Source organism: Pseudomonas imperatae, from assembly GCF_057128625.1.
The window spans coordinates 344,203-399,448 of sequence record NZ_JBSKHP010000001.1 but is presented as its reverse complement, the minus strand read 5'-3'; the positions used below and the strand labels follow the sequence as shown (position 1 = coordinate 399,448).

At 65.4% G+C, this 55,246-nt stretch carries 51 protein-coding genes and 1 pseudogene (1 of these 52 cut by a window edge); 28 read left to right on the top strand and 24 right to left on the bottom strand.

Going from position 1 to position 55,246, the window contains the following annotated elements; translation table 11 throughout:
- Both gpgD and gpgF read left to right on the top strand, forming a co-directional pair.
- Positions 1 to 417, top strand: the 3' portion of a protein-coding gene (gene gpgD / locus ACWKWX_RS01900; RefSeq protein ID WP_416426719.1) for an N-acetylglucosaminyl phosphatidylglycerol deacetylase. The gene continues 339 nt to the left of window position 1, outside the view; 417 of the gene's 756 nt are visible here — the last part of the coding sequence; its start codon lies off the left edge, out of view; the stop codon is at positions 415 to 417.
- Positions 414 to 1,409, top strand: a complete 996-nt coding sequence (gene gpgF / locus ACWKWX_RS01895) for a glucosaminyl phosphatidylglycerol flippase (protein WP_483826882.1) — start codon at positions 414 to 416, stop codon at positions 1,407 to 1,409. The genes gpgD and gpgF overlap by 4 nt, the downstream gene beginning before the upstream one ends.
- Before the next feature lie 461 nt (positions 1,410 to 1,870).
- Here gpgF and ACWKWX_RS01890 read toward each other — a convergent pair whose 3' ends face one another.
- Together ACWKWX_RS01890 and purU are read right to left on the bottom strand one after the other, a co-directional pair.
- The gene (locus tag ACWKWX_RS01890) at positions 1,871 to 2,029 is read right to left on the bottom strand and encodes a hypothetical protein (RefSeq protein ID WP_416426722.1); all 159 of its coding nucleotides are present in this window, start codon (positions 2,027 to 2,029) and stop codon (positions 1,871 to 1,873) included.
- Between the two features lie 27 nt (positions 2,030 to 2,056).
- Positions 2,057 to 2,908 carry a formyltetrahydrofolate deformylase gene (purU, locus tag ACWKWX_RS01885; protein ID WP_416426723.1) on the bottom strand — a complete coding sequence of 284 codons (852 nt, stop codon included), beginning with the start codon at positions 2,906 to 2,908 and terminating at the stop codon, positions 2,057 to 2,059.
- Between the two features lie 313 nt (positions 2,909 to 3,221).
- Here purU and mvaT point away from each other — a divergent pair, with 313 nt between their 5' ends.
- Positions 3,222 to 3,602, top strand: coding sequence for a histone-like nucleoid-structuring protein MvaT (gene mvaT, locus ACWKWX_RS01880; protein WP_416426725.1), 381 nt, complete (start codon positions 3,222 to 3,224; stop codon positions 3,600 to 3,602).
- Between the two features lie 78 nt (positions 3,603 to 3,680).
- On the opposite strand, the gene sbcB is transcribed toward mvaT, so the two are convergent.
- Positions 3,681 to 5,111: an exodeoxyribonuclease I gene (gene sbcB / locus ACWKWX_RS01875; protein WP_483826881.1), complete on the bottom strand. Its 1,431-nt coding sequence runs from the start codon at positions 5,109 to 5,111 to the stop codon at positions 3,681 to 3,683.
- 148 nt (positions 5,112 to 5,259) lie between these two features.
- On the opposite strand from sbcB, the gene ACWKWX_RS01870 reads away from it, so the two are divergent.
- The 6 genes and pseudogenes from ACWKWX_RS01870 to ACWKWX_RS01845 all read left to right on the top strand — a co-directional run bounded on the left by ACWKWX_RS01870 (position 5,260) and on the right by ACWKWX_RS01845 (position 11,997).
- Entirely contained in the window at positions 5,260 to 5,985 is a 726-nt protein-coding gene (locus ACWKWX_RS01870; protein ID WP_416426729.1) for an RDD family protein, read from the top strand.
- Positions 5,982 to 6,959 carry a stage II sporulation protein M gene (locus tag ACWKWX_RS01865; protein ID WP_483826880.1) on the top strand — a complete coding sequence of 326 codons (978 nt, stop codon included), beginning with the start codon at positions 5,982 to 5,984 and terminating at the stop codon, positions 6,957 to 6,959. Before ACWKWX_RS01870 ends, ACWKWX_RS01865 begins: the two co-directional genes overlap by 4 nt.
- Positions 6,946 to 8,469, top strand: coding sequence for a DUF4129 domain-containing protein (locus tag ACWKWX_RS01860; RefSeq protein WP_483826879.1), 1,524 nt, complete (start codon positions 6,946 to 6,948; stop codon positions 8,467 to 8,469). Before ACWKWX_RS01865 ends, ACWKWX_RS01860 begins: the two co-directional genes overlap by 14 nt.
- Positions 8,466 to 9,626, top strand: coding sequence for a DUF4350 domain-containing protein (locus tag ACWKWX_RS01855; RefSeq protein WP_416426735.1), 1,161 nt, complete (start codon positions 8,466 to 8,468; stop codon positions 9,624 to 9,626). The genes ACWKWX_RS01860 and ACWKWX_RS01855 overlap by 4 nt, the downstream gene beginning before the upstream one ends.
- A gap of 60 nt (positions 9,627 to 9,686) precedes the next feature.
- Positions 9,687 to 10,666, top strand: a pseudogene (locus ACWKWX_RS01850) (AAA family ATPase); the annotation flags it as partial.
- Positions 10,666 to 11,997, top strand: a complete 1,332-nt coding sequence (locus ACWKWX_RS01845) for a DUF58 domain-containing protein (RefSeq protein ID WP_483826955.1) — start codon at positions 10,666 to 10,668, stop codon at positions 11,995 to 11,997. The pseudogene ACWKWX_RS01850 and the gene ACWKWX_RS01845, both read left to right, overlap by 1 nt.
- Before the next feature lie 84 nt (positions 11,998 to 12,081).
- Here the strand turns inward: ACWKWX_RS01845 and ACWKWX_RS01840 are convergent, their stop codons facing one another.
- The gene (locus ACWKWX_RS01840) at positions 12,082 to 12,423 is read right to left on the bottom strand and encodes a PilZ domain-containing protein (RefSeq protein WP_416426737.1); all 342 of its coding nucleotides are present in this window, start codon (positions 12,421 to 12,423) and stop codon (positions 12,082 to 12,084) included.
- Between the two features lie 169 nt (positions 12,424 to 12,592).
- Entirely contained in the window at positions 12,593 to 12,967 is a 375-nt protein-coding gene (locus tag ACWKWX_RS01835) for a tetratricopeptide repeat protein (protein WP_416426739.1), read from the bottom strand.
- A 179-nt stretch (positions 12,968 to 13,146) separates the two neighbouring features.
- On the opposite strand from ACWKWX_RS01835, the gene pyk reads away from it, so the two are divergent.
- Both pyk and ACWKWX_RS01825 read left to right on the top strand, forming a co-directional pair.
- Positions 13,147 to 14,598 (top strand): pyruvate kinase, encoded by a 1,452-nt coding sequence (gene pyk / locus ACWKWX_RS01830; RefSeq protein ID WP_473004401.1) that lies wholly within the window; start codon positions 13,147 to 13,149, stop codon positions 14,596 to 14,598.
- Positions 14,599 to 14,775: 177 nt separating this feature from the next.
- Positions 14,776 to 15,675: a hypothetical protein gene (locus ACWKWX_RS01825; RefSeq protein ID WP_483826878.1), complete on the top strand. Its 900-nt coding sequence runs from the start codon at positions 14,776 to 14,778 to the stop codon at positions 15,673 to 15,675.
- Here ACWKWX_RS01825 and ACWKWX_RS01820 read toward each other — a convergent pair.
- The gene (locus ACWKWX_RS01820) at positions 15,654 to 16,895 is read right to left on the bottom strand and encodes an NHL repeat-containing protein (protein WP_483826877.1); all 1,242 of its coding nucleotides are present in this window, start codon (positions 16,893 to 16,895) and stop codon (positions 15,654 to 15,656) included. The genes ACWKWX_RS01825 and ACWKWX_RS01820 overlap by 22 nt on opposite strands.
- A gap of 141 nt (positions 16,896 to 17,036) precedes the next feature.
- Here ACWKWX_RS01820 and ACWKWX_RS01815 point away from each other — a divergent pair, with 141 nt between their 5' ends.
- Together ACWKWX_RS01815 and ACWKWX_RS01810 are read left to right on the top strand one after the other, a co-directional pair.
- Positions 17,037 to 18,341: an NHL repeat-containing protein gene (locus ACWKWX_RS01815; protein ID WP_483826876.1), complete on the top strand. Its 1,305-nt coding sequence runs from the start codon at positions 17,037 to 17,039 to the stop codon at positions 18,339 to 18,341.
- Positions 18,342 to 18,443: 102 nt separating this feature from the next.
- Positions 18,444 to 19,811, top strand: coding sequence for an NHL repeat-containing protein (locus tag ACWKWX_RS01810; protein WP_483826875.1), 1,368 nt, complete (start codon positions 18,444 to 18,446; stop codon positions 19,809 to 19,811).
- A gap of 19 nt (positions 19,812 to 19,830) precedes the next feature.
- On the opposite strand, the gene ACWKWX_RS01805 is transcribed toward ACWKWX_RS01810, so the two are convergent.
- Both ACWKWX_RS01805 and ACWKWX_RS01800 read right to left on the bottom strand, forming a co-directional pair.
- Positions 19,831 to 20,772, bottom strand: a complete 942-nt coding sequence (locus ACWKWX_RS01805; RefSeq protein ID WP_483826874.1) for an iron-sulfur-binding ferredoxin reductase — start codon at positions 20,770 to 20,772, stop codon at positions 19,831 to 19,833.
- Entirely contained in the window at positions 20,765 to 21,871 is a 1,107-nt protein-coding gene (locus ACWKWX_RS01800; RefSeq protein ID WP_483826873.1) for a GGDEF domain-containing protein, read from the bottom strand. Before ACWKWX_RS01800 ends, ACWKWX_RS01805 begins: the two co-directional genes overlap by 8 nt.
- 336 nt (positions 21,872 to 22,207) lie before the next feature.
- Here ACWKWX_RS01800 and ACWKWX_RS01795 point away from each other — a divergent pair, with 336 nt between their 5' ends.
- A complete protein-coding gene (locus ACWKWX_RS01795) occupies positions 22,208 to 23,731 on the top strand; it encodes a fumarate hydratase (RefSeq protein ID WP_416426750.1) in 1,524 nt (507 codons plus the stop codon).
- Between the two features lie 160 nt (positions 23,732 to 23,891).
- Here ACWKWX_RS01795 and ACWKWX_RS01790 read toward each other — a convergent pair whose 3' ends face one another.
- The 3 genes from ACWKWX_RS01790 to ACWKWX_RS01780 form a co-directional block, all read right to left on the bottom strand.
- Positions 23,892 to 24,209 (bottom strand): ribbon-helix-helix domain-containing protein, encoded by a 318-nt coding sequence (locus tag ACWKWX_RS01790; protein WP_416426752.1) that lies wholly within the window; start codon positions 24,207 to 24,209, stop codon positions 23,892 to 23,894.
- A gap of 10 nt (positions 24,210 to 24,219) precedes the next feature.
- Positions 24,220 to 24,801 carry a DJ-1/PfpI family protein gene (locus tag ACWKWX_RS01785; RefSeq protein ID WP_416426753.1) on the bottom strand — a complete coding sequence of 194 codons (582 nt, stop codon included), beginning with the start codon at positions 24,799 to 24,801 and terminating at the stop codon, positions 24,220 to 24,222.
- Positions 24,802 to 24,904: 103 nt separating this feature from the next.
- Positions 24,905 to 26,062, bottom strand: a complete 1,158-nt coding sequence (locus tag ACWKWX_RS01780; RefSeq protein WP_483826872.1) for a phospholipase D-like domain-containing protein — start codon at positions 26,060 to 26,062, stop codon at positions 24,905 to 24,907.
- A 289-nt stretch (positions 26,063 to 26,351) separates the two neighbouring features.
- Between ACWKWX_RS01780 and ACWKWX_RS01775 the strand changes: the two genes are divergently transcribed.
- The gene (locus ACWKWX_RS01775) at positions 26,352 to 27,299 is read left to right on the top strand and encodes an antitoxin Xre/MbcA/ParS toxin-binding domain-containing protein (protein ID WP_416426758.1); all 948 of its coding nucleotides are present in this window, start codon (positions 26,352 to 26,354) and stop codon (positions 27,297 to 27,299) included.
- 13 nt (positions 27,300 to 27,312) lie between these two features.
- Here the strand turns inward: ACWKWX_RS01775 and ACWKWX_RS01770 are convergent, their stop codons facing one another.
- From ACWKWX_RS01770 to ACWKWX_RS01760, 3 genes are all read right to left on the bottom strand, one after another.
- Positions 27,313 to 27,612 carry an amidase gene (locus ACWKWX_RS01770; RefSeq protein ID WP_483826871.1) on the bottom strand — a complete coding sequence of 100 codons (300 nt, stop codon included), beginning with the start codon at positions 27,610 to 27,612 and terminating at the stop codon, positions 27,313 to 27,315.
- The gene (locus ACWKWX_RS01765) at positions 27,609 to 28,700 is read right to left on the bottom strand and encodes a serine hydrolase domain-containing protein (RefSeq protein WP_483826870.1); all 1,092 of its coding nucleotides are present in this window, start codon (positions 28,698 to 28,700) and stop codon (positions 27,609 to 27,611) included. Before ACWKWX_RS01765 ends, ACWKWX_RS01770 begins: the two co-directional genes overlap by 4 nt.
- A 63-nt stretch (positions 28,701 to 28,763) precedes the next feature.
- Entirely contained in the window at positions 28,764 to 29,648 is an 885-nt protein-coding gene (locus ACWKWX_RS01760) for an acyl-CoA dehydrogenase family protein (RefSeq protein ID WP_483826869.1), read from the bottom strand.
- A gap of 132 nt (positions 29,649 to 29,780) precedes the next feature.
- Here ACWKWX_RS01760 and olsB point away from each other — a divergent pair, with 132 nt between their 5' ends.
- Positions 29,781 to 30,536 carry an L-ornithine N(alpha)-acyltransferase gene (gene olsB / locus ACWKWX_RS01755; protein WP_416426765.1) on the top strand — a complete coding sequence of 252 codons (756 nt, stop codon included), beginning with the start codon at positions 29,781 to 29,783 and terminating at the stop codon, positions 30,534 to 30,536.
- A complete protein-coding gene (locus tag ACWKWX_RS01750) occupies positions 30,536 to 31,306 on the top strand; it encodes a lysophospholipid acyltransferase family protein (RefSeq protein WP_416426767.1) in 771 nt (256 codons plus the stop codon). Before olsB ends, ACWKWX_RS01750 begins: the two co-directional genes overlap by 1 nt.
- A 75-nt stretch (positions 31,307 to 31,381) precedes the next feature.
- Here ACWKWX_RS01750 and ACWKWX_RS01745 read toward each other — a convergent pair whose 3' ends face one another.
- Positions 31,382 to 31,948, bottom strand: coding sequence for an acyl carrier protein phosphodiesterase (locus ACWKWX_RS01745; protein WP_483826868.1), 567 nt, complete (start codon positions 31,946 to 31,948; stop codon positions 31,382 to 31,384).
- Between the two features lie 152 nt (positions 31,949 to 32,100).
- Between ACWKWX_RS01745 and ACWKWX_RS01740 the strand changes: the two genes are divergently transcribed.
- The gene (locus ACWKWX_RS01740; protein WP_416426769.1) at positions 32,101 to 32,406 is read left to right on the top strand and encodes an ArsR/SmtB family transcription factor; all 306 of its coding nucleotides are present in this window, start codon (positions 32,101 to 32,103) and stop codon (positions 32,404 to 32,406) included.
- Positions 32,407 to 32,454: 48 nt separating this feature from the next.
- Positions 32,455 to 33,504, top strand: coding sequence for an alkene reductase (locus tag ACWKWX_RS01735; protein WP_416426770.1), 1,050 nt, complete (start codon positions 32,455 to 32,457; stop codon positions 33,502 to 33,504).
- Positions 33,505 to 33,566: 62 nt separating this feature from the next.
- On the opposite strand, the gene ACWKWX_RS01730 is transcribed toward ACWKWX_RS01735, so the two are convergent.
- The 3 genes from ACWKWX_RS01730 to ACWKWX_RS01720 form a co-directional block, all read right to left on the bottom strand.
- Positions 33,567 to 34,409: an ATPase gene (locus ACWKWX_RS01730; protein WP_416426771.1), complete on the bottom strand. Its 843-nt coding sequence runs from the start codon at positions 34,407 to 34,409 to the stop codon at positions 33,567 to 33,569.
- A 96-nt stretch (positions 34,410 to 34,505) separates the two neighbouring features.
- Positions 34,506 to 35,507, bottom strand: a complete 1,002-nt coding sequence (locus ACWKWX_RS01725) for an NAD-dependent epimerase/dehydratase family protein (protein WP_416426773.1) — start codon at positions 35,505 to 35,507, stop codon at positions 34,506 to 34,508.
- A gap of 25 nt (positions 35,508 to 35,532) precedes the next feature.
- Positions 35,533 to 36,432, bottom strand: coding sequence for a LysR family transcriptional regulator ArgP (locus ACWKWX_RS01720; protein WP_483826954.1), 900 nt, complete (start codon positions 36,430 to 36,432; stop codon positions 35,533 to 35,535).
- Positions 36,433 to 36,517: 85 nt separating this feature from the next.
- Between ACWKWX_RS01720 and ACWKWX_RS01715 the strand changes: the two genes are divergently transcribed.
- The 9 genes from ACWKWX_RS01715 to ACWKWX_RS01675 all read left to right on the top strand — a co-directional run bounded on the left by ACWKWX_RS01715 (position 36,518) and on the right by ACWKWX_RS01675 (position 49,680).
- Complete coding sequence (locus ACWKWX_RS01715; RefSeq protein WP_416426777.1) at positions 36,518 to 37,117, top strand: LysE/ArgO family amino acid transporter; 600 nt, start codon at positions 36,518 to 36,520, stop codon at positions 37,115 to 37,117.
- A gap of 165 nt (positions 37,118 to 37,282) precedes the next feature.
- On the top strand, positions 37,283 to 37,879 hold the full coding sequence (locus ACWKWX_RS01710) for a superoxide dismutase (RefSeq protein ID WP_416426779.1): 597 nt from the start codon (positions 37,283 to 37,285) through the stop codon (positions 37,877 to 37,879).
- Positions 37,880 to 38,144: 265 nt separating this feature from the next.
- Positions 38,145 to 40,196, top strand: a complete 2,052-nt coding sequence (locus ACWKWX_RS01705; protein WP_416426781.1) for a putative bifunctional diguanylate cyclase/phosphodiesterase — start codon at positions 38,145 to 38,147, stop codon at positions 40,194 to 40,196.
- Between the two features lie 116 nt (positions 40,197 to 40,312).
- A complete protein-coding gene (locus ACWKWX_RS01700) occupies positions 40,313 to 41,641 on the top strand; it encodes an imelysin family protein (RefSeq protein ID WP_483826867.1) in 1,329 nt (442 codons plus the stop codon).
- 113 nt (positions 41,642 to 41,754) lie between these two features.
- On the top strand, positions 41,755 to 43,170 hold the full coding sequence (locus ACWKWX_RS01695) for a di-heme oxidoreductase family protein (RefSeq protein ID WP_483826866.1): 1,416 nt from the start codon (positions 41,755 to 41,757) through the stop codon (positions 43,168 to 43,170).
- 20 nt (positions 43,171 to 43,190) lie between these two features.
- Positions 43,191 to 44,255 carry an imelysin family protein gene (locus tag ACWKWX_RS01690; protein ID WP_483826865.1) on the top strand — a complete coding sequence of 355 codons (1,065 nt, stop codon included), beginning with the start codon at positions 43,191 to 43,193 and terminating at the stop codon, positions 44,253 to 44,255.
- Positions 44,256 to 44,257: 2 nt separating this feature from the next.
- On the top strand, positions 44,258 to 45,313 hold the full coding sequence (locus tag ACWKWX_RS01685; RefSeq protein ID WP_483826864.1) for a DUF1513 domain-containing protein: 1,056 nt from the start codon (positions 44,258 to 44,260) through the stop codon (positions 45,311 to 45,313).
- A gap of 202 nt (positions 45,314 to 45,515) precedes the next feature.
- Complete coding sequence (locus tag ACWKWX_RS01680; RefSeq protein ID WP_483826863.1) at positions 45,516 to 46,643, top strand: efflux RND transporter periplasmic adaptor subunit; 1,128 nt, start codon at positions 45,516 to 45,518, stop codon at positions 46,641 to 46,643.
- A gap of 13 nt (positions 46,644 to 46,656) precedes the next feature.
- Positions 46,657 to 49,680 carry a multidrug efflux RND transporter permease subunit gene (locus tag ACWKWX_RS01675; RefSeq protein ID WP_473004425.1) on the top strand — a complete coding sequence of 1,008 codons (3,024 nt, stop codon included), beginning with the start codon at positions 46,657 to 46,659 and terminating at the stop codon, positions 49,678 to 49,680.
- 90 nt (positions 49,681 to 49,770) lie between these two features.
- Here ACWKWX_RS01675 and ACWKWX_RS01670 read toward each other — a convergent pair whose 3' ends face one another.
- The 6 genes from ACWKWX_RS01670 to ACWKWX_RS01645 form a co-directional block, all read right to left on the bottom strand.
- Positions 49,771 to 49,992, bottom strand: coding sequence for a hypothetical protein (locus tag ACWKWX_RS01670; RefSeq protein ID WP_416426794.1), 222 nt, complete (start codon positions 49,990 to 49,992; stop codon positions 49,771 to 49,773).
- The gene (locus ACWKWX_RS01665; protein WP_416426795.1) at positions 49,989 to 50,708 is read right to left on the bottom strand and encodes a lipopolysaccharide kinase InaA family protein; all 720 of its coding nucleotides are present in this window, start codon (positions 50,706 to 50,708) and stop codon (positions 49,989 to 49,991) included. The genes ACWKWX_RS01670 and ACWKWX_RS01665 overlap by 4 nt, the downstream gene beginning before the upstream one ends.
- 161 nt (positions 50,709 to 50,869) lie before the next feature.
- The gene (locus tag ACWKWX_RS01660) at positions 50,870 to 52,147 is read right to left on the bottom strand and encodes a sensor histidine kinase (protein ID WP_416426796.1); all 1,278 of its coding nucleotides are present in this window, start codon (positions 52,145 to 52,147) and stop codon (positions 50,870 to 50,872) included.
- The gene (colR, locus tag ACWKWX_RS01655; protein ID WP_416426798.1) at positions 52,137 to 52,820 is read right to left on the bottom strand and encodes a two-component system response regulator ColR; all 684 of its coding nucleotides are present in this window, start codon (positions 52,818 to 52,820) and stop codon (positions 52,137 to 52,139) included. Before colR ends, ACWKWX_RS01660 begins: the two co-directional genes overlap by 11 nt.
- A 141-nt stretch (positions 52,821 to 52,961) precedes the next feature.
- Positions 52,962 to 54,605 carry a chaperonin GroEL gene (gene groL, locus ACWKWX_RS01650; protein ID WP_158155614.1) on the bottom strand — a complete coding sequence of 548 codons (1,644 nt, stop codon included), beginning with the start codon at positions 54,603 to 54,605 and terminating at the stop codon, positions 52,962 to 52,964.
- A 48-nt stretch (positions 54,606 to 54,653) separates the two neighbouring features.
- Positions 54,654 to 54,947: a co-chaperone GroES gene (locus tag ACWKWX_RS01645; protein WP_027976889.1), complete on the bottom strand. Its 294-nt coding sequence runs from the start codon at positions 54,945 to 54,947 to the stop codon at positions 54,654 to 54,656.
- Positions 54,948 to 55,246: the final 299 nt, after the last annotated feature.

Sequence of the window (55,246 nt, the reverse complement as noted above, 5' to 3'; positions counted from 1 at the left end):
GCGGGCCTGGAAGTGTTCGCCCGCAACGACTGGCCGGTCGAAGGTTTCGTTGCCCCGGCGTGGCTGATGAGCGAAGGCACCCGCCGCGCATTGCAACGGTTACCCCTGAGCTATACCAGTGGTCCGCAACACCTGTATCGGCTGCCCGATTTCACCGAGATCCAGGCTCCGGGCCTGGTGTGGAGCGCCGGCAGCGCCTGGCGCCGCGGCCTGTCCAAGGTGCTCAGCGACTGGCGCGAGCAGCAGTGGCAGCAGGCTTCGTGCATACGCCTGGGCCTGCACCCGGTGGACATGCGTCATGATTATTCGCGACAGTACTGGCTGGACACCCTGCAACGCCTGCTGCAACAGGGGCGCCAGCCGTTGACCAAGCTGGCCTGGGTGCAACGCCAGGCCGTCGCCCGCCGCGCCGCATGAAACGCTGGCTGTGGCTGGCGGCAGCCATCGCGGTCGCGGTGCTGATCCCGCTGTGGCTGGGCGGTGCCGAGATGCTCGGGCGACTGCAACGCTTCCCGCCGCTGTTGTGGCCCGCCATGTTCGCCATGATCGGCCTGTGCTGGTGCATCAACGCCCTGCGCCTGCGCCTGTTGCTGGGCGCCCTGGCGGACCGACTGACCCTGCGGCGCTGCCTGGGCACGGTGATGGCCACCGAGTTCGCCATCTGCGCCAGCCCCGGTGGCAGCGGCGGGCCGCTGACGCTGCTGGCGTTGCTCGGCCGCTTCGGCGTGCGGCCGGCGCGGGCCAGCGCGGTGTTCGCCATGGACCAGCTCAGCGACCTGGCCTTCTTCCTGTGCGCGCTGGCCGGGATATTTTTCTACGCGCTGTTTCACCACCTCAACCATGGCCTGCAATGGCTGCTCACCCTCAGTGCCTTGCTGATGCTGGGAGCAACGGCCCTGGGCCTGGCGCTGGTACGCTGGCATCGCCAGGTCATTCGCTGCAACGGCCAGGTGCTGCGCCGCCTCGGCGTGGGAGTGGCCAAGCGCCGACGCTGGGCGCGCAAGCTGCTGCGCTTCCTCGAGGCCTTCGCCGACACTTGCAAACTGCCACGGCCGGTGCTGACCAAGGTCTTCCTGTTGACCTGCCTGCACTGGGGCGTGCGCTACAGCGTGCTGTACCTGGCGTTGCGCGGGCTGGGGGCGGACGTAGAGTGGGCGTGGACGTTCCTGATCCAGATGCTGTCGTTGAGTGCTGGCCAATTCAGCCTGCTGCCCGGGGGGGCCGGCGCGGCCGAGCTGACCTCGGCGGCGCTGCTGGCGCCCATGGTGGGCAAGGCCAGCGCGGCGGCGGCGATCCTGATCTGGCGGGTGGTGACCTATTACTTTTACCTGATTGCCGGCGGCCCGGTGTTCGCCACCATGGTCGGCGGCCCGCTGCTGCGCCGCCTCAAACACCGCCCAACCCCGTAGCAGCTGCCGCAGGCGGCGTCCGGCAGCGCCGCGGTGTGCCTGGGCGTGCGCGGTGCCTGCAGACGCGGCCTATGGCCGCTGCTACGAGGGTATTGCACGTCGGGGTCTGGCACCGCTGCGGTATACCTGGGCGTGCGCGTTGCCTGCGGACGCGGCCTGATGTATTCCACGTAGCAGCGGCCGCAGGCCGCGTCTGGCACCGCCCCGATGTGCCTGGGCATGCGCGGTGCTTGCAGACGCGGCCTATGGCCGCTGCTACGAGGGTATTGCACGTCGGGGTCTGGCACCGCTGCGGTATACCTGGGCGTGCGCGTTGCCTGCGGACGCGGCCTGATGTATTCCACGTAGCAGCTGCCGCAGGCGGCGTCCGGCACCGCCCCGATGTGCCTGGGCATGCGCGGTGCTTGCAGACGCGGCCTATGGCCGCTGCTACGTGGCGTCCGGCGCGGATGCGGTGGTTTTCAAGGGGGTTCGGGGTGGGTTTGCTCCCACAAGGCCTCGGCACCGGGGAACTCGGTGCCGTCCTCGTCGCTCAGGGCGTCGGGGTCGTAACGGGCCAGGCAGCCCTCGCCCAGGGTGGGCGGGGGCGTGGCAGCCGCCTTGTCGCGGGGGTCGCTCATGGGGCTGCCTCGCTGCTCAAGCCAGGGTCAGTTGAATACCACGGTCTTGTTGCCGTGCACCAGCACGCGGTCTTCCAGGTGGTAGCGCAGGCCACGGGCCAGCACCATCTTCTCGACGTCACGGCCGAACCGCACCATGTCCTCGATGCTGTCGCTGTGGCTGACGCGCACCACGTCCTGTTCGATGATAGGCCCGGCGTCCAGTTCCTCGGTCACATAGTGACAAGTGGCGCCGATCAGCTTCACGCCACGCAGGGAGGCCTGGTGGTACGGCTTGGCGCCCACGAACGACGGCAGGAAGCTGTGGTGAATGTTGATGACCTTCTGCGCGTATTCCTGGCACAGCTGCGGCGGCAGGATTTGCATGTAGCGGGCCAGCACCACCACGTCGGCCTGGTGATGGTTGACCAGGCGCGACACTTCGGCGAACGCCGGCTGCTTGTCCTGCGGGTTCACCGGCACGTGGTAATAAGGAATGCCGTGCCACTCGACCATGCTGCGCAGGTCATCGTGGTTGGAGATCACGCAGGCAATCTCGCAGTCCAGCTCGTCGCTGTGCCAGCGGTGCAGCAGGTCGGCCAGGCAGTGGGACTCGCGGCTGGCCATCAGCACCACGCGCTTCTTCTGTTCGGTGTCGGTGATACGCCACACCATGGAGAACTCTTCGGCGATGGGCGCGAACGCCTCGCGGAAGGCTTCTATGCCAAATGGCAGGGTGTCGGCACGGATCTCGTGACGCATGAAGAACCAGCCACTCTGGTCGTCCGAGTGGTGGCTTGCTTCATTGATCCAGCCGTTATGGGAAGCCAGGAAATTACTGACTTTGGCAACAATGCCAACGCGGTCCGGGCAAGCGATAACCAGCCGAAAAGTGCGCATGAGGGAAAACTCCAAGACTTCGCAAAGGCGGCTATTCTAGCGGACACTCGAGGAAACTGCAGTATTCGTTGCATCGGCAGGCCACCGGCGCCTGCATATCCCTGCATCGATAAGGGTTATCCCCTGGCCACCGACGCGATGGCCAGCGACATTGGCGTATAACTGACCGTTCAAACTTAAATAGCTACCACTGGTCACGATTAAAATAACGTCATTTGTGAAGGCATCGGCGCTTTAATGTTTACTTGATCAAAAGCTATGACTATTATTGAGCCAAGTATCCCTGACACACAGCATTCACAAGGTCCTGCTCATGTCCCTGATCAACGAATACCGCGCCACAGAAGAAGCCATCAAAGAACTGCAAGCTCGTTTGAAGAACCTGTCGCAAGACGACAAACTGCAAACCGAGCTGGAATTCGAAGGCAAACTGCGTACCCTGATGGGCGAATATCAGAAATCCCTGCGTGACATCATCGCGCTGCTGGATCCTGAAGCCAAGCTGAACAAGGCTCCACGTGGCGCCGCCGTTAAAGTCACCGGCACCAAGCGCGCTCGTAAAGTTAAGCAATACAAAAACCCGCACAACGGTGAAGTCATCGAAACCAAAGGTGGCAACCACAAGACCCTGAAAGAGTGGAAAGCCAAGTGGGGCGGCGACGTCGTCGAAGGCTGGGCAACTCTGCTGGGCTAATTGATTCCGCCCGGGCCGTTCGATTCGCATAAAAAACGCCAGCTGATAGCTGGCGTTTTTTATGCCCGGAACAAAGTGTTATAGGCCCAGCCGTGCTTGCAACCCGGCCACGTGGGTTTGCCACTGGGCCAGCACCTGCGCCTGCGCCGGCGTGGCCTGGGGGTGCCATTGCGCCAGGGCCTGGGCGAAGCCTTCGAGGGTATTGGGCGCGCCCCATGACTGATCGGTCAAACGCCGGCGGCAGAAGTCTGCCCACGCCTGGCGCTCTTCTTCGTTCAACGTATCAGGGAAGTTACGTGCTCGATAGCGGAACAATAATTCGGGCAGCCGCTCATCATCGAACATCCAGTTTTCCAGCGCCAGTTGATGCGGATCCAGTGTCCGCACCCGCTCACATAAGCGCCGGTCACGATCACCGATAAAGCCATCGTATAACTGTTGCTCCGGATCGCTCACCGTGCTGAAGGCTTCCTCGCCGTACAGGCTCGCGAGTTTGTCCCGCCATTGTGCCTGCCCCTGAGTCAACTGCTCGGCGCGTTGCAGATAAAGGGCCATATCCAATTGCAGGCGTTGCCGATCTTCCTCGCGCACTACCGCCAACGGCGCCAACACCGGGCAGCGATTGACATGCACCAGCTTCAGCGGCACCGGCAATTGCCCTTCGGGCATTTCATCTCGGCGGGTGTACAAGCGCTGAAGCAAAACTTCCGCAGGTTCGTCCAACAATGGCCGTGGATCAAAATGCAGGTCGCAGACAATCAGCGCATTTTTATTACGGGGGTGCCAGGCCAACGGCAGCACCACGCCCAAATAATTGCGCTCGGCGGAAAAACGTCCGGAAATATGTACCAACGGCTGTAACAAGCGAACCTGGTCCAGCACTTTGGTTTTACTGCGCAGCTGATACAACCAGTTATACAATTTAGGTTGTCGATCGCGAATCAGGCGTGCAAGCGCAATAGTGGCCCGTACGTCGGACAATGCATCGTGGGCCTGGCCGTGATCAATGCCGTTGGCTGCGGTCAGCAACTCCAGCTTCATGCTGACCCGCCCGTCCACCTGCGGCCAGACGATGCCCTCGGGGCGCAGGGCATAGGCCGTGCGCACCACATCGATCAGGTCCCAGCGGGTGTTGCCACCCTGCCACTCCCGAGCGTAGGGGTCGAAGAAATTGCGGTAGAGGCTGTAGCGGGTGACTTCATCATCGAAGCGCAAGGTGTTATAGCCGGCGCTGCAGGTGCCGGCGCGAGCCATCTGGTCGTTGACCCGGGTCATGAACTCGGCCTCGCACAGGCCACGTTCGGCCAGGCGCTGGGGGGTGATACCGGTGATCACGCAGGCAGCCGGGTGCGGCAGGATATCGTCGCTGGGCTGGCAATAGAGGTTGATCGGTTCGTCGATCTCGTTGAGGTCGGCATCGGTGCGAATACCGGCGACCTGCAGGGCGCGGTCACTGCGCGGGTTGATGCCGGTGGTTTCGTAGTCGTACCAGAAAATGCTGGAGTTCACGGGGTGTTCCTGTGCACAAAGTCGGCAAAGTCTAGGCGTTAGCGGCCAGCGGGACCAGCCATGCATGAATGTCAGGTTGCTTCGGCCCCCCAGGGTAGCTAGGATCGGAAGGCACGCAGTCAACATCGGCCCCGCACCCAAGGCATCCATGCCCCACACCACAGCGACGCGACGGAATGCAATGCTGGTCCCGCCAGTGGACACCCGCTACCAGATCGAAACCCCCGAAGGCATTGACCTGAGCCTGCGCCCGGCCGGGTTGGTGGTGCGCAGCCTGGCGTTCGCCATCGACCTGCTGCTGCGCGGCCTGCTGCTGGGCGTGCTGTTTACTGTGCTGGTGTGGCTGGGCAGCCTGGGCGTGGGGCTGGGCGCCATGCTGCTGTTCCTGGTGAACTGGTGGTACATGGTGCTGTTCGAGGTGTTCAACCAGGGCCGTTCGCCCGGCAAACAGGCCATGGGCCTGCGGGTGGTGGAGGACGACGGCACGCCCATCGGCTGGTCGGCCTCGCTGCTGCGCAACCTGCTGCGGGTGGTGGACATGCTGCCGTTCGGCTATTTCCTGGGCGCTATCAGCTGCCTGCAACACCCCGCGTTCAAACGCCTGGGCGACCTGGCGGCGGGCACCCTGGTGGTGTACCGCGACCAACCGAACCTGCGCCCGCGCCTGCCGGCCGCCGAGGCCATTGCCGCGCCCTTCGCCCTGACCCTCACCGAGCAGCGTGCGCTGCTGAGCCTGGCCGAGCGCCAGGACGAGCTGTCCGCCGAGCGCCTCGCCGAACTGGCCGCCATCGCCGCGCCCAGCCTCGACGTCAGCCCGGCCATGGCCATGGCACGCATCAACGGCATCGCCCGTGGCCTGCTGGGGCCAACATGAAGCAGAGCCAATTCGAACAGCTGCACCAAGCCCAGTGGCTGGCCTTCGAACACCTGCTGACGCTGCTGGAGCATGGCAAGTCGCGCCCCGAGGCCAGCGAGACCTTCGCCCAGGACTACCGGCGGCTGTGCCAGCACCTGGCTTTGGCGCAGGCGCGCGGCTACAGCAGCCACCTGGTGGACAGCCTGCAGCAGCTGGCCCTGCGCGGTCACCAGCAGCTGTATCGGCGCCGCCATGCGCTGGGGGCCAGCATCCTCGCCTTCGTGCTGGCCGGTTTTCCGCGGCTGGTGCGCCAGCAATGGCGCTTCGTGCTGCTGGCCTGCCTGGTGTTCTTTGGCAGTGTGCTGCTGACCGGGTTGCTGGTGTACGCCTTCCCCGACCTGGTCTACAACCTGATGGAGCCGGCCCGGGTGGCCCAGACCGAAGCCATGTACGACCCCGACCAGACCCGCCTGGGCCCCGCCGCGCAGCGCCTGGCCGGGCAGGACTGGATGATGTTCGGCTACTACATCATGAACAACATCGGCATTGCCTTCCAGACCTTCGCCAGTGGCCTGCTGCTGGGCCTCGGCAGCCTGTTTTTCCTGCTGTTCAACGGCCTGATGATCGGCGCCGTGGCCGGCCACCTCACCGAGATCGGCTACGTGCAGACCTTCTGGCCATTCGTCATCGGCCATGGCGCCTTCGAGCTCACGGCGATCGCCCTCTCCGGCGCCGCCGGGCTGAAGCTGGGCTGGGCGCTGGTGGCGCCGGGCCGGCTGAGCCGCAGCCAGGCGCTGCGTCAGGCCGCGGGCGTGGCTATCCAGCTGGTGTACGGGGTGATCGCCATGTTGCTGATCGCGGCGTTCATCGAAGCGTACTGGTCGTCGCGCACCGACTTCAGCGCGGTCACCAAATACACGGTGGGCACCCTGCTGTGGCTGCTGGTGGGCATTTACCTGACCCTGGGTGGACGTCACCATGCGCCTGACTGACGCCAGCGTCGCGATTCGCCCGCGCAACACCTGGGAGGCCCTGGACCTGGGCGTGCTGCTGGCGCGCCGGCACCGGCGCCTGCTGATGCTCAGCTGGGCCATCGTCACACTGCCGGTGTTCGCCCTGCTGACCCTGCTGCTGTGGGACTCGCCGTCGCTGGCGATGTTTCTGTTCTGGTGGCTGAAGCCGCTGTTCGAGCGCCTGCCGCTGCACATTCTTTCCCAGGCGCTGTTCAGCGACCCGCCCACCCTGGGCGAGGCCTTGCGCCAATGGCCACGGCTGCTCAAGGTGCAGCCGTGGCCCAGCCTGTTGTGGCGGCGCCTGAGCCTGAGCCGCAGCTTCCACCTGCCGGTGCAGCAACTGGAGGGCCTGGACGGCATCGAGCGCCAGCGCCGCCTGGCAGTGCTCGACCCCCACGCCGGGCGCACCGCACGCTGGTTGACCCTGGTGGGCATGCACCTGGAAGGCGCGCTCTGGATTGGCCTGATCAGCCTGTTCTACCTGATGGTGCCGCAGCAGATGGAAGTGGAATGGAGCTGGCGGCGCCTGATCGAGGCGGCCAACGGCCAATGGCTGTGGGTGGAGCACCTGACCAACGCCTTCTACGCCCTGGTGCTGGTGTTGTGGGAGCCGATCTACGTGGCCTGCGGTTTCACCCTGTACCTGAACCGCCGCACGCAGCTGGAGGCCTGGGACATCGAACTGGTGTTGCGCGGCCTGCGCCAGCGCCTGGCCGGGGTGGCGCCGCTGTTGCTGGTGGCGGCCATGGGCGTGCTGGGCCTGGCCCCGCGCAGCGAAGCGGCACCGGCGCCGGCAGCCAACCCGTTCGACCAGCCACGCCTGGTGCACCAGGCCGTCACCAGCCAGGCCGCACGCCAGGACATCAAGACCCTCCTTGAGCAACCGCCCTTCAGCAACAAGCAGACCCTGCACCGCTGGCGGCTGGGCCAGCCGGATGAAGCCAAGCCTGCGCCCGTGGACCTCAAGCGCCTGCTGGAGCAACCCTGGCTGAAGCGGCTGGCGCAGTTCATGGAAGCGGCGCTGTGGAGCGCAGTGATCGCCGGCATCGCCCTGGTGGCCTGGCGCTACCGCAGTTGGCTGCGCACCTTCGTTAGCCGGCGCGCACCTGCGGCGCCTGCCCCAGCGCAGCTGCCCACGCAGCTATGGGGCCTGGCGGTGGGCGGCCACGACCTGCCCGACGACATCGCCGGCCACGCCCGCCAGCTGTGGGCCAGCAACCCGCGCGAAGCCCTGGGGCTGCTGTACCGTGGACTGCTCAACCGCCTGCTGCATGATTATCGCCTGCCCCTGCACGAGGCGGACACCGAGGGCCAGGTGCTGGCCAAGGTCGCCGGGCTGCACGACCCGGCCCTGGAGGCCTTCAGCCAGGTGCTGACCCGCCACTGGCAAGCCCTGGCCTACGGCCACCGCCTGCCCAGCGAGGCGCTGGCCATGCAGCTGTGCGACGACTGGAGCCAGTTGTTCAGCGCGCGCGGGGCACGGCCATGAACCGCCGCCGCGCCTGGCTGGTCGCCGTGCTGGTGCTGGTCGCCCTGGCGGCTGTCGGCTTCTACCTGGCCCGCCACCTGCACCCCTATGACGAAACAGTCGACCATGGCCCCTCGCCCGAGGCCCGCGCCAACCCCTGGCTGGCGGCCGAGACCTTCCTGCGCCAGCGGGGCTTGAAAGCCGACATGGCCAACGGCCTGGAAGTGCTGCAACACCTGCCCGGCCAAGGCCAGAGCCTGTTGCTGCTGGGCGACCGCGCAACCATGAGCGCGCGCCAGGCTGAGGACGTGCTGGCCTGGGTGCGCGGCGGTGGCCGCCTGCTGTTCGTGGCCGAGGCGCTCTGGGACGACGACAAGGCCATGAGCGGCGACCTGCTGCTCGATCGCCTGCAACTGCGGCAGTTCCTGGCGGCCGACCTGCCCGCCCTGCCCCAGCTCAAGCCCGATCCTTATCCACAGCTGACCAAGCTGTACCTGGAAAACGAGCAGGCACCGGCCTACTTCAGCTTCGACCCCGATTTCCACCTGGAAGACCCGGCCAACAAGGCCCAGTCCTGGGCCAACAGCAGCAACGCCACGCACCTGATGCAATTGCGCTACGGCGAGGGGCTGATCACCGTGGTCACCGACGCCGACCTGTGGACCAACGCCGCCATCCGCCGCTACGACAACGCCTGGCTGCTGTGGTACCTGAACCAGGGCACCGACGTGACCCTGGTGTTCCGCAGCGCCCGTGACAGCCTGGCCACCCTGCTGTGGCGCCACTACCCCCAGGCGCTGGCCAGCCTGGCGCTGCTGCTGGTGCTGGGCGCCTGGCACTTCGCCCTGCGCCATGGCCCCCTCACGCCGCCGCCGGCGCTGGCCCGCCGGCAGCTGCGCGAACACCTACGGGCCACGGCCGCGTTCCTGCTGCGCAACGCCGGCCAGGACCGTCTGCTGCGCGCCCTGCAGCAGGACATACTGCGCCGCGCCCGGCGCCGCCATCCCGGTTTTGAACGCCTGGCCGTGGCCGAGCAGTGGCAGGTGCTGTCGCGCCTGACCCGCCAGCCCACCGCCGCCATCGGCCAGGCCCTGCGCCCGCCCTTGAAACAGCGCCTCGGCGCGGCCGAATTCAGCCGCCAGGTGGCCCACCTGCAAACCCTCAGGAATGCCCTATGAGCGACCCGACCCACGACGTCCACGACGAACGCGACCAGCCCGTGCCCGCACCGGCCAGCCAGTCCCCCGAACACCTGGCCCAACAGCGCCATCGCGCCAGCCTGCTGGCCCAGGCCCTGCGCACCGAGCTGGGCAAGGCGGTGATCGGCCAGCCGGCGGTGATCGAAGACGTGCTGACCGCGCTGATCGCCGGCGGCCACGTGCTGCTCGAAGGCGTCCCGGGGCTGGGCAAGACCCTGCTGGTACGGGCCCTGGCGCGCTGCTTTGGCGGCGAGTTCACGCGCATCCAGTTCACCCCCGACCTGATGCCCAGCGACATCACCGGCCACGCCGTGTACGACATGCAGACCGAGCAGTTCAAGCTGCGCAAGGGCCCGCTGTTCACCCACCTGCTGCTGGCCGACGAGATCAACCGCGCCCCGGCCAAGACCCAGGCGGCGCTGCTGGAAGCCATGCAGGAACGCCAGGTGACCCTGGAAGGCCGGGCGCTGCCCATCGCCCAGCCGTTCATGGTGCTGGCCACGCAGAACCCGCTGGAACAGGAAGGCACGTACCCGCTGCCCGAGGCCGAGCTCGACCGCTTCATGCTCAAGCTGCGGCTGGACTACCCGGACGCCGAGCAGGAGCTGGAAATGGTCCGCCAGGTGAGCCGTTCGGTGCGTGCCGACATGCTCGACGTGCAGCCGCTGCGCACCCTGTTGCAGACCAAGGACGTGGTGGCCCTGCAACGTATCGCCAGCGAGCTGCCGCTGGACGACCAGGTGCTGGACTACGCCGTGCGCCTGGCGCGCGCCACCCGCAGCTGGCCTGGCCTGTCCATCGGCGCCGGGCCGCGGGCGTCGATCGCGCTGGTGCGCGGTGGCCGCGCGCGCGCACTGCTACGCGGCGGCGATTTCGTCATACCCGATGACATCAAGGGCTGCGCCCTGGCGGTGCTGCGCCACCGGGTGCGGCTGTCGCCCGAGCTGGATATCGACGGCCTGTCGGTGGACCAGGTGCTGCGCCAGGTGCTCGACCAGGTGGCAGCGCCGCGCCTGTGATCAAACCATCGCGGCTCCTGCTGGCCTGGCTCGGCGCGTTGCTGGTGGCCAACCTGATCCTGGGCAGCCTGGATGCCTGGGGCCTGGTGCTGCCCGAGGGGCTGCACAGCGTGGCCTGGGGCATGCTGCTGGCGTTGCTGCTGTTGGGCGCGCTGGACGCCTGGCGGGTGCACCGCCAGCCCTCGCCGCGCCTGCACCGGCAAGTGCCGGGCAGCCTGCCGCTGGGCCGCTGGAGCGAGGTGCGGCTGGACATCAGCCATGATTTCGACCGGCCGCTGACCCTGCAGGTGTTCGACCACGTGCCCGACGGCCTGGGCTTCGACGCCCTGCCCCAGGCCATCGACCTGCAGCCGGGCCAGGACAGCCAGTTGGGCTACCGCCTGCGGCCGCTGCGCCGCGGGCATTTCCACTGGGAGCGCATCGAGGTGCTGCTGCCCAGCCCGCTGGGGCTGTGGTTGCAGCGCCGGTTCATCGCGGTGAGCGACAACACCCGGGTGTACCCCGACTTCGCCCGCCTCTACGGTGCGCGGCTGCTGGCGGTGGACAACCTGCTCAGCCAGTTGGGCGTGCGCCAGCGCCAGCGCCGTGGCCAGGGCCTGGAATTCAACCAGCTGCGCGAGTTTCGCGAGGGCGACGCCCTGCGCCAGATCGACTGGAAAGCCACCGCCCGCCAGCGCATGCCCATCACCCGCGAATACCAGGATGAACGTGACCAGCAGATTATTTTCCTGCTCGACTGCGGCCGGCGCATGCGCAGCCAGGACGGCGAACTGGCGCACTTCGACCATGCCCTGAACGCCTGCCTGCTGCTCAGCTACGTGGCGCTGCGCCAGGGCGATGCCGTGGGGCTGTCGACCTTTGCCAGCGAACAACAGCGGCACCTGGCACCGGTGAAAGGCGCGGCGCAGCTCAACGTGTTGCTCAACGCGGTCTACGACCTGGACAGCAGCCAGGCCCCGGCCGACTACGCGGCGGCGGCCGAACGGTTGCTGGCGCGGCAGAAGCGCCGGGCGCTGGTGGTGCTGGTGACCAACCTGCGCGACGAGGACGATGACCAACTGCTGGGCGCGGTGCGCCGCATCGGCCGCCAGCACCGGGTGCTGGTGGCCAGCCTGCGCGAAGAAGTGCTGGACGAACTGCGCCAGGCGCCGGTGCAGACCTGGCAGCAGGCGCTGGGCTACTGCGGCACCATCGACTACCTCAACGCCCGCGCCCAGCTGCATGAGCGCCTGGGCGCCCACGGCATACCGGTGCTGGATGCGCGGCCGCAGGAACTGGGGGCGCAGTTGGTGACGCGCTACCTGAGCTGGAAGAAGGCGGGAACGTTGTAGGCCGGTTGGCGTGTGGGAGCTGGCTTGCCAGCGAGCTTTCCGGCCCTGACAACTCGCTGGCAAGCCAGCTCCCACATGAACGCGTCAGGCCGACTCGTTCATCGGGAAGCTGAAGTAATCACGCAACGCCACTACCAACTGCTCGTACTCGGCATTGGCATGCAGCAGCTGGAAGCCGGCGTCGTAGTGCCCTGGCGTCACGTCTTCGTGGCACCACAGGCAGGCCGCGGTCAGGTTGATCACCTGATCGGGTAGTTTGATCTGCAGTTCGAAATCCGGGCCAACCAGCAACGGCAGGTTGCTGATCAGCATCAATCCCTCTTCGTCGACATTGCCCAGGAATCCTATGGGCTGACCCGTGAAACGGTTGAAGACTTTCAGATAACACGGCAGCTGGTGACGCTCGATGCGGCGTTCGGTAAACATGTTCTCATCGCAGTTTAAAGATCACCGCCCATGATCTCACCCGGCCACCCCGGCTAAAAGTGAAGAACGACCAAGCGCCAGCCCACCCGACGAACAGTCTATGGGAGCTGCCTTGCCAGCGAGCTGTCGAGGCCACCAAAAGCTCGCTGGCAAGCCAGCTCCCACAGGGTCAGCGTGCAGCCTGGGGTTGCGCGGCGGCGACAGCACTGCGGTAATGCCCCAGCTGCTGCAAGGTGTCCAGTCGCGCGCGGGCGCGATAAGCGTATTCACTGTAAGGATACTGGGTGATGATGAACTCGTAGGTCTGGCCAGCGTCCAGGAACAGGTTCTGCCGTTCCAGGCACAGGCCACGCAACAGCGACACTTCTGGCTGCACGTATTGACGCGTGCGGCTGGTACGGTCGACCTGGGACAACTCCAGCATCACCTTGTTGCAGTTGCCGTAGTCGTACTGGCGGTACGCTTCGTCCAAGTGATGGTCCATCGACCAACGGGTACAACCGACGACACTGGCCGCCAGGGCTAAAACGATGAGGATTCGCATGGGTATCTCCTGTCCTGAGCGGTTTATCGACCAGGCCGCGGAATTCTTCAGTGCCGCTCGACCGGGGGGCTTGCTTGAGTATCGCCCACTGCCATGCCACCAAGGTAGTGCAGAGGAACAATGACTACAGCGCCCGAGAGGAGTAGCCTTTCGCTGCGCTTCAATAAAGGAGTCAGTGCATGACCGTTCGCCGTACCAAAATCGTCGCTACCCTTGGCCCTGCCAGCAACTCGCCGGAAGTGATCGAGCAATTGATCAAGGCCGGCCTGGACGTGGCCCGTCTGAACTTTTCCCACGGCACGCCGGACGAGCACAAGGCTCGCGCCCGCCTGATCCGTGACATCGCTGCCAAGCTGGGCCGCCATGTCGCGCTGTTGGGCGACCTGCAAGGTCCAAAGATCCGTATCGCCAAATTCGCCAACAAGCGTATCGAGCTGAAAGTCGGTGACGCGTTCACCTTCTCCACCAGCCACCCGCTGACCGAAGGCAACCAGGAAATCGTCGGTATCGATTACCCGGACCTGGTCAAGGACTGCGGCGTGGGCGACGAGCTGCTGCTCGACGACGGTCGCGTGGTGATGCGCGTGGAAACCGCCACCGCCGACTCGCTGCACTGCTCGGTGCTGATCGGTGGCCCGCTGTCGGACCACAAGGGCATCAACCGTCGCGGTGGTGGCCTGACCGCCCCAGCCCTGACCGAGAAAGACAAGGCCGACATCAAGCTGGCTGCCGAAATGGACCTGGACTACCTGGCCGTTTCCTTCCCGCGTGACGCCTCCGACATGGAATACGCCCGTCGCCTGCGCGACGAAGCCGGCGGCACCGCCTGGCTGGTGGCCAAGATCGAACGCGCCGAAGCCGTGGCCGACGACGAAACCCTGGACGGCCTGATCCGCGCCAGCGACGCGGTCATGGTTGCCCGTGGCGACCTGGGCGTGGAAATCGGCGACGCCGAGCTGATCGCCATCCAGAAGAAGATCATCCAGCACGCCCGCCGCAACAACAAGGCGGTGATCGTGGCGACCCAGATGATGGAGTCGATGATCCAGAACCCGATGCCTACCCGTGCCGAAGTATCCGACGTGGCCAACGCCGTGCTGGACTACACCGACGCGGTGATGCTGTCGGCGGAAAGCGCTGCCGGCGCCTACCCGATCGAGGCCGTGCAGGCCATGGACCGCATCTGCAAGGGCGCTGAAAAGCACCCGATGAGCATGAAGTCCAGCCACCGCCTGCACACCCAGTTCGAGCGTTGCGACGAAAGCATCGCGTTGGCGGCGATGTACACCGCCAACCACTTCCCGGGCGTGAAGGCGATCATCGCCCTGACTGAAAGCGGCTACACCCCGCTGATCATGTCGCGCCTGCGTTCCTCGGTGCCGATCTACGCGTTCTCCCCGCACCGCGAAACCCAGGCCCGTGCCGCCATGTTCCGTGGCGTGGTGCCGGTCGCCTTCGACCCGGCTGCACTGCCGGCCGACAAGGTCAGCCAGGCCGCCGTCGACGAGCTGCTGAAGCTGGGCGTGGTTCAGCAAGGCGACTGGGTCATCCTGACCAAGGGCGACAGCTACCACACCATCGGTGGCACCAACGGTATGAAGATCCTGCACGTCGGTGATCCGCTGGTTTAATGCCCGGCGCTACACCAGAAGCCCCCGGCGCGCGAGCATCGGGGGCTTTTTTGTGCCTTGTCGATTTTCTATCAAGCCACGCTGGGCTGAATGATTGAAAACCCGTATTTCTGACAGTAGCAAGACAGTGGCAAGACCGGCACGCTGCCCTTGGACCATCTCACAGGGAAGTGCCCCATGGCCATGCAGCGTGAACCCTACCCGCTGGAGTACCGGCAGCAGCTGCCCAACGGCACGTCCCTGCTGACCACGCTGGGGCGTGGCAACGGCAGGATGTTGCTGCGAGCGACGTTGCTGGGCACCTCTGGCGCACCCTGTGGCCATTTCGGTTACCACGGCAGCGTGCTCCTGGACATCGGCGCTGCACCCTCGACGCCCACGGCGCGGGCCTCGCCCCCGCGGCTCATCAGCCGCCACGATGGCGAATTCAGCTATATCGGCCTGTCTCACCCACGCGCTCAATGGCAGGCCCTGTTGCTGCGCCTGGATGCCCGCGGCCGACTGGACATTGGCTGGGGCTACCGTGAGTTCCAGGTACCTGGGCAGCACACTTTGTTGCACGATTTCGCCCTGCTCCGGGACGGCCGCGTGCTGGCCTGTGGCGTGAGGTGGAACATCCGCGATGGCATTCGCCAGGGTTTCCTGGCCCGCATTGAACGCAACGGCAGGCTTGACCCATCGTACGGCGACGGGGGTTTCGCCCGGCTGCGGGGCACCAGGCAGGACAGCGGCTTTACCTGCCTGGGCCAGGCACAGGCGCAAGGCGACCGCTGGCTGCTGGGGTTTTGCGCCAGCGGCAGCGACAGCCAGTTGCTGACGGTCACGGCGCTGGACGACGAGGGCTTGCCCCAACCTGGGTACGCCGGCGTGCTGCCGGTGGCGTGCCAGGCGCTGCAGGCCGACGCGATCCAGCAGCGCGCCGGTGGCCATGGCTTGATCACCGGCATCGCCACGCAGCAGTCTCGGCCACGAGCCTTCGCCGCAGGGCTGCTGCCCAGTGGGCGTTTCGACGGCAGCTTCGGCAACGGCGCGGCACTGGAATGGAGGGGCGCTGCTCAGCGGCTAGCGTGCATATAGCGGCACACCAGGCCGTCTCGCGACGGCCAATGCGAGCCGGCTACCAGCCATTTGCCGTCGTGCTGCAGCTTCAGGTCCCAGAACCCGTGGCTATTGTCCTCGAACAACGTGCCTTGCGGGCCGAACGACGGATGCGGAGCGCCGTCCAGGCCATGGCAGGTCAGCACACCCTTGGACTCCACAAGGTTCGCGGCGTGATCCTGCCCCACCCCGCAGATCAGGCCGTCGAGCCCGGCCTCGAGGCGTTCAACGCGCAGGCGGGCAGCGTAGGGCTCAAGCAAGAACGGCTTTTCGTGGTTGAATTGAGGATCAAGGGTGCCGTCGGGCAGCAGGCTGGCCAGCAGGCCGTCAGTGGCAAGGAAGCCGCTGACCAGCAGCGTATGTCCAGGCGTCCGGAAGATCGATAGCAAGCGGGCCTCTGGAAGGTCGACTAACGCAACCCCCTCCTTGCCGAAGCTCGCATCGATTTCACCTTGTGCGGTCAAGCCGACGATCAAGGTTTGTTTCCTGGCATCGCAACGCCCGGCCAGCAACATGCGGCCGTCTTCCAGGGTAGTGGCTGCCGGCAGTTCGCAGGCTTTGCCTTCATGAACGATTTCCTGATAGCCCCTGCCGTGGTACCCGGTATCCAGCTTGCCGTTGGCCAGCAGGCGAATGACAAAGGTCTGTTCGTCGTTGACCACGAAGGGAATGACGAAGTGAGCAGCGGTGCCCATGACAGCACCCACCTGCGCGGCTGGACGAGCACCAGCCTGCGCCGCGCTCGCCACCCGCGCCTGGCGCAGCTCATCGAAAGGCACCACCGTGAAGCCTTGGTCACCGAAGCTGGTGTCCAGGCTGAGATCCGCGTTGACCATGGCGAAACCGGGCACCCACAGCGCCTCGCCTTCGCCTTCAAGCCAGGCGGTGAACAACAGGCGGCCATCGGCCAGTTCCTGCACCCCTACACCTTCTTCGAACTCATGGCCCTCGAATTCGAGGTGGATGTAACGGGCATGGCCTGAAGGGCCGTCTGGCTGTCCATTCTTGTCGAGCGCGATCAACAGGCCACCTTGGCGATGTTCATCCGATGTGGCCACGACTATCGAGCCATCTGCGCGCACGGCCATGGAATAAACACTGTTGGCAACGAGGTCCCCCAGCAGGGTTTTATCGCAAACAACCATGCCCTGCTTGCCAAAAGCAGGGTCAAGTCCAAAGGATTGTTGGGCGTAAATCATAGAGTTTGCTCCGGTTAAATGAGTAAAACCCAACAGTGCGCGCGATCTGCGCAGCGCGATACTTGTAGAACTAGCAGGTCCGCGCGCCACCCTGGCTGCGGTGAAATAGCCGCTTATTTCACCCACATAGGGAGGTGCAGCATGCACTCACGCACAACGACCCACCGCGAATCACCCCTACCCCTGCCCCGCGCACTCAGCCAAGCACTGGAGCATCAGGTGCTGGATATCGACGGCGACATCAAGGCCATCGCCCAGGTGCCGGGCAGCGACCAATGGCTGGTGGCGATCGATTCGGGCTACGGGTTCTGCGTGGCCCGCCTGCACGCCGACCTGACCCTGGACGACAGCTTCGGCTTGCCAGGCAGGGGCTATTTCTTCGACAGTTTCGACACCGCAGGCTTTGCCTTCACTGCCGTGAACCAGCTTGCCTGGGTAGGCGACAAGGTGCTGGTGGTGGGCGCCACCTGCGACTTCGATGTAGACCGCATCGCCCTCGCCCGCTACCACGCCGATGGCCGCCCGGACCTGTCCTTCAATGGCGACGGCAAGCACATCCTCGAACTGCCCCATTCGCGCCGCCGGCCACGCAAGCAGCACCGCGGCACCGCCCACTCGGCGATCTTCACCCCGCAGACGCCCGTGGTGCTGGCCGACGGCGGCGTGGTGCTGTTTTTCCTCGAAGCCTGCGAGCAGCATCCCGACGGCCGGGCGTTCCTGGTGCGCCTGGATGCGGCCGGCGCGCTGGATACCAGCTTCAACCAGCAAGGTTTTGCCCAGGTGCAGTTCGAGGGCCGCGGCGTGGTGCCCCGGGGTGTCGTCCGTCAAGGCAATGACCTGCTGCTGTACGGCGCCACCTGCCCGGACGACGAAGGCGCCACCCAGGGCCTGATCGCCCGGTTCGACGCCAATGGCCACCGCGACATGACCTTCAACGGCACCGGCTTCATTGTCATCGGCGACGCCTGCACCCGGACTGTGCTCAGCCAGGTCAGCGTCGACGACCACCACGAGATCCATGCCGCCGGCACCTTCGGCAGCGAGCTGTTGGTGACCCGCCGCCGCGCCGACGGCAGCCCGCACGCGGACTTCAACACCGGCGTGCCGCTGCTGGTCACGCTGCCGTTCGAAGTCAGCGGGGTAAAGGCCGTGGCTCGTCAGGGTGATGCCCTGCTGCTGGCGGCCACCGCCGGCGCCAGCGAGTACAAGGGCACTCTGGTGCGACTGGCAGCGGACGGCGCGCTGGACACAAGCTTCGCCGACGGCGCCGGCTACCTGATCGCCGAGCACGAATCGGAATACCTGGCGCTGGGGCTGGAACGCGATGGCGCCATCATTGCCGCGGGGTATCTGTACCAGCAGGGGTACTACGCCTGGGTGCGCCGTTTTGAGGGTGATGGCCTGCGGCAGGCGGAGCGGCGGCGTACCAGGCTGGCTTCGCGCTAGACGCACCTGTCAGTTCTTACAGTTTCGCGCCATTCGCCTTCAGCGCTTAATCGAAGGCGAACGCGGCCAACACCGGTCGCGACGAACTCCTGGAGCTTGACCATGCACCCGTCGAACAGACCGCCCATCCGCGACCTGCTGATGCAGCTGATCCGCCATGCTGTCCACCCGCACACCGCGACCAACGTCGCCGGTGTCGACGATCTGGATGGCCAGATCATCGCCATGCAACCCGTGGGGGACTCTCATACACTGATCGCCGTGATGCTCGAGGGCACCTTTGCCTTGGCGAGGGTCAACCACGCGCTGGAATTCGACACCTCTTTCGGCCCTGACAACAGCGGATATGTCATAGGGGAATTTTCCGAGTTTTGGGAAGGTTTTTCAGGCATCGACGGCATCACCTTGGATCAAGACAAGATTGTGCTGACTGGGGAAGTTTTCCTCTTTGATGGGTGGTTGACCAAGCCGGCGTTGGCCAGGTACAGCCTGGATGGCATTGCGGATACCGCCTTCGGCGACAATGGCATTCTGGTGCTCGAGTTGCCGCAACCTTCGAGCAGGGCTGCAACCTCTCGCGCCCGCGGTACCCGCCCCCCCTCCAGGACCAACTTCGCGCTGACGGACGACAATAAGATACTCATGCTGACCCTGGTGGCGACGGCTGACAACTCCGCCGGCACTACGCAACTGATCCGCTTGAATGCCGACGGCAGTTTCGACCAGGCCTTCAATGGCACAGGCGTGGTGCACGTCACCGTCAACGGCCAGGACATTGATCCCAACGGGCTGCAGGTGCTCGCGGATGGCAGGGTCCTGGTTCACGGGCGGACGCAGCGCAACGATGGCGACACCGCCTACGCGATCGTGGCTCGATTCACTTCCGGTGGCCAGCCTGACCCACTGTTCGGCCCGGAAAACTCCCCAGGCTTCATCGCGGTGGGTGAAGCGGACAACCTGGCCAGGTTCGGCGCCCTGCTGGTGGAAGCCAATGGTTGGCTGCTCGCTTTCGGCAACCTTGCCAGCGATGGGCTCATGGCACGCTTGAGCCCGGCTGGCAAACCCGACCCTGACTTCAATGGCGGCCAGCCGTTGAAGTTCTCGTTGCCCGCGACAGCTGTAGATGAGCTGCAGGCAGTCGCGGTGCAGGAAGGGCGCCTGGTGGTGGCTGGCAGTGCGAGGGTTGCGGGCGGCTACGCGGGGCTGCTATTGCGTTTGCTGCCCGATGGCCACCTGGACGCAACCTTTGCTTCTGGCCGTGGCTTCAGTGTTGCCGACCGCCGCTCGGAGTACCATGACGTGTTGATCGAGGTGGATAATGCCATTCTCACCAGTGGTTACTACGTCGAAGGCAACCAGTTTCACGCGTGGCTGCGACGCCATGGTCTCAACGGCCAGGTCCCTGAACCATCCCGCGGCACACACCAGGATACTTTCCCGGTAGTCGCACCAGGGGTGCGCCTCAGCTGACGCTGCAAACGGGCCGCGGTTACTGGCGACGCTCGGAAAAAGCGTCGCTCCATACCTGGCTACGCGGTACGCCCGCGAGGAACAAGCGCTTGGCAAAGACCTCGACAGTGGCCGGGCTACCGCAGACCAACGCCTGGGTCTGGCGTGAGCGGGGGCGCAAGGTCGCCAGCGCGGCGGCCAACTGCTCCGGCAGCAGCAGGTCCACTTGCAGGCTGGGTTGTGCCTGGGCGAGTACCTGCAGCTCAGCCGCCAGGTAGTGTTCCCCAGCGTCCTGAGCGAGGTGCATCACCCGCATCTCGCCCTGGTGCCCCTGCCGCAGCGCCTCACGCAAAATCCCGTACAACGGCCCCAGCCCGGTGCCCGCCGCGAGCAGCCACAGCGGCTGGTCCTGCCAGTCAGGGTCATAATGCAGGGCGCCGCCACGCAACTCGCCCAGGCGCAGGGTATCGCCCGCCTTCAAGGTACGCGCCACGTCGACGAAGGCACCTGGATGACGGCAGTCGATATGAAATTCCAGGAAGCGATCTTCCTGGGGCAGGCTGGCCAGCGAATAGGGCCGGGCCACGCCGGTCTCGGTCCACAGCACCAGGTGCTGGCCGGCCTGGTAACGCAACGGCCGCCCCGGTTGCAGGCGCAGCCGCAGCACGTGGGGGCTGGGCCAGTCGCAGCTTTCCACCTGCGCAGGCAGGCCGTCGGCCTTGGGGTCGAACACCGCCACGCTGAGGTCGTCGACTACCTGGCATTGGCACGCCAGGCGCCAGCCTTCAGCACGCTTGCCGGCGTCCAGCGCCTCGGGCTTGCGGTCCAGCGGCTCGCCGCGCAGGCAATGCACCAGGCAGGCGTGGCAACTGCCGGCGCGGCAGCTGTACGGCACGTTGAGGCCCTGGGCGTTGAGGGCGTCGAGCAGATTCTCGCCCGGCGCCACCGACCAGCGCTGCTGGCCAACAGTGAGTTCAGGCATCGGCGGCTTCCCAGGCGGCCGCGCAGCGGTTGCGGCCCGCCCGCTTGGCGCGGTACAGCGCCTGGTCGGCGCGGTGCAGCGCATCGTCCAGGTCATCGCCTTCCAGCAGCAGGGTCATGCCCACCGACAGGCTCAGGTTCTGCACGTTCAGCTCGCCCAGCTCGGCCGTGGCGAAGGCCAGGCGCAGGCGCTCACAGCACACGCTCAGGCGCTCGGTGTTGGAGTCGGGCAACAGCAGCACGAATTCCTCGCCGCCGTAGCGGGCCAGCACATCGCCGTCGCGCAGGCAGGCGGCGGCCACCTCGGCGAACACCTGCAGCACCTGGTCGCCAGCGGCGTGGCCGTGCACGTCGTTGATGCGCTTGAAGTGGTCCAGGTCGATCAGTGCCAGGCCATGCTGGCTACCCGCGCTCATGGCCAGCAGCTCGCGGCCAGCCAGGCTGAGAAAGTGGCGGCGGTTGTACAGGCCGGTCAGTTCATCGGTAGCCACCAGGTCCTCGAGCTGGCGCATCATGCCGCGCAAGGTGTCCTGGTGCGCCTGCAGCGCGTAGCGGCGCTGGCGCATGCGCTGGCGGGAAGCCTGTACGTAGCTGGCGTACAGGCACAGCCACACCAGCACCACGAACAGCACGCACACCTGAATGGCCGCCAGGCCCGGGTCGGGCAGCTGCAGTTGGTAGCCTTCATAAAGGTTCAGCCCGGCGAAGCTGAAGAACACCAGCACGGCGCAGCGCACGAACACCCGGCGCGTGAGGTGGAACAGGCCGAACAGCAGGATCAACAGGTACAGCACCAGGAAGGTGCCACGCGCACCGTCGAGGTTGGCCATCAGCCAGGTCTGCCAGCCCAGCGCCAGCAGTACCTGGAACTCGGTCAGGCTGGGGTCGCGGAAGCGGCGGTTCCAACCCTTTGAAAACACCAGGGCCAGGGCGCCCTGGGTCACGATCACCAACAGCGTGGTGACCACCGTGGTGGTGATCGAGGCGCGAAAGTAGTCGCTGAGCGTTGCCACCCAGGTCAGCATCAGCACCAGCACGTACGTGCCAGCGGCTAGGGTGAAGCGCTTGATCAGCAGCTTCTGTAGAAGTTTGTCGGTCACTCGTTGACTCACCGTGCTCAAAGGGATCCCTTCCCGTCCTGGCACCGAACGGCGCTATGGCCAGATGCCACTTTAGTGCTACCCGTCAAAAATAACTATCCAAATTTGCAACCGCTGTATAACAGTTCTGTACAGCTTTTTACCTTTCCAGCGCGCCGATAACCGCCCCGCCTTTGACTATCGGCGTGTGTCGGTGGCCGCCAGGTGCGGTATACTGCCGCGCCTTTTTTGCGTCGGTCGCAGCTGCCCGGCGCGTCTTGAAAGGTCGTTTCGATGGTCGCCCGACGTGTCGAAATACCTTAACGAATGTTCCCGTCTTTAAGAGGAGCGCGCCGCATGACCGTGATCAAGCAAGACGACCTGATACAGAGCGTCGCCGACGCCTTACAGTTCATTTCCTACTACCATCCGGTAGATTTCATTCAGGCCATGCACGAAGCCTACCTGCGCGAAGAGTCGCCGGCGGCCCGTGATTCCATCGCCCAGATCCTGATCAACTCGCGCATGTGCGCCACCGGCCACCGGCCGATCTGCCAGGACACCGGCATCGTCACCGTGTTCGTGCGCGTAGGCATGGACGTGCGCTGGGATGGCGCCACCATGAGCCTGGACGACATGATCAACGAGGGCGTGCGTCGCGCCTACAACCTGCCCGAGAACGTGCTGCGCGCCTCGATCCTGGCCGACCCGGCCGGTGCTCGCAAGAACACCAAGGACAACACCCCGGCAGTCATCCACTACTCCATCGTTCCCGGCAACACCGTGGAAGTGGACGTGGCGGCCAAGGGCGGCGGCTCCGAGAACAAGTCGAAGATGGCCATGCTCAACCCGTCCGACTCGATCGTCGACTGGGTGCTGAAAACCGTGCCAACCATGGGCGCCGGCTGGTGCCCACCGGGCATGCTGGGCATCGGCATCGGCGGCACCGCCGAGAAAGCCGCGGTGATGGCCAAGGAAGTGTTGATGGAATCCATCGACATCCACGAGCTGAAGGCCCGCGGCCCGCAGAACCGTATCGAAGAGATCCGCCTGGAGCTGTTCGAGAAGGTCAACCAGCTGGGCATCGGCGCCCAGGGCCTGGGCGGCCTGACCACCGTGCTCGACGTGAAGATCATGGACTACCCGACCCACGCCGCCTCGCTGCCGGTGTGCATGATCCCCAACTGCGCCGCCACCCGTCACGCCCACTTCGTGCTGGACGGCTCGGGCCCTGCGGAGCTGGAAGCACCGGACCTGGACGCCTACCCGGAAATCGTCTGGGAAGCCGGCCCGTCGGCCCGCCGCGTCAACCTCGACACCCTGACGCCCGAAGAAGTGCAGAGCTGGCAGCCAGGCGAGACCATCCTGCTCAACGGCAAGATGCTCACCGGCCGCGACGCCGCGCACAAGCGCATGGTGGAAATGCTCAACCGCGGCGAAACCCTGCCGGTGGACCTGAAAGGCCGCTTCATCTATTACGTCGGCCCGGTTGATCCGGTGCGCGAGGAAGTGGTTGGCCCGGCTGGCCCGACCACTGCCACGCGCATGGACAAGTTCACCCGCCAGATCCTCGACCAGACCGGCCTGCTGGGCATGATCGGCAAGTCCGAGCGTGGCCCGGTGGCCATCGAGGCGATCAAGGACTACAAGGCCGTCTACCTGATGGCAGTGGGCGGCGCGGCCTACCTGGTGGCGCAAGCCATCAAGAAGTCGCGCGTGGTGGCCTTCGAAGAGCTGGGCATGGAAGCGATCTACGAGTTCGACGTCAAGGACATGCCGGTTACCGTTGCGGTAGACAGCAAGGGTGAGTCGGTACACATCACCGGCCCAGCGATCTGGCAGCAGAAGATCAGCGAAAGCCTGGCAGTTGAAGTGAAGTAAGGCCGCAGGCCTTGCGTTGAAAAAGCCCGGCCTGTGTGCCGGGCTTTTTTATAAGGCCCCGTAGCAGCGGCCGCAGGCCGCGTCCGGATTCGCCGCAGTGTGCCGGGAAAATCGGAACGCGTTGGACGCGGCCTGCGGCCGCTGCTACAGGGCGGTCAGGTCAGGCGTGGGCGGTCATCGGTACGACCGACGCCGCGCGCGGCACCGCCGCCACCGCGCGCCGCTGGGTCAAATAGCGCATGCAGCTCACCCGCAGGAACGAGGCGAAATTCACTACCTCGCCACGGTAGTCCATCACCTCCTCGTAGAGCTTGGTGATCAGCTGGTTGGTGCTCATGCCGTCCACCTCGGCGATTTCGCTGAGGATGTCCCAGAACTGGTTCTCCAGGCGCAGAGTGGTCACCACCCCGCGGATGCGCAGCGAGCGCGAGCGGGACTCGTAGAGGATGGGGTCGGCTTTTACGTAGAGCTCGCACATGGGCAAATCCTCACAGGATGATCTGGGTCCCCAGCAACCCCAGGAAGCCCGCCAGCCAGGCGGGGTGGGCGGGCCAGGCCGGGGCGGTGGCGAAGTTGCCCTGCACGTGGGCCTGGTTGACCTCGATGTCGACATAGCGGCCACCGGCCAGTTTCACCTCCGGGGCACACGCCGGGTAGGCGCTGCACTCGCGGCCTTCCAGCACGCCGGCCGCGGCCAGCAGCTGCGCGCCGTGGCACACCGCGGCAATGGGCTTGCCGCTCTGGTCGAAGGCCTGCACCAGTTCCAGCACCTTGGCGTTCAAGCGCAGGTACTCGGGCGCGCGGCCGCCGGGAATCACCAGGGCGTCGTAGTCGCCGGCACGCACCTGGGCGAAGTCGAAGTTCAGCGCGAAGTTGTGCCCAGGCTTCTCGCTGTAGGTCTGGTCGCCCTCGAAATCATGGATGGCGGTGCGCACGCTCTGCCCGGCGGTCTTGTCCGGGCACACTGCGTGCACCACGTGGCCGACCATCTGCAGGGCCTGGAACGGCACCATCACTTCGTAGTCCTCGACGTAATCGCCGACCAGCATCAGGATCTTTTTCGCGGCCATGCTGTGACACTCCTATAAGACAGCGTAGATAACTTCACGCCTAACACGTTAGTCCCCTGGGTTGGCCACCGGGTAATACGCGGTTACTACTCATCGGAAAGTGTCATTCGCGGCGCCCGAACACGGTGATGGTCAGCCGGTCCAGCCAGCCGAACACCCGTTGCTGCACCCTGCCCCACAGGGGGCGCCGCCGCCAGTCCGCCAGCTCGACGCGCTGGCTGGCCTGGAAGTCGGTGGTGAAGCTGCGCTCCACCGCCAGGGTCAGCGAGGCGTCCAGCGCCTCGACATTGGCCTCCAGGTTGAAACGCAGGTTCCAGTGGTCGAAGTTGCACGAGCCGACACTGACCCAGTCGTCGATCAGCACCATCTTCAAATGGGAAAAGCACGGCTGGTATTCAAAGATGCTGACCCCGGCCTTGAGCAGCCGCGGGTAATAGTTGTGCCCGGCATAGCGCACCGAGGGATGGTCGGTGCGTGGCCCGGTGAGCAGCAGCCGCACGTCCACCCCACGCGCCGCCGCCCGGCGCAGCGAACGCCTGACCTTCCAGGTGGGCAGGAAATACGGCGTAGCCAGCCAGATACGCCGGTGGCCACTGTTGATGGCGCGCACCAGCGACCGCAGGATGTCCCGGTGCTGGCGGGCATCGGCGTAGGCCACGCGCCCAAGGCCGGCACCGCTGGCCGGCACCCTGGGCAGGCGCGGCAGGCCGAAATGGGTGGCCGGGCGCCACGCCGTGCGGCGCAGGTTGGCGCGCCACTGGCGGTCAAAGAGCATCTGCCAGTCAGCCACCAGCGGCCCCTGGATCTGCACCATCACTTCATGCCATTCACTGTCGGGCTGGCCTGGCTGCCAGAACTGGTCGGTCAGCCCGGTGCCGCCTACCGCCGCCCATTGCTGGTCGACAATCAGCATCTTGCGGTGATCGCGGTACAGGTTGCGCAGCCCACGGCGCAATCGCACCGGGTTGTACCAGCGCAGTTCCACCCCCGCGTCGATCAGCACCTGGCGCAGCTCGGCGCTCAGGGCCAGCGAGCCGTAATGATCGAACAGGCAACGCACGGCAACACCGCGCCCGGCCGCCTCGGCCAGGGCCTGGATGACCACCTGGGCACACTGGCCAGACTCCACCAGGTACAGTTCCAGGTCGACCTGCTCGCGAGCCGCGGCGATGGCCGCGAGCATGGGCGGGAAAAATGCCGGGCCGTCGACCAGCAGTTCGAACTGGTTGTCGGGGCGCCAGGGAAAGATGGGGCCGGCCATGCAACCTCCGGTTACAGATTGTCAGGCCAACCTTAACCGGGCACCGCTCAGGTAGCAAAAAACATTACAAGCGCTCCGAATTGACGCCGGAGCCCAATATTAGGTCTCATTCCGAAACACAAGAAGGACACCCCAAGAGCCAGCCACCCTTTATCATCTTGCTCCTGGCGCTTGGCTGCGCAATAATCTGTCCCAACAACTAACCCTTGCAACCGGTGTGGCATGACCATCTGGTTTGAGGGGGAAAAAGCCGGCGAAAGCCGGTTTTTTCGTTTATGGAGCATCGTCAATGCATGGACCAACGGCTTCGACGCCGCTGCGAACCCGAATCTACATCGACGGCTACAACCTTTATTACGGCTGTCTGCGCAACACAGCGTTCAAATGGCTTGACCCGATAGCTCTATGCGAGCAGCACATTCTGCCCTCCATCCTGGCACCGGATGATCTGCTTCGCCCACGCTCTTGGGTACTCCTTCCGGCGCCCTCCCTGAAGTTCTTTACAGCGCGAATCATTGAAAGCGTGGCCAGCGATCCTGACTCGGTTTCATCCCAAGCCAGGTATCACAGCGCATTGCGAAAACTCCACGGCACCCGCATCGAGCTAATCGAAGGGTACTACGCTGTAAACCCCATGAAGGTGCGTCTGATCTGTGCAACTCAGCCAAAACGCCTACCCAAGGATTGCGACACCGGGTTGGCCTGGAAGGTGGAGGAAAAACAATCAGATGTGAATTTAGCCTTGCACGCGTACCACGATGCCTTGACCGGCACCGTCGATCAGGTCGTTGTCGTGACCAATGACACCGACTTGGCTCCGGCACTGGAAATGATCAGAGCTAATACATCCGTTCGAGTAGGTCTGGTCATTCCCACAACCGGCCATCATCGGCATCCAAACAGCGAACTGGTAAAACTGGCCCACTGGGTTCGAAAAAGAATCGATACCCGCGAACTGGCAGCATCGCAGCTGCCTCGCGTCATTGCCGGCGGGCGCCAGGCCACCTTGAAGCCAGAGTCCTGGTACGCAAACCCCCAACGCTTGAAGCAGGTGCTTGGACCGGTGATAGATGCCAAAGGGAGTCGAGGCGCAGCGTTCAAATGGATGGAAGCACCCAACCCATTCCTGGGAGGGCGACCTCCCATGGAGCTGTTGGAGACAGAGCAAGGCACCGAGAAAATCCTGAGCTATATCAATGACTGGCGAAGCCGCCGTGAACCTGCTCAGGAACCGTGACGCAAGTTCAATTTCAGCGTTGCAGCCGACAACCCTGCCGCGTGCCAGCCCACACCGCCGTGGCGCCCTGCCCCAGCCCCCGCGCTGACACCCGGGTGTTGGCCGCGTCATCTTCCAGCGCACTCAAGGGCAACCACTGTTTGACGTAACCGGCGCAGTAACCGGCCGATTGGCCCATCACGTAGCGGCACGAGCAGTATTCCTTGGCGCTGTAGGCGCTGAGGATGCCGGGAAACGACAGCAGCGCCACGCGCTCGTGCCACACGGACAGGCCCAGGGCCAGCACGATGATCACCGTCACCCCGCGCCTCATTGCGCTTTGCCCTGGGCGAACGCGGCGATGGCCAGTTTCAGCAGCTGGTTGTGCTGGTAGCTGGCGTCGCGGTCATCGCCGTAGCGGACGATGACCAACTTCTGTTCGGGCAGCACGTACAGCGCCTGGCCCCAATGGCCCAGCGCGGCGAAAGTCTGTGCCGGGGCGTCGGGCCAGGGGCGTGGGGCATTGCCCACGGGCTGGTTGAGCCACCACTGGCCACCGCCGGTGGCTTCGCCTGGCTCGGCGACGGCGTGGTCGAAGGGCCGACGGTTGAAGGCCGTCCAGGTTCTGGGCAACAGCTGCCGGTTCTGCCAGCGGCCGTCGCGCAACATCAAAAGGCCGACGCGGGCCAGGTCGCGGGCGCGCAGGTAGGCGTAGGACGAGGCCACGAACACGCCCTTGCCGTCCGCCTCCCACACCGCGTGCTCAATGCCCAGCGGCTGGAACAGCGCCTGCCAGGGATAGTCGGGATAGTCGTGGGCGCCAACCATCTGCTGCAGCGCCGCCGACAGCAGGTTGCTGTCGCCACTGGAATAGCGGAACACCTGGCCCGGCGCGGCAAAGCTGTCGAGGCCGGCGGTGAACGCAGCCATGTCATCACGGCCACGGGTGTAGAGCATGGCCACCACCGACGAATACAGCGGCGCGTATTCGTAGTCTTCCTGCCAGTCCAGCCCCGAGGCCCAGTGCAACAGGTCGGCCAGGTGCACCTCGGGGTGGCGGGCCATGGCCGGGTAATAGGTGGCTACCGGGTCATCGAGCTGGAAGCGGCCCTGGCCATAGGCGACGCCCAGCACGCAGGCCATCAGGCTTTTGCTGATCGACCAGGTGCTGTGCAGGGAGTCGGCGGTAAAGGGCGGCGCGTAGCGCTCATAGACCAGGCGCCCGTCGCGAATCACCACCAGGGCGTCGGTGCGCACCCCGGTACGGGTGCTGTCATCGCGCGGGGGGAAGGCGTAGTCGGCCAGGGCCTGCACCGCCGGCGTGGGCGGTTGCAGGGCCTGAGCCCATTGCTCGCCGGGCCAGTCCTCGGCAAGGGCAGGCAGGGCGAAAACAGCAAGGAGGCAGAGCCAGGGTGTGCGCATGGCGCGCAGTGTAGAAGGCGAATGTGACAGGTATTCGCGCTCGGACGCTGCCTGCGGCAGCGGCTACAGGGCCAGGGCTTCCACGGCTTTATCCAGGCGTTTCTGCCGGGCACCGCTGGCCAGGGTCAATAGGCCGCGGTCGCGTTGCCACACTGCTGCCAGCTCCGCGGGGCCGTTGGCGAACGCCTGTTCCAGGGGCCCGGCCAACGCCGCGAACTGCTCGAACACGCCGCCCAGCAGCACATGGCTGGCCGCCGCGTCCGCGCATTGGCGGGTGGCTTCGGCGCAACTGCCCAGCAGGCCCACCAGGCGCAGCTGCAACGCCTGCGGCCAACCGTGGTCCTGGCTGCAGGCGTACAGCCAGCCAAGCATGGCGCTGAGCACATACAGGTCTTCCAGGCTCCGGAACGGTTTGACGTAGGCGTCCCAGCCGTCCCCGGCCAGGCGTTCGCACAGGGCGTTGTCCAGGTGCAGGCGGCTGTGGCTGATCTCCGGCATCAGCGCAATCGGCGGCAACGGCTCCAGGCGCACGCCCGGCTCGCCGGGGTAGACCACCACCAGGCTCAGCCGTGGCGCCTGCCCGGCGCTTTCGCTGCGGGCGGCCACCAGCAGCCAGTCGGCGGCATCGCCGGCGGTGACGAAATCCTTGCGGCCGTTGAGGCGCAGGTCCGCCAGGCGCGTCTGCAGGTCGGCCGGGCGCAGGCTGTGCTGCTCGGTGGCGCAGATCGCGCCCAGGCTGGGCGGCGCACTGGGCCACAACACCCGCAACGCGGCCTGGTAGCCCACCAGGAACGCCAGCCCCGGGCTGTGCACGGCCTGGCCGCCGAGCACCGCCAATTCAAACGGCGACACCGGCCCCAGGCGCTCGAGCAGCGCGGCATAGGTATCAGTCAACGATGCTGCCAGCGGCAGGCGTTCACGCACATTGAGCAACTTGAGCCAGGACATGGGGCGCTCCTTGGGGGCTGTCATACAAGCATCACCAAAGCTTAACGGTGATGACACCGGGCCTACCTAGGCTGAGCTTGCACAACAAAGTGGACCGGCCGCAACCCCATGGCTGGCTTTTGGAGACTGGCAATGACTCAGATCGCTCTATCTGGCGTTACTCGCACCGAACGTCGCCTGCAAGCCGAACGCCTGACCGGGGACCAAGCCCTGCGCGAGGCCCAGAGCCTGCGTTTCAATGTATTCAGCGGCGAGTTCAACGCCAAGCTCAAGGGTGCCGAACTGGGCCTGGACATGGACGACTACGACGCCCACTGCCGCCACATCGGTGTCCGCGACCTGAGCACCGGCGAACTGGTGGCCACCACCCGCCTGCTCGACCACACCGCTGCCCACGGCCTGGGCCGTTTCTACAGCGAAGAAGAATTCAGCCTGCACGGCCTGGGTGGCCTGCAGGGCCCGATCCTGGAAATCGGCCGCACCTGCGTGGCGCCCGACTACCGCAACGGCGGCACCATCGCCGTGCTCTGGGGCGAACTGGCCGAAGTGCTCAACGAAGGCGGCTACAGCTACCTGATGGGCTGCGCCAGCATCCCCATGCAGGACGGCGGCGTGCAGGCCCGGGCGATCATGCAGCGCCTGCGCGAACGCTACCTGTGCACCGAGCACCTGCGCGCCGAACCGAAGAACCCATTGCCTGAGCTGGACGTGCCGCACAACGTCATCGCCGAAATGCCACCGCTGCTCAAGGCCTACATGCGCCTGGGCGCCAAGGTGTGCGGCGAGCCCTGCTGGGACGAGGAATTCCAGGTGGCCGACGTGTTCATCCTGCTCAAGCGCGAGAACCTCTGCCCACGCTACGCCCGTCACTTCAAGGCGGCGGTCTGATGGCACGCGGGCGCGTCTACGCGCGCGTCGCCCGGGTGTTGCTGGTGGTTGCCCTGGGCCTGGGCATGGCGGCCATCTTCACCCTGTATGAACGCCTGCGCCTGCGCAACTCGATGGTCCGGCGCCAGCGCTGGTCGCGCTTCTTCATGGCCCGCCTGAGCAACGCCCTGCCCTTTCGCGTGACCGTGCACGGCAACCTGCCTACCCAGCCGATGCTGTGGGTGGGCAACCATGTTTCCTGGACCGACATCGCCCTGCTGGGCCAACTGGCACCGTTGTCGTTCCTGTCCAAGGCCGAAGTGCGGGCCTGGCCGATCGCCGGCTGGCTGGCGCTGAAGGCCGGCACCCTGTTCATCCGCCGCGGTTCGGGCGACAGCCAGCTGATTCGCCGGCAGATGACCCGCCACCTGGGCAGCCAGTGCTCGTTGATGATCTTCCCCGAAGGCACCACCACTAACGGCCAGGCCCTGCGCACCTTCCACGGCCGCCTGCTGGCCAGCGCCATCGAGGCCCAGGTGCCGCTGCAACCGGTGGCCATCCGTTACCTGCGCAACGGCGCGCTCGACCCGCTGGCGCCGTTCATTGGCGACGACGACCTGCTGTCGCACCTGATGCGCTTGTTCAGCAACGATGTGGGCGAAGTTGAAATCCACCTGCTGGCGCCCATCCCCAGCGCGGGCATGGAGCGCGCGGCGCTGGCGTTCCAGGCGCAGGAAGCGGTGCGCGTAGCGTTGTTTGGCCAGGCCACCGAGCAGGCCGAAGCCGCGTAACCTCTGTAGCAGCGGCCACCAGGCCGCGTCCCCAGGCGCCACGGTGGTGTTTTCGGACGCCGCCTGCGGCAGCTGCTACGGGCGGGCGAACTGCTGGAGGATGGGGTAGAAGGCGCGGAAGTCCGCGGTGAGGGGTTCGTACAGCGCGCGCACTTCCTCCATCGCTCCCAGCATCCCTTCCGGCTTCGACAGCCGCCGCGCAATGCCGTTGAACACCTGCTCCAGCACCTCGAATTCCGCGTACGAACCCAGCCAGTCGTCGGCGATCATGTACGGCGCCATGCGCGCCAGCCGCCCCGGCAACTGCGGCTCGGCGGCCAGCACCCGGTAGACCCCGGCGGTGTATTGGTGCAACGGTACCTCGGCGTAATCCTGCCAGTGTCGGGCCAGGCAGTGGTCGAAAAACACATCGAGGATAATGCCCGCGTACCGCCGGCGCGCCGCAGGAAAGCGCGCCAACGCCGCCAGCACCAACGGATGGCTATCGGTAAACGCATCGATCTGCCGGTGCAGCTGGATGGCCGCCAGCAAACGCGGCGCGTACTGCCCTTCCAGCCGGCCCTTGACGAAATCGCCATACAGGCTGCCCAGCAGTTGTTCAGGTTCCTGGCCGCCCAGGTGCAGGTGCGCGAGATAGTTCATCTCTCCAGCGTACCACCTGGCGAGCGCATCGTTATAACTCGATATACCGATTTAGCCTGTGCATAGCGCTCGATCATATTTGTATATCGCGATTTACAGATATATATTTCGTCCCAACGCGATATACGCTGACCCGGACGAGCACTGCTGCCATGCCCATCGATCTCGACGAAATAATAAAAGCCCTGGCCCACCCAGTACGGCGAGAAATCCTCAACTGGCTGAAAAACCCTGAAGTCGAATTCCCCGACCAACAGCACCACAGCACCGACATCGGCGTGTGTGCCGGGCAGATCGACCAGCGCTGCGGCCTGTCGCAGTCCACGGTGTCGGCCCACCTGGCGACGCTGCAACGCGCCGGGCTGATCAGCAGCCGCAAAGTCGGCCAGTGGCACTTTTTCCAGCGCAACGAGGAGACCATCCAGGCCTTCCTCAAGCAGATGAGCCAGGAGCTCTGAGCGCGCCCGTTATTCCCCTGCCAACTCCAACCCTGTGAGGCTAGTCCCATGACCACGATTTTCGATCCGATCAAACTTGGCGACCTCGAGCTGCCGAACCGCATCATCATGGCCCCCCTGACCCGCTGCCGCGCCGACGAAGGCCGAGTGCCCAACGCCATGATGGCCGAGTACTACGTGCAACGCGCCAGCGCCGGCCTGATCCTCAGCGAAGCCACTTCGGTAACGCCGATGGGCGTAGGCTACCCCGACACCCCGGGCATCTGGTCCAACGACCAGGTGCGTGGCTGGACCAACGTCACCAAGGCCATCCATGGCGCTGGCGGCCGCATCTTCCTGCAACTGTGGCACGTGGGCCGCGTCTCCCATGAAAGCTACCTGAACGGTGAGACTCCAGTGGCCCCAAGCGCCATCAAACCGGCCGGCCACGTCAGCCTGGTGCGCCCGATCACCGAGTTCCCGACCCCTCGCGCGCTGGAAACCGCTGAAATCGCCGACATCGTCGAGGCCTACCGCCAGGGCGCGGAGAACGCCAAGGCCGCCGGTTTCGACGGCGTGGAAGTGCACGGCGCCAACGGCTACCTGCTGGACCAGTTCCTGCAAAGCAGCACCAACAACCGCACCGACAACTACGGTGGCTCGCTGGAAAACCGCGCGCGCCTGCTGCTGGAAGTGACCGATGCCTGCATCGACGTGTGGGGCGCCGGCCGCGTGGGCGTGCACCTGGCACCGCGCGCCGACTCCCATGACATGGGTGACGCCAACCGCCTGGAAACCTTCAGCTACGTGGCTCGCGAGCTGGGCAAGCGTGGCGTGGCGTTCATCTGCGCCCGCGAGAAGCAGGCCGACGACAGCATCGGCGCCGCCCTGAAGGAAGCCTTCGGTGGCCCGTACATCGTCAACGAGCGCTTCACCAAGGCCAGCGCCAACGCTGCCCTGGCAGCCGGCACCGCTGACGCCGTGGCCTTCGGCATCCCCTACATCGCCAACCCGGACCTGGTGGCCCGCCTGGCAGCCGATGCGCCGCTGAACGAACCCAAGCCGGAACTGTTCTACGGCAAGGGCGCCGAGGGTTACCTGGATTACCCGACGCTGTAAGCCTGGCCTGAACGAAAAAGCCCCGGTGCGCGAGCACCGGGGCTTTTTCATGCCCAGCCGATTTACTGGCGGGTATTGATCTGCTGCTGCAGGTTCTGGATCTGGCTCTGCAGGGTGCTGATGTTGCGCGTGGTCTGCCCACGGAACGAGTCGAACTCGGCGGTGTTGGTGCCGGCTGCCGGCGCCGGGCGGTTCTCCACCTCGCTCTTGAGCACCACCAGGTCCTGCTCGACGCTGTCCAGGCGGCCGCCGACGTTGCCCTGCTTCTTCAGCGCCGCCACGTCATTGGCCACCGCCTTGATCTGCGCATCCAGCTTGCCGCCGTCGGCCTGGCCGGCCTTCAGGGTCGCCAGGTCTGCGCCCAGGCTCTTGAGCTGCGCCTGCACCTGCTCGTTCGCCGCCTGCTGGGCACTGGCCTGGGCCAGGGCCTGGTCCAGGCGCTTGCCCAGGTCACCCTGCTGCCCGGCCACGCCCTGCTGCTGGCGGCCCTGGTCCTGCAGCTGCGCCTGCAGTTGCTTGATCTGCAGTTTCAATTGCTCGCTGCCGGTGGTGGCGCTGGACTCGGTGGCGACCACCTTGCCGCTGATGTCCTGCAGGCGCCCGGCGGCTTCCTCGCTGATGCGCGCGAAGCTTTCCTGGGTGGCCACCAGTTGCTGCTCCATCAGCGAGATCTGCTGGAAGCTCCACCAACCCAGGCCGGCCAGGGCAATGGTCAGCGCGCCCACCAGGGCCCACAGGCCACCGGTGCTGGGGCCCTTGACCTTGACCACCGGCGTGGTGCGCGAATACACCGTGGTGCGGTCGCGCTCGGCGGGGGTGGCGGGGGCGAAGTCGTCGTCATCCCCGTCCTTGGCACTCAGGCGGGGCACATTGTCAAAATCGTCGTCACGGGCGTCGTTGCGCATGGGGAAACCTTGTATGTAGCACGATGATGGCTAAATAGCGGTGCGAGTATACCCGCCCACGGGCCGCAGTGATCGACCACGCAGGCGCGCGCCGGTTCAACGGCTGCCGGTGCGGTCCTGGGCTTTCCACCAGCCGCAGAACTCATCCAGCGCCGACCACAGGCTGACCTTGGGCTCGTACTCCAGATAATGCCTTGCCCGGCTGATGTCGAGGGTGAAATCCTTGTTCATGATCTGCATGCCCAGGCGCGACAGGGTCGGTTGCGGCCGCCCCGGCCACAGCAGGCAGGCGCCTTCGTTCAGCGCCGCCGCCGTGTACGCCAGCTTGTAGCCGCGGTAACGGGTGGCCTGGGGCAGGTTCATCTGCCGCATCACGTAGTTGACCACGTCCCAGATCGGCACCGGGCTGCCGTTGCTGATGTTGTAGGCCTTGCCCAGGGCAGTGTCCCCGGCCATCAGCGCGCTCATCAGCGCCTCGTTGAGGTTCTGCACGCTGGTGAAATCGACCCTGTTGAGGCCGTTGCCGATGATCTTCAGGCGGTTTTTCTTCTGCATCGCCAGCAGCCGCGGGAAGATGCTGACATCGCCGGCCCCGGTGACGAAGCGCGGGCGCAAGGCCAGCACCTCAAGGCCGAACTCGGCTGCACCGAAGACCTTCTGTTCAGCGAGGAACTTGGTCTTCGCGTAATGATCGTGGAAGCGCCGCGGCACCTGTTCCTCACGCAGGCCCAGGTGCGAACGGCCATCGAAATAGATGGAAGGCGAGGACAGGTGCACCAGGCGCCGCACCTGTTCTTTGAGGCACGACTCGACGACGTTTTCGGTGACCTCGACGTTGCCGCGATGGAAGTCCTGGTAACGGCCCCAGTTGCCCACGGCGCCAGCGCAATGCACCACCGCCTCGACACCGATGCACAGGCGGCGTACCAGGTCAGGGTCGGTGAGGTCGCCCTGGACGAACTGTGCGCCCCGGCGCACCAGGTGCTCGACCCCTTCGGCCCGGCGGCCACTGACGCGCACCTCCAGCCCCTGTTCCAGCGCATGGCGGGCAAAGCGCCCGCCAATAAAGCCACTCGCGCCGGTCACCAGAATTTTCATGAAGCGCTCCGCATCGTTTGTATCGTTAAAGGGTTGTTACCAGCCACTGCCCGGCCTGGCGCGCCAGGTGGTCGGTGAGGTCAGTGAGCAACTGGCCGCCATGGCGCCAGTGGTGCCAGTACAACGGCACGTCGATCCAGCGCTCGGGCATCAGTTCCACCAGGCTGCCATCCGCCAGTTGCGGCTGCACCTGCAGTTCGGGCACCAGGCCCCAGCCCAGGCCGGCTTCGGCCATGCGCATGAAACCCTCGGAAGAAGGACACAGGTGGTGCATGAAGCCGCCGTCGATCCCCAGTGCGGCCATGTAGCGGTGTTGCAGCAGGTCGTCCGGGCCGAAGACCAGGGCCGGGGCGCGGGCCAATTGTCCCGCATCGAAGCCCGCAGGGAAATGCCTGGCGACAAACTCGGGGCTGGCCAATGCCCGGTAACGCATGGCGCCCAGCAGCAGGCTGCGCGCGCCAGCCACCGGCCGCTCGCTGCCGCACAGGCAGGCGGCCACCTCGCCTGCACGCATGCGCTTGAGACCCACCTCCTGGTCTTCCACCACCAGGTCCAGCAGCAGCCCGCGCTCAGCACAGAAACGGCCGACCGCCGACGCCCACCAGGTCGCCAGGCTGTCGGCGTTCAGGGCAATGCGCAGGCGCTCGGGCAAGCCCTCTTCGTCCAGCGCCGGCACCTGGCCCTGCAGGTCGCGCTCAAGCAGGCGCACCTGCTGCACGTGGTTGAGCAGGCGCCGGCCAACTTCGGTTGGCGTCGGCGGCGTGGCGCGCACCAGCACGGGCTGGCCAATGCGCGCCTCGAGCAGCTTGATGCGCTGGGAAATGGCCGACTGCGACAGCCCCAGCACCTGGGCCGCGCGCTCGAAGCCGCCCTGTTCGGCGACCGCCGCCAGGGCCGAGAGCAATTTGTAATCGAACATCACTATTCCTAATGAGCGATCAGCAGTATTGGTTTTTCTTATACAGCAACAGGCCCCACACTCCAAAGCCTTGCAGAGGAGCGTGAATGTCATGTGGCACAGTTATGTAAACGGTTTGTTGGTGGCGGCGGGGCTGATCATGGCGATCGGCACGCAGAATGCGTTCGTCCTGGCCCAGAGCCTGCGCCGCGAGCATCACCTGCCGGTGGCCCTGCTGTGCGTGCTGTGCGATGCCGTGCTGGTGACCCTGGGGGTGTTCGGCCTGGCCAACGTGTTGGCGCACAGCCCGTTGCTGCTGGGCGTGGCGCGCTGGGGCGGGGCCGTTTTCCTGCTGTGGTACGGGGCGAAGGCGCTGCGCCGCGCCTGTTCCAGCCAAAGCCTGCAACAGGGTGACGGCGATGGCCAGCGCTCGCGGCGCGCGGTGCTGTTGAGCGCGCTGGCGGTGACGCTGCTCAACCCCCACGTGTACCTGGACACCGTTCTGCTGATCGGCTCCCTGGGCGCGCAGCAGAGCATGCCCAGCGCTTATGTGGCCGGCGCCGCAAGCGCCTCGCTGTTGTGGTTCTTCACCCTGGCCCTGGGCGCGGCCTGGCTGGCGCCGTGGCTGGCACGGCCGGCCACCTGGCGGCTGCTAGACCTGATGGTGGCCGTCATGATGTTCGCGGTAGCCGCGCAACTTATATATGCCTAAACGCTCTGGAACCTCTATCCCACACAGTTGTTGCGTGGTTATGCCCAAGCCCCGGTGCTATGATCCAGAGCTTGCGCCGCAAAGAGTAAAAACTCGCCGGCGTATATCTGGCCGCCCGTGATCGGCCTTGCGCTCACCGCAACAGACCTGATTAGGAGAATCACCATGGCTTTTGAATTGCCGCCGCTGCCCTACGCCCACGATGCGCTGCAGCCGCACATCTCCAAAGAGACTCTGGAATACCACCACGACAAGCACCACAACACCTACGTCGTGAACCTGAACAACCTGGTGCCAGGCACCGAGTTCGAAGGCAAGACCCTGGAAGAAATCGTCAAGACTTCCTCGGGCGGCATCTTCAACAACGCCGCTCAGGTCTGGAACCACACTTTCTACTGGAACTGCCTGGCGCCAAACGCCGGCGGCCAACCTACCGGCGCCCTGGCTGAAGCCATCAACACCGCGTTCGGTTCGTTCGACAAGTTCAAGGAAGAGTTCAGCAAGACTTCCATCGGCACCTTCGGCTCCGGCTGGGGCTGGCTGGTGAAGAAGGCTGACGGTTCCCTGGCCCTGGCCAGCACCATCGGCGCCGGCAACCCGCTGACCAACGGCGACACCCCGCTGCTGACCTGCGACGTCTGGGAACACGCCTACTACATCGACTACCGCAACGTTCGTCCTAAATACGTCGAAGCGTTCTGGAACCTGGTCAACTGGAAGTTCGTCGCCGAGCAGTTCGAAGGCAAGACCTTCACTGCCTAAGCTTCGCGCTTGCTGAAAAAGCCCGGCCTGTGCCGGGTTTTTTTGTGCCTGGCGCCAGGGGGCTTGCCTGGATCCGGGATAAGGCTAAGATTCAAAAAAGGAAAAAATGCCGGACGGCGCTCAAGTGCGAGCCGGTTCCAACCGACATACTGGAAGGCGTCTGCATTGGCCATCCGTTGTCAGCCTGTTACCCCTTGACTGCCTACCGGGATTGCCAACGATAATGGCATATTGATGCCACTTGCACGCAACAAGGAATGGCCCTTTGAAGCTGGAACTCAAGAACAGCTTGTCGGTGAAGTTGCTACGCGTGGTACTGCTCTCGGCATTGATTGTCGGGGTGGTGCTCAGTTGCGCGCAAATCGTGTTCGACGTCTACAAGACCCGCCAGGCCGTGGCCAATGATGCCGCGCGCATCCTCGACATGTTCCGCGACCCCTCCACCCAGGCCGTCTACAGCCTGGACCGGGAGATGGGCATGCAGGTGATCGAGGGCCTGTTCCAGGACAACGCCGTGCGGATCGCGTCCATCGGCCACCCCAACGAGCCGACCTTGGCCGACAAGGCCCGGCCGCCATTGCAGACCGCCACGCGCTGGCTCACCGACCCCATCCTGGGCGAAGAAAAGACCTTCACCACGCAACTGGTGGGCCGCGGCCCGTACAGTGAATACTACGGCGACCTGAGCATCACCCTAGATACCGCACCCTATGGCCGGGATTTCATCACCAGTTCGGTGATCATCTTCATTTCCGGCGTGCTCCGTGCCCTGGCCATGGGCCTGGCGCTGTACCTGGTGTACCACTGGTTGCTGACCAAGCCGCTGAAACAGATCATCGAGCACCTGACCCAGATCAACCCCGACCGCCCCAGCCAGCACAAGCTGCCGCTGCTCAAGGGCCACGAGCGCAATGAACTGGGCCTGTGGATCAACACCGCCAACCAGTTGCTGGAATCCATCGAGCGCAACACCAACCTGCGCCACGAGGCCGAGAACAGCCTGCTGCGCATGGCCCAGTACGACTTCCTCACCGGCCTGCCCAACCGCCAGCAACTGCAGTCGCAGCTGGACAAGATCCTCGTCGATGCTGGCCGCCTGCAACGCCGGGTGGCCGTGCTGTGCGTGGGCCTGGACGACTTCAAGAGCATCAACGAGCAATTCAGCTACCAGACCGGCGACCAACTGCTGCTGGCCCTGGCCGACCGCCTGCGCGCCCACAGCGGCCGCCTGGGCGCGCTGGCGCGGCTGGGCGGCGACCAGTTCGCCCTGGTGCAGGCCGACATCGACCAGCCCTACCAGGCCGCGGAACTGGCGCAAAGCATTCTCGACGACCTGGAAGCGCCCTTCGGCCCGGACCTGGGCGAGATTCGCCTGCGCGCCACCATCGGCATCACCCTGTTCCCCGAAGATGGCGACAACGCCGAGAAGCTGCTGCAGAAAGCCGAGCAGACCATGACCCTGGCCAAGCTGCGCTCGCGCAACCGCTACCAGTTCTACATCGCCAGCGTCGACAGCGAGATGCGCCGCCGCCGCGAACTGGAAAAAGACCTGCGCGAAGCCATCGCCCGTGGCCAGCTGTTCCTGGTCTACCAGCCCCAGGTCAGCTACCGCGACCACCGCGTAGTCGGTGTCGAGGCGCTGCTGCGCTGGCAGCACCCGGAACACGGCCTGGTGCCGCCCGACCAGTTCATTCCCCTGGCCGAGCAGAACGGCAGCATCGTCGCCATCGGCGAATGGGTGATGGACCAGGCCTGCCGGCAACTGCGCGAATGGCTGGACCTGGGCTTCAGCGACCTGCGCATGGCGGTCAACCTGTCCACGGTGCAGCTGCACCACGCCGAACTGCCGCGGGTGGTCAGCAACTTCCTGCAGATCTACCGCCTGCCACCCCGCAGCCTGGAGCTGGAAGTCACCGAGACCGGCCTGATGGAAGACATCAGCACCGCCGCCCAACACCTGCTGAGCCTGCGCCGCTCCGGGGCGCTGATCGCCATCGACGACTTCGGCACTGGCTATTCGTCGCTCAGCTACCTGAAGTCGCTGCCGCTGGACAAGATCAAGATCGACAAGAGCTTCGTCATGGACCTGCTGCAGGACGACGATGACGCGACCATCGTGCGGGCCATCATCCAGCTGGGCAAGAGCCTGGGCATGCAGGTGATCGCCGAGGGCGTGGAAACCCTGGAGCAGGAAAGCTACATCATTGCCGAGGGCTGCCACGAGGGCCAGGGCTACCTGTACAGCAAGCCGCTGCCGGCGCGCGAACTGACCCTGTTCCTGCGCCAGGCCCAGCGCAGCCAGGCGGTGAGCCTGTAGACCTGTCGAATTTGCTTACATCTTCGCGGTTTACATGAAATGCATATCCTTCGCATCATTGCGCCGTTTTAACGAGCCTGCGGGCTCGTTTCCCCCTCACGACGCAGGATATCGCCATGACCCACATGCCCCTGGCCGCCGGCCTGCTGGCCATCGCCGTCTCGCTCGCCGGTTGCGGCGACAGCAAGGAAGACAAGCGCAGTGCCGCCCAGGTGCCGAGCGCCTCCAGCAGCACCGCGACCGGCAAGAAGAGCGTCGACGAGGTTGCCGCCCAGGCCGTGGTAGCCCACTACGCCGACCTGGTGCAGGCGGTGTTCAGCGACGCCCACACCAGCGCCCTGGCGCTGCAGCAGGCCATCGCCACCTTCCTCGCCTCCCCGGACGCCACCACCCTCAAGGCGGCCCGCGAGGCCTGGGTGGCGGCCCGGGTGCCGTACCTGCAGAGCGAAGTGTTCCGCTTCGGCAACCCGATCATTGACGAGTGGGAAGGCCAGGTGAACGCCTGGCCGCTGGACGAAGGCCTGATCGACTACGTCGACGCCAACTACGAGCCGGCGCTGGGCAACCCGGCGGCCACCGCCAACATCATCGCCAACGCGCAGATCCGCATCGGCGAAGACAAGGTCGACGTCACCCAGATTACCCCCGAAGCCCTCGCCAGCCTCAACGAGCTGGGCGGTTCCGAGGCCAACGTGGCCACCGGCTACCATGCCATCGAGTTCCTGCTGTGGGGCCAGGACCTCAACGGCACCGGGCCCGGCGCCGGCAACCGCCCGGCCTCCGACTACCTGGAAGGCCCGGGCGCCACCGGCGGGCATAACGACCGCCGCCGCGCCTACCTGACGGCCGTGACCCAGCTGCTGGTCAGCGACCTGGAGGAGATGCTCGCCCAGTGGCAGCCTGGCGTGACAGACAACTACCGTGCCGCGCTGGTGGCCGAGCCTGGGGAGAAAGGCCTGCGCAAGATGCTGTTCGGCATGGGCAGCCTGTCCCTGGGCGAGCTGGCGGGGGAGCGAATGAAAGTCTCGCTGGAGGCCAACTCGCCGGAAGACGAGCACGACTGCTTCAGCGACAACACCCATCATTCGCACTTCTACGACGCCCTGGGCATCCGCAACGTCTACCTGGGCGAATACACCCGCCTGGACGGCACCCGGTTGAGCGGCCCGAGCCTGTCGGCGCTGGTGGCCAAGGCTGACCCCGCCACCGACGCAGCGTTGCGCGCCGACCTCGACGCCACCCAGGCGCGCATGCAGGCCATGGTCGACCGCGCGAACCAGGGCGAGCACTACGACCAGTTGATCGCCGCCGGCAACACCGCTGGCCAGCAGGTGGTGCGCGACGCCATCGCCGCGCTGGTCAAGCAGACCGGCAGCATCGAACAGGCCGCTGGCAAGCTGGGCATCACCGACCTCAACCCCGAGACGGCCGAACATACGTTCTAGCAGCGGCGTTCTAGCAGCGGCGACAGAGTAATTTGTATCAAACATTGACCCCGGCCGGTTACGGCCGGGGTGCCTGATAAGCTTGCCCCCTGCCCTTCACTGCTGGATCCTCGATGTCATCGCTCCTCCCTCGCCTCGGCGCCCTGCTGCTCACCCTGTGCCTGGGTGGTTGTGGCGAAGCCGTGCGGCTGGAAGACGAGGAACCGGAAGAGGCCCTGGCCGGGGGCGCCGGTACCGTCGGCCACCGCGACGTCAACGCCTTCGCCCAGCCCTCCGCCAACCTGAGCGCCGAGCGCAAGCTCGACTTCAGTGCCGGCAACAGTTTCTTCCGCAACCCCTGGGTCATCGCCCCTGCCACCACCACCGCGCGCGACGGCCTGGGACCGCTGTACAACACCAACGCCTGCCAGAACTGCCACATCAAGGACGGCCGCGGCCACCCACCCGGACCGGACGCCACCAGCGCCGTGTCGATGCTGGTGCGCCTGTCCATACCCGATACCACCCAGCAGGCAGCGCTCATCGAGCGCCTGGGCGTCAACCCCGAGCCGGTGTATGGCACCCAGCTGCAGGACATGGCCGTGCCTGGCGTGCACCCCGAGGCCAGGGTGCGCGTGGCCTACGAGCCGTACCCGGTGACGTTCGACGACGGCACCACGGTGCAACTGCGCAAGCCACGGCTGCTGATCACCCAGCTGGGCTACGGCCCCCTGCACCCCCAGGCGCGGCTTTCCGCCCGAGTGGCGCCGCCGATGATCGGCCTGGGGCTGCTGGAAGCCATACCCGAGGCCGCGATCCTGGCCAACGCCCAGGCCCAGGCCGCCACGGATGATGGCGTGCAGGGCCGGCCCAACAGGGTCTGGGACGATACCCAGGGCAAGACCGTGATCGGCCGCTTCGGCTGGAAAGCCGGGCAGCCCACGCTGAACCAGCAGAACGCCCACGCCTTCGCCAACGACATGGGCCTGACCACCGGCCTGCAGCCCCGCGACAATTGCACCGCCGCGCAGGTCGGCTGCCTGCGCGCCGCCCACGGCGGCCACCCGGAGGTCAGCGACAACATCCTGCGCCTGGTGCTGTTCTATACCCGCAACGTGGCCGTGCCGGCGCGCCGCGACGTGGGCTCGCCCCAGGTGCTGGCCGGCAAGCAGCTGTTCAAGCAGGCCGGCTGCCAGGCCTGCCACACGCCGCACTACATCACCGCCGCCGATGCCGCCGAGCCGGAGCTGGCGAACCAGCGCATCCGCCCCTACACCGACCTGCTGCTGCACGACATGGGCCCGGGCCTGGCCGACGACCGCAGCGAGTTCGCCGCCGGGGGCCAGGACTGGCGCACCCCGCCGCTGTGGGGCCTGGGCCTGACCGAAACGGTCAGCGGCCACACCCAGTACCTGCACGACGGCCGTGCCCGCGATGCCATGGAAGCCGTGCTGTGGCACGGCGGCGAGGCCGCAGCGGCGCAGCGCCAGGTGCTGTCCTTCAACGCTGCCCAGCGCGCCGCGCTGCTGGCCTTCCTGAATTCACTTTGAGTCTTGCCACGGAGCCCTGAATGTTTCGTCCCACCCTGCTGTTCACCAGCCTCGCCGCCCTGCTCCTCGGTGCCTGCACGCCCCAGGACCGCCAGGCAGCCACCAGTGCGGCCATTGCCAACCAGGTCATCCTGCCCACCTACAGCCGCTGGGTGGCGGCCGACCAGCAGCTGGCCATCAGCGCCCAGGCGTTCTGCCAGGGCAGCGCCAGCCTGGCCACCGCCCGGGCCGACTTCCTCCATGCCCAGCGCGCCTGGGCGCAGCTGCAGCCGTTGCTGATCGGCCCGCTGGCCGAAGGCAACAGCACCTGGCAGGTACAGTTCTGGCCGGACAAGAAAAACCTGGTGGGGCGCCAGATCGAGCAACTGGTGAACGCCGGCGCCACTGTAGACGCCGCCAGCCTGGGCAAGGCCAGCGTGGTGGTGCAAGGCTTGTCGGCCTACGAATACATCCTCTTCGACGCGCGCCTGGACCTGGCCGACGCCAGCCAGAAAGCCCGCTACTGCCCGTTGCTGGTGGCCATCGGCGAGCACCAGCAACAGCTGGCGCAGGACATCCTCGGCCAATGGCAAGGCGACCAGGGCATGCTCTGGCAGATGAGCCATTTCCCCAACCCGCGCTACGCCGATTCCCAGGAAGCCATCGCCGACCTGCTGCGTGCCCAGGTCACGGCGCTGGACACCCTGAAGAAAAAGCTCGGCACGCCCATGGGCCGCCAGAGCAAGGGCATCGCCCAGCCAATGCAAGCCGAGGCCTGGCGCAGCGAGGCTTCACTGCACAGCCTGCAGGCCAGCGTCAGCGCCGCCCAGACAGTCTGGGCCGGGGTCGACGGCAACGGCCTGCGCGGGTTGCTGGGCAAGGACCAGCAAGCCCTGGCCCAGCGCATCGACGGCGCCTACGCCGAGGTGCAGCAGTGGTTTGCCGAGCATCAAGGGCCGCTGGCCGAGCTGCTGGCCACCCCCGCCGGGCGCCAGCAGCTGGAAACGCTTTATGACCGCCTGAACGTGCTGCACCGCCTGCACGAAGGCGAGCTGGCCAAGGCGCTGGGCATCGCCCTGGGCTTCAACGCCAACGACGGTGACTGAACATGGGCCTGGCACAGTGGTGCAAAAACCTCCTGGCCCCCGCCTTGCCGGGCGGCCTGCTGCTGTCGGCACGCGATGACGCCGAGGGCCGGCACTATGCCGTGGGCTACCGGCAGGATGGGCACCAGGTGTTTGCAACCGCCGTGCCCCAGCGCTGCCACGCCGTCATCGAACATCCACGGTTGCCGCTGGCGCTGTTCGTGGCCCGCCGGCCGGGCACCGAATGCTACCTGCTGGACCTGCGCGACGGCCGCCTGGTGCAGACGCTGACCGCGGCGCCGAACCGGCATTTCTATGGGCACGCCGTCATCCATACCAGCGGCGACTGGCTGTACACCACCGAGAACGACACCCGCGACCCGGGCCGCGGGGTCGTCGGCGTCTACCGCTTCGAGGGCCAGCGCCTAGCCCCTGCGGGCGAACTGTCGAGCCATGGCATCGGCCCCCACGAGCTGGCCTGGATGCCCGACGGCGAGACCCTGGTGGTCGCCAACGGCGGCATCCGCACCGAGGCCGAGAGCCGGGTCGACATGAACCTTGAGGCCATGACCCCCAGCCTGGTGCTGATGGGCCGCGACGGCACGCTGCACAGCCGCGAGACCCTGGCGCAACCCATGAACAGCATCCGCCACCTGGCCATTGCCAGCGACGGCACGGTGCTGGCCTGCCAGCAGTTCATGGGCGCGGCCGATGACAGCGCGCCGTTGCTGGCAATCAAGCGACCGGGCCAGGCGTTCGAGCCGTTTCCGCTGGCCGAGGCGCAGCTGCGGTGCATGGCCCACTACAGCGCCAGCGTGGCGGTGCATGACACCCTGCGGCTGGTGGCACTGACGGCGCCACGGGCCAACCGATGCTTCATCTGGGACCTGGACAGCGGCGCGCTACGCCTGGAAATGCAACTGGCCGATTGCGCCGGGGTGGCGGCGGTGCCCCAGGGCTTCGTGGTCACCTCCGGCCAGGGCCGCTGCCGCCTGGTGGACTGCCGCACCGCTACGCCGGTGGCCACGCCGTTGAGGTTGCCGGCGGGTTTTTGGGATAACCATCTGCGCAGGCCGTGACGCACCCCTGTGGGAGCTGGCTTGCCAGCGAGCTGTTGATTGAGGCCCGAAAAGCTCGCTGGCAAGCCAGCTCCCACAGAAACCCGTATACAGCGGCTATGATTTGTACACGTAATATCCAGAAATACAGCGCAGTGGCGCCCCGCGCCTTACAAGAATAATGTGCTGCAACTCTCAGCTTCGCTTTCCAGGGAAACGGAATATGTTGCGCCGCCGCATGCTCACCATGTTGGGGATCGTGCTGGTGGTCGTCCTGCTGCTCGGTGGTTACAAGGCATGGTCGATCTACCAGCAGGTCCGGATGTTCTCGGCCCCCAAGCCGCCCGTTGCCGTGGCCGTCGCCACTGCCAGCGAACGCGCCTGGCAAGCGCGGCTGCCGGCGGTGGGCAGCCTCAAGGCGCTGCAGGGCGTGAACCTGAGCCTGGAAATCGCCGGCACGGTGCGCGCCATCCAGTTCGAGTCCGGGCAGCAGGTCAAGGCCGGCCAGCCACTGCTGCAACTGGACAGCGACGTCGAGACCGCGCTGCTGGGCACCGCCCAGGCCGACCTGGGCCTGGCCCAGCTCGACTACGGCCGCGGCGCGCAACTGGTGGACAGCCGCGCCATCTCCAAGGGCGAGTTCGACCGCCTCAACGCCGTGCTGCTCAAGAACAAGGCGACCGTCGCCCAACTCAAGGCCAGCCTGGCCAAGAAGAACATCGTGGCCCCGTTCAGCGGCACCATCGGCATCCGCCGGGTCGACGTTGGCGACTACCTGGCCAGCGGCAGGGTCATCGCCACCCTGCAGGACCTCAACAGCCTCTACGTGGACTTCTACGTGGCCGAGCAGGCCATCCCGCAGCTCCACGTCGGCCAGCCCGTGCTGGTCACCGTGGCCGCCTACCCGGGGCAGACCTTCGAAGGTGCCATCAGCGCCCTCAACCCCAAGGTCGACGACAGCACCCGCAACATCCTCATCCGCGCCACCCTGGCCAACCCCCAGGGCAAGCTGCTACCCGGCATGTTCGCCAACCTCCAGGTGGTACTGCCCCAGCCGCATAACCAGGTGGTGGTGCCCGAGGGAGCCGTGGCCTACACCCTGTACGGCAACTCGGTGTACGTGGTCGGCGAGAAAAAGGACGAGCAAGGCAAGCCGGTCACCGGCGCCGACAACAAGCCGGTGCTGGTGGCCGAACGGCGCTTCGTCGACACCGGCGAGCGCCGCGACGGCCTGGTCATCGTCAGCAAGGGGCTGAGCGCCGGCGAGCAGGTGGTCACCGGCGGCCAGCTCAAGCTCACCAGTGGTGCCGCGGTAAGCGTCAGCCCCGACGCTACCCTCAAAGCCCACTGACAGGAGCACGGCCATGGCCTTTACCGACCCGTTCATCCGCCGCCCGGTGCTGGCCAGCGTCATCAGCCTGCTGATCGTGCTGCTGGGTTTCCAGGCGTGGAGCAAGCTGAGCATCCGCCAGTATCCGCAAATGGAAAACGCCCTGATCACGGTCACCACCGCCTACCCCGGGGCCAATGCCGAGACCATTCAGGGCTACATCACCCAGCCGTTGCAACAGAGCCTGGCCAGCGCCGAAGGCATCGACTACATGACCTCGGTCAGCCGGCAGAATTTTTCGGTCATCTCCATTTACGCGCGCATCGGCGCCGACAGCGACCGGCTGTTCACCGAGCTGCTGGCCAAGGCCAACGAGGTCAAGAACAAGCTGCCCCAGGACGCCGAGGACCCGGTCCTCAGCAAGGAGGCCGCCGACGCTTCGGCGCTGATGTACATCAGCTTCTACAGCGACCAGCTCAACAACCCGCAGATCACCGACTACCTGTCGCGGGTCATTCAGCCCAAGCTGGCGACGCTGCCGGGCATGGCCCAGGCCGAGATCCTCGGCAACCAGGTGTTCGCCATGCGCCTGTGGATCGACCCGGTGAAGCTGGCCGGCTACGGCCTGAGCGCCAACGACGTCACCGACGCGGTGCGCCGCTACAATTTCCTGTCGGCCGCCGGCGAGGTCAAGGGCGAGTACATCGTCACCAGCGTCAACGCCGCCACCGACCTGAAATCCACTGAAGGCTTCGCCGCCATCCCGCTCAAGACCGACGGCGACAGCCGCGTGCTGCTGGGTGACGTGGCGCGGGTGCAGATGGGCGCCGAGAACTACGACACCGTCAGCTCCTTCAACGGCACGCCCTCGGTGTACATCGGCATCAAGGGCACGCCCGGCGCCAACCCACTGGACGTGATCCGCGAGGTGCGCAAGCTGATGCCCGAACTCGAAGGCCAGCTGCCACCCAACCTCAAGGCTTCCATCGCCTACGACGCCACGCTGTTCATCCAGGCGTCCATTGACGAGGTGGTGAAGACCCTGTTCGAGGCCGTGCTGATCGTCATCGTGGTGGTGTTCCTGTTCCTTGGCGCACTTCGCTCGGTGATCATCCCGGTGGTGACCATCCCGCTGTCGATGATCGGCGTGCTGTTCTTCATGCAACTGATGGGCTACTCCATCAACCTGCTGACCCTGCTGGCCATGGTGCTGGCCATCGGCCTGGTGGTGGACGATGCCATCGTCGTGGTGGAGAACATCCACCGGCACATCGAGGAAGGCCGCACGCCGTTCGACGCAGCGCTGGAAGGTGCCCGGGAAATTGCCATGCCGGTGGTGTCGATGACCATCACCCTGGCCGCCGTGTACGCGCCCATCGGTTTCCTCGAGGGCCTGACCGGCGCGCTGTTCAAGGAGTTCGCCCTCACGCTCGCAGGGGCCGTGGTGATCTCCGGCATCGTCGCCCTTACCCTGTCGCCAATGATGTGCGCCCTGCTGCTGCGTGCCGATCCCGACCCCAAGGGCCTGGCCCACCGCCTCGACCAACTGTTCGAGGGCATCAAGCAGCGCTACCAGCGCCTGCTGCATGCCACCCTGCAGACCCGCCCGGTGGTGGTGGTGTTCGCGCTGATCGTGCTGTGCCTGATCCCGGTGTTCCTCAAGTTCAGCCAGTCGGAGCTGGCGCCCGCGGAAGACCAGGGCATCATCTTCATGATGGCCACCGCGCCGCAGCCCACCAACCTCGACTATTTGAACACCTACACCGACCAGTTCCTGGGCATCTTCAAGGACTTTCCCGAGTACTACTCCTCGTTCCAGATCAACGGCTTCAACGGCGTGCAGTCGGGCATCGGCGGCTTCCTGCTCAAGCCCTGGAACGAGCGCAGCCGCACGCAGATGCAGCTGTTGCCCGAGGTGCAGGCGCGCCTGGCGCAGATCCCCGGCCTGCAGATCTTCGGTTTCAACCTGCCGGCGCTGCCCGGCACCGGCGAGGGCCTGCCGTTCGAGTTCGTGATCAACACCGCCAACGACTACGAGTCGCTGCTGGACGTGGCCCAGCGGGTCAAGGACCGCGCCCAGGCCACCGGCAAGTTCGCCTTCCTGGACATCGACCTGGCCTTCGACAAGCCCGAGGTGGTGGTGGATATCGACCGCGCCAAGGCGGCGCAGATGGGCGTGTCGATGCAGGAACTGGGCGGCACCCTGGCCACCCTGCTGGGTGAGTCGGAGATCAACCGCTTCACCCTCGATGGCCGTAGCTACAAGGTCATCGCCCAGGTGGAGCGCGCCTACCGCGACAATCCCGAGTGGCTGAACCAGTATTACGTGCGCAACAACCAGAACCAGCTGCTGCCGCTGTCCACCCTGATCACCGTCAGCGAGCGGGCGCGCCCGCGCCAGCTAAACCAGTTCCAGCAGCTGAACTCGGCGATCATCCAGGGCTTCCCCATCGTCAGCATGGGCGATGCGGTGCAGACGGTACGGCAGATCGCGGTCGAGGAAGCGCCAGCCGGCTATGCCTTCGACTACGGCAGCAGCGCCCGCCAGTACGTGCAGGAAGGCAATGCCCTGTGGGTCACCTTCGGCCTGGCGCTGGCGATCATCTTCCTGGTGCTGGCCGCGCAGTTCGAAAGCTTCCGCGACCCGCTGGTGATCCTGGTGACCGTGCCGCTGTCCATCTGTGGCGCACTGATCCCGCTGTTCCTGGGCTGGTCGAGCCTGAACATCTATACCCAGGTGGGGCTGGTGACCTTGATCGGGCTGATCAGCAAGCACGGCATCCTGATCGTCGAATTCGCCAACCAGCTGCGCCGGGAAAAGGGCCTGGACGCGCGGGAGGCGGTGGAGGAAGCGGCAGCGATTCGCCTGCGGCCGGTGCTGATGACCACCGCGGCCATGGTCTTCGGCATGGTGCCGCTGATCCTGGCCACCGGCGCCGGTGCGGTCAGCCGCTTCGACATCGGCACCGTGATTGCCACTGGCATGTCGGTGGGCACCCTGTTCACGCTGTTCGTGCTGCCGTGCGTGTACACCCTCATCTCCAGGAAAACCCCGTAGCAGCGGCCGCCAGGCCGAGTCCCGGGCGCCCCACGGATGCAAAAAGGCCCCGTCATTGACGGGGCCTTCGGGCCGATCGGTATGGCAACCTCAGCCCTTGCGTCCCTGGGCCATGCCGAACACGAACAGGAGCAGGTCCTGGTCCGGCCGCACCGCCACCTGGGATTTGGCCGCTCGAGGCAGGGGGCAAGCCCCCGCGCCCGTTTCAACACTCAGCACACCCGGCCGAGGTTGATCCAGGGCTGCAATCGCAGCAGTGCTGACCGCCAGGGCAGCGAGCAAAAACAAACCTCGAGCAATTTCTAGTTTCATGACTCTAAACCTTTGATCGGGCTGCCAAACGCCGTCTTGTAAAAATAGAGCAATTTGCTCCAGTCTGCGTCGCTGAACGACGAGTGGCGGCGCAGTTGCTTGAGGTCATGACGGGCCGCGCTCTGGGCGCTGAACCGCTGGCGGCACTTCTCCAGGTCCAGGGTGGCGATCTCCGGTCGCGCTGCTGCGCCCTCGCCCACAACCCGCAGGAAAATGTGTTTTGCATACAGGCAACTGTGCTGCCAACGGCCCTTGTGCATGCGCGCCAGGGTGTCGGCCAGTTGCTTGAGTATGGCTTCATGCAGCGCTTCACCGTAGTGCGCGCGGTCATGGCTTTCATACCACTGGTCGATTTCCTGGAACCCATCCAGGGCCTCGGTGACCAGCAGTGCACGCCACTGGCCCTGGGTGTCACGCTGGGCACCGCAGAACACCAGTTTCGGCACGCCTACACCAAGGGCGGCCAGGCTCTGCAAGGCATCGCGCTCGCGCAGCACCGTCGGCCGCCCCATGGGGTGGCGCAGGCTGCGGTAGGTGTGCCCTACCTGGCGCTTGGCATACAGCAGTTGGCCATTGGCGGAATGCAGGCGCTGCACGCCGCTTTCGCCGCCGCGGCGCACGTTGGGCTCTTCCACCCATTCGCCCTGCTGGTTCCAGAAATAATCAAAGCGCGTGTCGGGCGCTGAAGGGCTAGGGGTCGCGTAGTCGACGGCCATCACCGGTACTCCTTGGCTAGGATGTGAACACGCCACACCGCATACAAATCGCGATCACCTTAGTCAGGCGGTCGTGAAAAATGTGTAGAAAACCTCAGTAAGCGAGCCGGGGTTTTACACAGGAACAATACTGGCACAGGGCCTTTAGTGCTACCCGGCAGTCAATCCGGCCGGTTCAGGCTGACCTGGAAGCAGCAGCCGTGGGGCTCGCGGGGGGTAAGGTCGACTTCCCAGCCCTGGTCATCGCAGATTCGTTGTACCAACGACAGGCCCAGGCCCAGGCCTTCGCCGCGCTTCTCGGTGGCGCGCACGAACGGCTGGAACACCGCCAGGCGCTTCTCCTCGGGAATGCCGATGCCGCTGTCCTCGACCTTGAAGCCGCCCGGCTCAAGGGTCAGGCGAATGAAGCCTGCGTCGGTGTAGTGCAGGGCGTTGCGCAGCAGGTTGCCCATTACCGCGAGCATGAAGGTGGCGTTGTAGCGGGTGTCGGGCAGTTCGGTACGCGCCACTTCCAGGGTCAGGCCCTTGTGCTCGATGGGGCCACGCCACAAGCCCAGCAGGTTATCGGCCACCTGGTCGAGGGTCAGCTGCGCGCTCATCTCCGAGTCGTTGCGCTGGGCCCGGGCCAGCATCAGGAAGGTCTGCACCAGCTCGCGCATTTCCTCGCAGGCGCGTGCGATGCGCTCTACCTGGGCGCGGGCGCGGCCATCCAGCGCAGGGTTTTCCAGCAGCAGTTCGCAGGAGGTGGCCAGCACCATCAACGGCGTGCGCAGTTCGTGGCTGACGTCGCTGGTGAACAGGCGCTCGCGGCTCAAGGCATCGCGCAGGCGGCCCAGGGTAGCGTCGAAGGCCACGGCCAGCTCACCCACCTCGTCTGCCGCGTAGTCGGGGGCCAGCGGCGGGGCCAGACCCAGCAGTTGGTCACGGTGGCGCACTTGCCGGGCCAGGCGCACCACGGGGGCCATCACCCGCCGCGCCAGCACCCAGCCCAGGAACACCGCCAGGGCCAGGCTAAGCACGAAGCCCACCACCACCACGGCGAACAGCACGCGCTCGCGCTCTTCGAAATCGCTCTGGTCCTGCAGCAGCACATACCGGCGGCCATCGACGATTTCGACCATGGCGTGGTACGACAGGTCGCCGCGGAACACTTCATGGAAACCGGCGCTCAGGTGGCGCAGGTCCTTGGGCAACGCATAGTCACCGCGGCCGCTGCTGTAGTAGAAAAGCTGGTCGGGCTCGGGCCGATGGTTCCAGTCGCTGACGTTGTCCATCAGCAGCAGGCGTTGCAGGTCGCCGCCCAGCCCCGCCGAAATCAGCTTTTCCTCGACCAGGTGCACCGTGGCCACAATGCCCACGGCAAAGGCGCCGGCCACCAACGCGCTCATCAACGCAAAGGCGATGATGATCCGTTGCGCGAGGCTTTGCTTAAACTCCATCTTTGCCCTCGGCCAGGCGGTAACCCACGCCATGTACCGTTTGCAGCAGCGGTTTGTCGAACGGCTTGTCGATCACCTGGCGCAACTGGTGCACGTGGCTGCGCAGGCTGTCGCTGTCCGGGCAGTCATCGCCCCACAGCGCTTCTTCCAGCACTTCGCGGCGCAGCACGTGGGGGCTCTTCTGCATCAGCACCGCCAGCAGTTTCAGGCCAACCGGGTTGAGCTTCAGGGTGCGGCCCTGGCGCGAGACCTCGAGGGTATCGAGGTCGTAGCTCAGGTCGCCCACCTGCAGGCTGCGACGACCGCCGCCCTGGGCGCGGCGCAGCACGGCTTCGATGCGCGCGGCCAGCTCCGACAGCGCGAACGGCTTGACCAGGTAGTCGTCCGCACCGGAGCGGAAGCCCTGCAGGCGGTCGTCCAGCTGGTCGCGGGCGGTGAGCATGATCACCGGGGTTTCCCGGCGCGCGTCTTCGCGCAGGCGCTTGCACAGGGTGTAGCCGTCGATGCCGGGCAACATGATGTCGAGCACGATCAGGTCGTAATGCTCGGTGGCCGCCAGGTGCAACCCCGACAGCCCGTCCTGGGCACAGTCGACGGTGTAGCCCTTCAGGCCCAGGTAATCCGCGAGATTGGCCAGGATGTCGCGGTTGTCTTCAACCAATAGAATTCGCATGGGCAGGTTCTCCATCCAGTGTGTTTGCCCTTGGGCGCAGGCAGCTTACGGCGTTAGGCCCCCGAGGGCCAGTGGTGGCGCCCGCGGGCATAAAAAAACCCCGCGCAAGGCGGGGTTCTTTTTAAAGCGGGTAAGGCTGGCTTACATCATGCCGCCCATGCCACCCATGCCGCCCATGTCTGGCATGCCGCCAGCTGCAGGAGCGTCTTCCTTGATCTCGGCGATCATGGCTTCGGTGGTGATCATCAGGCTGGCGATCGAGGAAGCAGCCTGCAGTGCCGAACGGGTCACTTTGGCTGGGTCCAGGATACCCATCTGGATCATGTCGCCGTATTCGCCAGTGGCAGCGTTGTAACCGAAGTTGCCTTCGCCTTGCTTGACCTTGTCGACAACCACGCTTGGCTCGTCACCGGAGTTGGCAACGATCTGGCGCAGCGGCGCTTCAACAGCACGACGCAGCAGAGCGATACCGACGTCCTGATCGGCGTTGTCGCCTTTCAGGCCAGCGATGGCTTGCAGCGAGCGAACCAGGGCCACGCCACCGCCAGGTACCACGCCTTCTTCGACAGCTGCACGGGTAGCGTGCAGGGCGTCTTCAACGCGGGCTTTCTTCTCTTTCATTTCAACTTCGGAGCCAGCGCCAACCTTGATCACTGCAACGCCGCCGGACAGCTTGGCCAGGCGCTCTTGCAATTTTTCACGGTCGTAGTCGGACGAAGTGTCGGCCACTTGCTGACGGATCTGGGTAACGCGAGCCTGGATGTCAGCCTCGACGCCAGCACCGTCGATGATGGTGGTGTTTTCTTTCGACAGCACGACGCGCTTGGCGTTACCCAGGTGCTCCAGGGTAGTGCTTTCCAGGCTCAGGCCGATCTCTTCGGAGATAACGGTACCGCCGGTCAGTACGGCGATGTCCTGCAGCATGGCCTTGCGACGGTCGCCGAAGCCTGGAGCCTTGACGGCTGCAACCTTGACGATGCCACGCATGTTGTTCACAACCAGGGTCGCCAGGGCTTCGCCTTCGACGTCTTCAGCCACGATCAGCAGTGGGCGGCCGGCTTTGGCAACGGCTTCCAGCACTGGCAGCATTTCGCGGATGTTGGAGATCTTCTTGTCAACCAGCAGGATCAGCGGGCCGTCCAGCTCAGCGACCATGGTGTCTGGCTTGTTGACGAAGTAAGGGGACAGGTAGCCGCGGTCGAACTGCATGCCTTCTACGACCGACAGTTCGTTTTCCAGGCCCGAGCCTTCTTCAACGGTGATCACGCCTTCTTTACCGACTTTTTCCATGGCTTCGGCAATGATGTCGCCGATCGAGGAGTCGGAGTTGGCCGAGATGGTGCCGACCTGGGCGATGGCTTTCGAATCAGCGCATGGCTTGGACAGGCCTTTCAGCTCTTTGACGATGGCGATGGTCGCCTTGTCGATACCGCGCTTCAGGTCCATCGGGTTCATGCCGGCAGCGACGGCTTTCAGGCCTTCGTTGACGATCGACTGAGCCAGTACGGTAGCGGTGGTGGTGCCGTCACCGGCGTCGTCGTTGGCACGGGAGGCAACGTCTTTGACCAGCTGCGCGCCCATGTTTTCGAAGCGATCTTTCAGCTCGATTTCCTTGGCTACGGAAACGCCGTCCTTGGTGATGGTCGGAGCGCCGAAGCTCTTCTCGATGATCACGTTACGGCCTTTCGGGCCCAGGGTCGCTTTTACCGCGTCAGCCAGGACGTTTACGCCGGTCAGCATTTTCTTGCGGGCGGAGTCGCCGAATTTAACTTCTTTAGCAGCCATGATCGATTTCCTTGAATACTGGGTAGTAAAGGGAGAGCAGCGGGGTTATCAGCCTTCGATAACGGCGAGGATTTCGTTCTCGCTCATTACCAGCAGGTCTTCGCCGTCTACTTTCACGGTGTTGCTGCCGGAGTAAGGGCCAAACACGACCTTGTCGCCCACTTTCACGGACAGTGCACGCACTTCACCGTTGTCCAGCACTCGGCCGGTACCGACCGCGATGACTTCACCATTGTTGGCTTTCTCGGCAGCCGAACCTGGCAGAACGATACCGCCAGCGGTTTTCTTTTCTTCTTCGCTGCGACGGATAACGACGCGGTCATGCAGAGGACGAAGCTTCATTGTCGATCTCTCCTAATTATGGTTTTCAGCGGCCGGTGTCTGTACCGGCGTTGTGGTTCATCCGGCGGGGCCGGTCGCGGCTCGCTGCGCGAGACGCGGAATAATGTCTGGCAAAGCCAGAAACCTTGCGGTGACCCATACATGAGGTCGCCGGTTACGATTACAAGGGTGGGGGATAAAAATTTTTACAGCACACCCCCCTCCCAAGCACCAACCGCCTACGGCTTTGGCTTTGGCTTTGGCTTTGGCTTTGGCTTTGGCTTTGGCTTTGGCTTTGGCTTTGGCTTTGGCTTTGGCTT

What these genes read in the sequence shown, in the direction of transcription:
- ACWKWX_RS01855 (WP_416426735.1), top strand. Translation starts at nt 8,466, where the DNA reads ATGAACCGCCGCCGCGCCTGGCTGGTCGCCGTGCTGGTGCTGGTCGCC.
- ACWKWX_RS01825 (WP_483826878.1), top strand. Translation starts at nt 14,776, where the DNA reads ATGGCCATGCAGCGTGAACCCTACCCGCTGGAGTACCGGCAGCAGCTG.
- ACWKWX_RS01815 (WP_483826876.1), top strand. Translation starts at nt 17,037, where the DNA reads ATGCACTCACGCACAACGACCCACCGCGAATCACCCCTACCCCTGCCC.
- ACWKWX_RS01730 (WP_416426771.1), bottom strand. Translation starts at nt 34,409, where the DNA reads ATGCGCAACGACGCCCGTGACGACGATTTTGACAATGTGCCCCGCCTG.
- ACWKWX_RS01835 (WP_416426739.1), bottom strand. Translation starts at nt 12,967, where the DNA reads ATGCGAATCCTCATCGTTTTAGCCCTGGCGGCCAGTGTCGTCGGTTGT.
- ACWKWX_RS01680 (WP_483826863.1), top strand. Translation starts at nt 45,516, where the DNA reads ATGTTGCGCCGCCGCATGCTCACCATGTTGGGGATCGTGCTGGTGGTC.
- gpgF (WP_483826882.1), top strand. Translation starts at nt 414, where the DNA reads ATGAAACGCTGGCTGTGGCTGGCGGCAGCCATCGCGGTCGCGGTGCTG.
- ACWKWX_RS01675 (WP_473004425.1), top strand. Translation starts at nt 46,657, where the DNA reads ATGGCCTTTACCGACCCGTTCATCCGCCGCCCGGTGCTGGCCAGCGTC.
- ACWKWX_RS01890 (WP_416426722.1), bottom strand. Translation starts at nt 2,029, where the DNA reads ATGAGCGACCCCCGCGACAAGGCGGCTGCCACGCCCCCGCCCACCCTG.
- ACWKWX_RS01745 (WP_483826868.1), bottom strand. Translation starts at nt 31,948, where the DNA reads ATGAACTATCTCGCGCACCTGCACCTGGGCGGCCAGGAACCTGAACAA.
- ACWKWX_RS01740 (WP_416426769.1), top strand. Translation starts at nt 32,101, where the DNA reads ATGCCCATCGATCTCGACGAAATAATAAAAGCCCTGGCCCACCCAGTA.
- ACWKWX_RS01695 (WP_483826866.1), top strand. Translation starts at nt 41,755, where the DNA reads ATGTCATCGCTCCTCCCTCGCCTCGGCGCCCTGCTGCTCACCCTGTGC.
- ACWKWX_RS01700 (WP_483826867.1), top strand. Translation starts at nt 40,313, where the DNA reads ATGACCCACATGCCCCTGGCCGCCGGCCTGCTGGCCATCGCCGTCTCG.
- ACWKWX_RS01690 (WP_483826865.1), top strand. Translation starts at nt 43,191, where the DNA reads ATGTTTCGTCCCACCCTGCTGTTCACCAGCCTCGCCGCCCTGCTCCTC.
- ACWKWX_RS01760 (WP_483826869.1), bottom strand. Translation starts at nt 29,648, where the DNA reads ATGTCCTGGCTCAAGTTGCTCAATGTGCGTGAACGCCTGCCGCTGGCA.
- ACWKWX_RS01765 (WP_483826870.1), bottom strand. Translation starts at nt 28,700, where the DNA reads ATGCGCACACCCTGGCTCTGCCTCCTTGCTGTTTTCGCCCTGCCTGCC.
- ACWKWX_RS01735 (WP_416426770.1), top strand. Translation starts at nt 32,455, where the DNA reads ATGACCACGATTTTCGATCCGATCAAACTTGGCGACCTCGAGCTGCCG.
- ACWKWX_RS01670 (WP_416426794.1), bottom strand. Translation starts at nt 49,992, where the DNA reads ATGAAACTAGAAATTGCTCGAGGTTTGTTTTTGCTCGCTGCCCTGGCG.
- ACWKWX_RS01725 (WP_416426773.1), bottom strand. Translation starts at nt 35,507, where the DNA reads ATGAAAATTCTGGTGACCGGCGCGAGTGGCTTTATTGGCGGGCGCTTT.
- ACWKWX_RS01865 (WP_483826880.1), top strand. Translation starts at nt 5,982, where the DNA reads ATGAAGCAGAGCCAATTCGAACAGCTGCACCAAGCCCAGTGGCTGGCC.
- pyk (WP_473004401.1), top strand. Translation starts at nt 13,147, where the DNA reads ATGACCGTTCGCCGTACCAAAATCGTCGCTACCCTTGGCCCTGCCAGC.
- colR (WP_416426798.1), bottom strand. Translation starts at nt 52,820, where the DNA reads ATGCGAATTCTATTGGTTGAAGACAACCGCGACATCCTGGCCAATCTC.
- ACWKWX_RS01785 (WP_416426753.1), bottom strand. Translation starts at nt 24,801, where the DNA reads ATGGCCGCGAAAAAGATCCTGATGCTGGTCGGCGATTACGTCGAGGAC.
- mvaT (WP_416426725.1), top strand. Translation starts at nt 3,222, where the DNA reads ATGTCCCTGATCAACGAATACCGCGCCACAGAAGAAGCCATCAAAGAA.
- ACWKWX_RS01770 (WP_483826871.1), bottom strand. Translation starts at nt 27,612, where the DNA reads ATGAGGCGCGGGGTGACGGTGATCATCGTGCTGGCCCTGGGCCTGTCC.
- ACWKWX_RS01795 (WP_416426750.1), top strand. Translation starts at nt 22,208, where the DNA reads ATGACCGTGATCAAGCAAGACGACCTGATACAGAGCGTCGCCGACGCC.
- ACWKWX_RS01860 (WP_483826879.1), top strand. Translation starts at nt 6,946, where the DNA reads ATGCGCCTGACTGACGCCAGCGTCGCGATTCGCCCGCGCAACACCTGG.
- olsB (WP_416426765.1), top strand. Translation starts at nt 29,781, where the DNA reads ATGACTCAGATCGCTCTATCTGGCGTTACTCGCACCGAACGTCGCCTG.
- ACWKWX_RS01820 (WP_483826877.1), bottom strand. Translation starts at nt 16,895, where the DNA reads ATGATTTACGCCCAACAATCCTTTGGACTTGACCCTGCTTTTGGCAAG.
- ACWKWX_RS01780 (WP_483826872.1), bottom strand. Translation starts at nt 26,062, where the DNA reads ATGGCCGGCCCCATCTTTCCCTGGCGCCCCGACAACCAGTTCGAACTG.
- groL (WP_158155614.1), bottom strand. Translation starts at nt 54,605, where the DNA reads ATGGCTGCTAAAGAAGTTAAATTCGGCGACTCCGCCCGCAAGAAAATG.
- ACWKWX_RS01840 (WP_416426737.1), bottom strand. Translation starts at nt 12,423, where the DNA reads ATGTTTACCGAACGCCGCATCGAGCGTCACCAGCTGCCGTGTTATCTG.
- ACWKWX_RS01665 (WP_416426795.1), bottom strand. Translation starts at nt 50,708, where the DNA reads ATGGCCGTCGACTACGCGACCCCTAGCCCTTCAGCGCCCGACACGCGC.
- ACWKWX_RS01660 (WP_416426796.1), bottom strand. Translation starts at nt 52,147, where the DNA reads ATGGAGTTTAAGCAAAGCCTCGCGCAACGGATCATCATCGCCTTTGCG.
- ACWKWX_RS01810 (WP_483826875.1), top strand. Translation starts at nt 18,444, where the DNA reads ATGCACCCGTCGAACAGACCGCCCATCCGCGACCTGCTGATGCAGCTG.
- ACWKWX_RS01645 (WP_027976889.1), bottom strand. Translation starts at nt 54,947, where the DNA reads ATGAAGCTTCGTCCTCTGCATGACCGCGTCGTTATCCGTCGCAGCGAA.
- ACWKWX_RS01710 (WP_416426779.1), top strand. Translation starts at nt 37,283, where the DNA reads ATGGCTTTTGAATTGCCGCCGCTGCCCTACGCCCACGATGCGCTGCAG.
- ACWKWX_RS01715 (WP_416426777.1), top strand. Translation starts at nt 36,518, where the DNA reads ATGTGGCACAGTTATGTAAACGGTTTGTTGGTGGCGGCGGGGCTGATC.
- ACWKWX_RS01790 (WP_416426752.1), bottom strand. Translation starts at nt 24,209, where the DNA reads ATGTGCGAGCTCTACGTAAAAGCCGACCCCATCCTCTACGAGTCCCGC.
- ACWKWX_RS01750 (WP_416426767.1), top strand. Translation starts at nt 30,536, where the DNA reads ATGGCACGCGGGCGCGTCTACGCGCGCGTCGCCCGGGTGTTGCTGGTG.
- purU (WP_416426723.1), bottom strand. Translation starts at nt 2,908, where the DNA reads ATGCGCACTTTTCGGCTGGTTATCGCTTGCCCGGACCGCGTTGGCATT.
- ACWKWX_RS01685 (WP_483826864.1), top strand. Translation starts at nt 44,258, where the DNA reads ATGGGCCTGGCACAGTGGTGCAAAAACCTCCTGGCCCCCGCCTTGCCG.
- ACWKWX_RS01805 (WP_483826874.1), bottom strand. Translation starts at nt 20,772, where the DNA reads ATGCCTGAACTCACTGTTGGCCAGCAGCGCTGGTCGGTGGCGCCGGGC.
- ACWKWX_RS01870 (WP_416426729.1), top strand. Translation starts at nt 5,260, where the DNA reads ATGCCCCACACCACAGCGACGCGACGGAATGCAATGCTGGTCCCGCCA.
- ACWKWX_RS01775 (WP_416426758.1), top strand. Translation starts at nt 26,352, where the DNA reads ATGCATGGACCAACGGCTTCGACGCCGCTGCGAACCCGAATCTACATC.